This window comes from Parasphingorhabdus cellanae, from assembly GCF_017498565.1.
Classification (GTDB): Bacteria; Pseudomonadota; Alphaproteobacteria; order Sphingomonadales; family Sphingomonadaceae; genus Parasphingorhabdus; species Parasphingorhabdus cellanae.
This window is the reverse complement of sequence record NZ_CP071794.1, coordinates 3,449,992-3,507,662: the sequence shown is the minus strand read 5'-3', so window position 1 is coordinate 3,507,662 and position 57,671 is coordinate 3,449,992. Positions and strand designations below refer to the sequence as shown.

General features: G+C 51.4%; 53 protein-coding genes (2 of these 53 only partly in view). 25 read left to right on the top strand and 28 right to left on the bottom strand.

Annotated features, from left to right (window positions below; all coding sequences use genetic code 11):
* The 3 genes in view from J4G78_RS16880 to J4G78_RS16870 are tightly spaced (at most 34 nt apart) and all read left to right on the top strand, a layout consistent with a single transcriptional unit that may run on beyond the window.
* Positions 1-583: the final stretch of an MFS transporter gene (locus J4G78_RS16880; protein WP_207987663.1), read on the top strand. The gene continues 683 nt to the left of window position 1, outside the view; the window shows 583 of its 1,266 coding nt (coding positions 684-1,266); its start codon lies off the left edge, out of view; the stop codon is at positions 581-583.
* A gap of 34 nt (positions 584-617) precedes the next feature.
* Positions 618-1,688, top strand: a complete 1,071-nt coding sequence (locus J4G78_RS16875; RefSeq protein WP_207987662.1) for a dipeptidase — start codon at positions 618-620, stop codon at positions 1,686-1,688.
* Positions 1,685-2,089: a RidA family protein gene (locus tag J4G78_RS16870; RefSeq protein WP_207987661.1), complete on the top strand. Its 405-nt coding sequence runs from the start codon at positions 1,685-1,687 to the stop codon at positions 2,087-2,089. Before J4G78_RS16875 ends, J4G78_RS16870 begins: the two co-directional genes overlap by 4 nt.
* 117 nt (positions 2,090-2,206) lie before the next feature.
* On the opposite strand, the gene J4G78_RS16865 is transcribed toward J4G78_RS16870, so the two are convergent.
* The 4 genes from J4G78_RS16865 to J4G78_RS16850 all read right to left on the bottom strand — a co-directional run bounded on the left by J4G78_RS16865 (position 2,207) and on the right by J4G78_RS16850 (position 7,721).
* Positions 2,207-3,070, bottom strand: coding sequence for an N-acyl homoserine lactonase family protein (locus J4G78_RS16865; protein WP_207987660.1), 864 nt, complete (start codon positions 3,068-3,070; stop codon positions 2,207-2,209).
* A gap of 118 nt (positions 3,071-3,188) precedes the next feature.
* Positions 3,189-5,495: a TonB-dependent receptor gene (locus J4G78_RS16860; protein ID WP_207987659.1), complete on the bottom strand. Its 2,307-nt coding sequence runs from the start codon at positions 5,493-5,495 to the stop codon at positions 3,189-3,191.
* A 396-nt stretch (positions 5,496-5,891) separates the two neighbouring features.
* Positions 5,892-6,626 (bottom strand): IclR family transcriptional regulator, encoded by a 735-nt coding sequence (locus J4G78_RS16855; RefSeq protein WP_207987658.1) that lies wholly within the window; start codon positions 6,624-6,626, stop codon positions 5,892-5,894.
* A gap of 72 nt (positions 6,627-6,698) precedes the next feature.
* Positions 6,699-7,721, bottom strand: a complete 1,023-nt coding sequence (locus J4G78_RS16850) for a DODA-type extradiol aromatic ring-opening family dioxygenase (RefSeq protein ID WP_207987657.1) — start codon at positions 7,719-7,721, stop codon at positions 6,699-6,701.
* Between the two features lie 71 nt (positions 7,722-7,792).
* On the opposite strand from J4G78_RS16850, the gene J4G78_RS16845 reads away from it, so the two are divergent.
* Positions 7,793-8,779, top strand: a complete 987-nt coding sequence (locus J4G78_RS16845) for a fumarylacetoacetate hydrolase family protein (RefSeq protein ID WP_207987656.1) — start codon at positions 7,793-7,795, stop codon at positions 8,777-8,779.
* 5 nt (positions 8,780-8,784) lie between these two features.
* Here J4G78_RS16845 and J4G78_RS16840 read toward each other — a convergent pair whose 3' ends face one another.
* Genes J4G78_RS16840 through J4G78_RS16825 form a run of 4 tightly spaced genes read right to left on the bottom strand, consistent with a single transcriptional unit; the run spans position 8,785 to position 13,420 of the window.
* Complete coding sequence (locus J4G78_RS16840) at positions 8,785-10,197, bottom strand: aldehyde dehydrogenase family protein (RefSeq protein WP_207987655.1); 1,413 nt, start codon at positions 10,195-10,197, stop codon at positions 8,785-8,787.
* Between the two features lies 1 nt (position 10,198).
* The gene (locus tag J4G78_RS16835; RefSeq protein ID WP_207987654.1) at positions 10,199-11,185 is read right to left on the bottom strand and encodes an amidohydrolase family protein; all 987 of its coding nucleotides are present in this window, start codon (positions 11,183-11,185) and stop codon (positions 10,199-10,201) included.
* A 6-nt stretch (positions 11,186-11,191) separates the two neighbouring features.
* A complete protein-coding gene (locus J4G78_RS16830) occupies positions 11,192-12,169 on the bottom strand; it encodes a fumarylacetoacetate hydrolase family protein (protein WP_207987653.1) in 978 nt (325 codons plus the stop codon).
* A 21-nt stretch (positions 12,170-12,190) separates the two neighbouring features.
* The gene (locus J4G78_RS16825) at positions 12,191-13,420 is read right to left on the bottom strand and encodes an aromatic ring-hydroxylating oxygenase subunit alpha (protein WP_243457139.1); all 1,230 of its coding nucleotides are present in this window, start codon (positions 13,418-13,420) and stop codon (positions 12,191-12,193) included.
* Between the two features lie 178 nt (positions 13,421-13,598).
* Here J4G78_RS16825 and J4G78_RS16820 point away from each other — a divergent pair, with 178 nt between their 5' ends.
* Together J4G78_RS16820 and J4G78_RS16815 are read left to right on the top strand one after the other, a co-directional pair.
* Complete coding sequence (locus tag J4G78_RS16820; protein WP_207987652.1) at positions 13,599-14,429, top strand: IclR family transcriptional regulator; 831 nt, start codon at positions 13,599-13,601, stop codon at positions 14,427-14,429.
* A complete protein-coding gene (locus J4G78_RS16815; protein ID WP_207987651.1) occupies positions 14,422-14,832 on the top strand; it encodes a DUF4440 domain-containing protein in 411 nt (136 codons plus the stop codon). Before J4G78_RS16820 ends, J4G78_RS16815 begins: the two co-directional genes overlap by 8 nt.
* A 13-nt stretch (positions 14,833-14,845) precedes the next feature.
* Here J4G78_RS16815 and argE read toward each other — a convergent pair whose 3' ends face one another.
* Positions 14,846-16,060: an acetylornithine deacetylase gene (argE, locus tag J4G78_RS16810; RefSeq protein WP_207987650.1), complete on the bottom strand. Its 1,215-nt coding sequence runs from the start codon at positions 16,058-16,060 to the stop codon at positions 14,846-14,848.
* A 2-nt stretch (positions 16,061-16,062) separates the two neighbouring features.
* Positions 16,063-17,733 carry a thiamine pyrophosphate-dependent enzyme gene (locus tag J4G78_RS16805; protein WP_207987649.1) on the bottom strand — a complete coding sequence of 557 codons (1,671 nt, stop codon included), beginning with the start codon at positions 17,731-17,733 and terminating at the stop codon, positions 16,063-16,065.
* 253 nt (positions 17,734-17,986) lie between these two features.
* Between J4G78_RS16805 and J4G78_RS16800 the strand changes: the two genes are divergently transcribed.
* The 4 genes from J4G78_RS16800 (at position 17,987) to J4G78_RS16785 (ending at position 21,521) form a co-directional block, all read left to right on the top strand.
* On the top strand, positions 17,987-19,165 hold the full coding sequence (locus J4G78_RS16800) for an amino acid aminotransferase (RefSeq protein WP_207987648.1): 1,179 nt from the start codon (positions 17,987-17,989) through the stop codon (positions 19,163-19,165).
* 129 nt (positions 19,166-19,294) lie between these two features.
* Positions 19,295-19,708, top strand: a complete 414-nt coding sequence (locus J4G78_RS16795) for a hypothetical protein (RefSeq protein WP_207987647.1) — start codon at positions 19,295-19,297, stop codon at positions 19,706-19,708.
* Between the two features lie 149 nt (positions 19,709-19,857).
* Complete coding sequence (locus J4G78_RS16790; protein WP_207987646.1) at positions 19,858-20,691, top strand: DJ-1/PfpI family protein; 834 nt, start codon at positions 19,858-19,860, stop codon at positions 20,689-20,691.
* 113 nt (positions 20,692-20,804) lie between these two features.
* On the top strand, positions 20,805-21,521 hold the full coding sequence (locus tag J4G78_RS16785; RefSeq protein ID WP_207987645.1) for a DJ-1/PfpI family protein: 717 nt from the start codon (positions 20,805-20,807) through the stop codon (positions 21,519-21,521).
* 169 nt (positions 21,522-21,690) lie between these two features.
* Here the strand turns inward: J4G78_RS16785 and J4G78_RS16780 are convergent, their stop codons facing one another.
* Together J4G78_RS16780 and J4G78_RS16775 are read right to left on the bottom strand one after the other, a co-directional pair.
* Positions 21,691-22,083 (bottom strand): hypothetical protein, encoded by a 393-nt coding sequence (locus J4G78_RS16780; protein ID WP_243457138.1) that lies wholly within the window; start codon positions 22,081-22,083, stop codon positions 21,691-21,693.
* A gap of 126 nt (positions 22,084-22,209) precedes the next feature.
* The gene (locus tag J4G78_RS16775) at positions 22,210-23,733 is read right to left on the bottom strand and encodes an acyl-CoA carboxylase subunit beta (protein WP_207987644.1); all 1,524 of its coding nucleotides are present in this window, start codon (positions 23,731-23,733) and stop codon (positions 22,210-22,212) included.
* 451 nt (positions 23,734-24,184) lie between these two features.
* On the opposite strand from J4G78_RS16775, the gene J4G78_RS16770 reads away from it, so the two are divergent.
* Positions 24,185-25,423 (top strand): hypothetical protein, encoded by a 1,239-nt coding sequence (locus J4G78_RS16770; protein WP_207987643.1) that lies wholly within the window; start codon positions 24,185-24,187, stop codon positions 25,421-25,423.
* Between the two features lie 91 nt (positions 25,424-25,514).
* A complete protein-coding gene (locus tag J4G78_RS16765; RefSeq protein ID WP_207987642.1) occupies positions 25,515-26,135 on the top strand; it encodes an NUDIX hydrolase in 621 nt (206 codons plus the stop codon).
* 6 nt (positions 26,136-26,141) lie between these two features.
* On the opposite strand, the gene J4G78_RS16760 is transcribed toward J4G78_RS16765, so the two are convergent.
* Together J4G78_RS16760 and J4G78_RS16755 are read right to left on the bottom strand one after the other, a co-directional pair.
* Positions 26,142-27,245: an isoaspartyl peptidase/L-asparaginase family protein gene (locus J4G78_RS16760; RefSeq protein WP_207987641.1), complete on the bottom strand. Its 1,104-nt coding sequence runs from the start codon at positions 27,243-27,245 to the stop codon at positions 26,142-26,144.
* A gap of 80 nt (positions 27,246-27,325) precedes the next feature.
* Positions 27,326-27,991, bottom strand: a complete 666-nt coding sequence (locus J4G78_RS16755) for an SDR family oxidoreductase (RefSeq protein ID WP_207987640.1) — start codon at positions 27,989-27,991, stop codon at positions 27,326-27,328.
* A 115-nt stretch (positions 27,992-28,106) separates the two neighbouring features.
* Between J4G78_RS16755 and ispG the strand changes: the two genes are divergently transcribed.
* A complete protein-coding gene (gene ispG, locus J4G78_RS16750; protein WP_207987639.1) occupies positions 28,107-29,243 on the top strand; it encodes a flavodoxin-dependent (E)-4-hydroxy-3-methylbut-2-enyl-diphosphate synthase in 1,137 nt (378 codons plus the stop codon).
* A 22-nt stretch (positions 29,244-29,265) separates the two neighbouring features.
* Here ispG and J4G78_RS16745 read toward each other — a convergent pair whose 3' ends face one another.
* Complete coding sequence (locus J4G78_RS16745) at positions 29,266-30,018, bottom strand: class I SAM-dependent methyltransferase (RefSeq protein WP_207987638.1); 753 nt, start codon at positions 30,016-30,018, stop codon at positions 29,266-29,268.
* Between the two features lie 144 nt (positions 30,019-30,162).
* Here J4G78_RS16745 and J4G78_RS16740 point away from each other — a divergent pair, with 144 nt between their 5' ends.
* From J4G78_RS16740 to J4G78_RS16720, 5 genes are all read left to right on the top strand, one after another.
* Positions 30,163-30,456 carry a putative quinol monooxygenase gene (locus J4G78_RS16740; protein WP_207987637.1) on the top strand — a complete coding sequence of 98 codons (294 nt, stop codon included), beginning with the start codon at positions 30,163-30,165 and terminating at the stop codon, positions 30,454-30,456.
* A gap of 68 nt (positions 30,457-30,524) precedes the next feature.
* The gene (locus tag J4G78_RS16735) at positions 30,525-31,934 is read left to right on the top strand and encodes an NAD(P)-binding protein (protein ID WP_207987636.1); all 1,410 of its coding nucleotides are present in this window, start codon (positions 30,525-30,527) and stop codon (positions 31,932-31,934) included.
* Between the two features lies 1 nt (position 31,935).
* Complete coding sequence (locus J4G78_RS16730; protein WP_207987635.1) at positions 31,936-32,424, top strand: thioredoxin family protein; 489 nt, start codon at positions 31,936-31,938, stop codon at positions 32,422-32,424.
* A gap of 29 nt (positions 32,425-32,453) precedes the next feature.
* Positions 32,454-33,179, top strand: a complete 726-nt coding sequence (gene gspN / locus J4G78_RS16725) for a type II secretion system protein N (protein WP_207987634.1) — start codon at positions 32,454-32,456, stop codon at positions 33,177-33,179.
* 3 nt (positions 33,180-33,182) lie between these two features.
* Positions 33,183-34,184: an LLM class flavin-dependent oxidoreductase gene (locus J4G78_RS16720; RefSeq protein WP_207987633.1), complete on the top strand. Its 1,002-nt coding sequence runs from the start codon at positions 33,183-33,185 to the stop codon at positions 34,182-34,184.
* Between the two features lie 105 nt (positions 34,185-34,289).
* Here J4G78_RS16720 and J4G78_RS16715 read toward each other — a convergent pair whose 3' ends face one another.
* Together J4G78_RS16715 and J4G78_RS16710 are read right to left on the bottom strand one after the other, a co-directional pair.
* On the bottom strand, positions 34,290-35,474 hold the full coding sequence (locus J4G78_RS16715) for an acyl-CoA dehydrogenase family protein (protein ID WP_207987632.1): 1,185 nt from the start codon (positions 35,472-35,474) through the stop codon (positions 34,290-34,292).
* A 62-nt stretch (positions 35,475-35,536) separates the two neighbouring features.
* Complete coding sequence (locus tag J4G78_RS16710; protein WP_207987631.1) at positions 35,537-36,655, bottom strand: acyl-CoA dehydrogenase family protein; 1,119 nt, start codon at positions 36,653-36,655, stop codon at positions 35,537-35,539.
* 183 nt (positions 36,656-36,838) lie between these two features.
* On the opposite strand from J4G78_RS16710, the gene J4G78_RS16705 reads away from it, so the two are divergent.
* From J4G78_RS16705 to J4G78_RS16690, 4 genes are all read left to right on the top strand, one after another.
* Complete coding sequence (locus J4G78_RS16705) at positions 36,839-37,381, top strand: glycoside hydrolase family 108 protein (RefSeq protein WP_207987630.1); 543 nt, start codon at positions 36,839-36,841, stop codon at positions 37,379-37,381.
* A gap of 205 nt (positions 37,382-37,586) precedes the next feature.
* The gene (locus J4G78_RS16700; protein WP_207987629.1) at positions 37,587-38,000 is read left to right on the top strand and encodes a holin family protein; all 414 of its coding nucleotides are present in this window, start codon (positions 37,587-37,589) and stop codon (positions 37,998-38,000) included.
* A 236-nt stretch (positions 38,001-38,236) separates the two neighbouring features.
* Complete coding sequence (locus tag J4G78_RS16695; protein WP_207987628.1) at positions 38,237-38,524, top strand: hypothetical protein; 288 nt, start codon at positions 38,237-38,239, stop codon at positions 38,522-38,524.
* Complete coding sequence (locus J4G78_RS16690; protein ID WP_207987627.1) at positions 38,496-39,122, top strand: DUF6969 family protein; 627 nt, start codon at positions 38,496-38,498, stop codon at positions 39,120-39,122. Before J4G78_RS16695 ends, J4G78_RS16690 begins: the two co-directional genes overlap by 29 nt.
* A gap of 63 nt (positions 39,123-39,185) precedes the next feature.
* On the opposite strand, the gene J4G78_RS16685 is transcribed toward J4G78_RS16690, so the two are convergent.
* The 7 genes from J4G78_RS16685 to J4G78_RS16655 form a co-directional block, all read right to left on the bottom strand.
* Entirely contained in the window at positions 39,186-40,241 is a 1,056-nt protein-coding gene (locus tag J4G78_RS16685) for a YihY/virulence factor BrkB family protein (protein ID WP_207987626.1), read from the bottom strand.
* Positions 40,238-40,441 (bottom strand): hypothetical protein, encoded by a 204-nt coding sequence (locus J4G78_RS16680; protein WP_207987625.1) that lies wholly within the window; start codon positions 40,439-40,441, stop codon positions 40,238-40,240. The genes J4G78_RS16685 and J4G78_RS16680 overlap by 4 nt, the downstream gene beginning before the upstream one ends.
* Positions 40,441-44,658 (bottom strand): translocation/assembly module TamB domain-containing protein, encoded by a 4,218-nt coding sequence (locus J4G78_RS16675; RefSeq protein WP_207987624.1) that lies wholly within the window; start codon positions 44,656-44,658, stop codon positions 40,441-40,443. The genes J4G78_RS16680 and J4G78_RS16675 overlap by 1 nt, the downstream gene beginning before the upstream one ends.
* Positions 44,658-46,856 (bottom strand): autotransporter assembly complex protein TamA, encoded by a 2,199-nt coding sequence (locus J4G78_RS16670; protein ID WP_207987623.1) that lies wholly within the window; start codon positions 46,854-46,856, stop codon positions 44,658-44,660. Before J4G78_RS16670 ends, J4G78_RS16675 begins: the two co-directional genes overlap by 1 nt.
* 209 nt (positions 46,857-47,065) lie before the next feature.
* Positions 47,066-48,553: a UdgX family uracil-DNA binding protein gene (locus J4G78_RS16665; RefSeq protein ID WP_207987622.1), complete on the bottom strand. Its 1,488-nt coding sequence runs from the start codon at positions 48,551-48,553 to the stop codon at positions 47,066-47,068.
* A 10-nt stretch (positions 48,554-48,563) separates the two neighbouring features.
* Complete coding sequence (locus J4G78_RS16660) at positions 48,564-49,805, bottom strand: putative DNA modification/repair radical SAM protein (RefSeq protein WP_207990819.1); 1,242 nt, start codon at positions 49,803-49,805, stop codon at positions 48,564-48,566.
* 98 nt (positions 49,806-49,903) lie between these two features.
* Complete coding sequence (locus J4G78_RS16655) at positions 49,904-51,364, bottom strand: helicase HerA domain-containing protein (RefSeq protein WP_207987621.1); 1,461 nt, start codon at positions 51,362-51,364, stop codon at positions 49,904-49,906.
* A gap of 110 nt (positions 51,365-51,474) precedes the next feature.
* Between J4G78_RS16655 and J4G78_RS16650 the strand changes: the two genes are divergently transcribed.
* The gene (locus tag J4G78_RS16650) at positions 51,475-51,735 is read left to right on the top strand and encodes a hypothetical protein (RefSeq protein WP_207990818.1); all 261 of its coding nucleotides are present in this window, start codon (positions 51,475-51,477) and stop codon (positions 51,733-51,735) included.
* A gap of 185 nt (positions 51,736-51,920) precedes the next feature.
* On the top strand, positions 51,921-52,508 hold the full coding sequence (locus J4G78_RS16645) for a GNAT family N-acetyltransferase (RefSeq protein WP_207987620.1): 588 nt from the start codon (positions 51,921-51,923) through the stop codon (positions 52,506-52,508).
* Between the two features lie 77 nt (positions 52,509-52,585).
* Here the strand turns inward: J4G78_RS16645 and J4G78_RS16640 are convergent, their stop codons facing one another.
* From J4G78_RS16640 to J4G78_RS16630, 3 genes are all read right to left on the bottom strand, one after another.
* On the bottom strand, positions 52,586-53,029 hold the full coding sequence (locus tag J4G78_RS16640; RefSeq protein WP_207987619.1) for a host attachment protein: 444 nt from the start codon (positions 53,027-53,029) through the stop codon (positions 52,586-52,588).
* A 186-nt stretch (positions 53,030-53,215) separates the two neighbouring features.
* The gene (locus tag J4G78_RS16635) at positions 53,216-53,857 is read right to left on the bottom strand and encodes a response regulator transcription factor (RefSeq protein ID WP_207987618.1); all 642 of its coding nucleotides are present in this window, start codon (positions 53,855-53,857) and stop codon (positions 53,216-53,218) included.
* Positions 53,847-55,379, bottom strand: a complete 1,533-nt coding sequence (locus J4G78_RS16630) for a PAS domain S-box protein (protein WP_207987617.1) — start codon at positions 55,377-55,379, stop codon at positions 53,847-53,849. Before J4G78_RS16630 ends, J4G78_RS16635 begins: the two co-directional genes overlap by 11 nt.
* Positions 55,380-55,864: 485 nt before the next feature.
* On the opposite strand from J4G78_RS16630, the gene J4G78_RS16625 reads away from it, so the two are divergent.
* Complete coding sequence (locus J4G78_RS16625) at positions 55,865-56,707, top strand: universal stress protein (RefSeq protein ID WP_207987616.1); 843 nt, start codon at positions 55,865-55,867, stop codon at positions 56,705-56,707.
* An 18-nt stretch (positions 56,708-56,725) separates the two neighbouring features.
* Here J4G78_RS16625 and J4G78_RS16620 read toward each other — a convergent pair whose 3' ends face one another.
* Positions 56,726-57,671, bottom strand: partial view of an MBL fold metallo-hydrolase gene (locus J4G78_RS16620; RefSeq protein WP_207987615.1) — the 3' portion only. 623 nt of this gene lie beyond the right edge of the window; only the last 946 of its 1,569 coding nucleotides appear in the window; its start codon lies beyond the right edge, outside the window; its stop codon occupies positions 56,726-56,728.

Here is a 57,671-nt window from a genome sequence, read left to right as displayed (position 1 = left end):
CGGCAAAAATTTTTGGTTTATGGCTATCGCATTTTTCACAATTACCGTGGTTGATCAGGCTCTCACTCAGCATCAGGTTCTCATATTTGGTGACCTTGGCATTTCCACAGCGCAAAGCGCTTTTGCGATTAGTGGTATAGGACTCTTCAGCATGATTGGCCGGATCATTGCTGGCAATATTCTCGACACGACTTCTAACAAGGGCATGGCAATACTCTATACAGTTATGGGGATGACAGCTGCTTTGGCATTCCTGCTTACCAATCCCGTTGTGCTAATTGCTTATGTTGTGTTTCGAGCATTATCGCATGCCAGTGTGATGATCGACGGTCCGGTCATAGCCCGTCATTGCTACGGCAATAATCATTTGGGGCTGCTGCTTGGCATTTTTACAGCAATGGCGAATTTGGGCTCTTCAGCAGGACCTTGGATAATGGCCCGCCTTTTTGCCGTATCAAATTCTTATGACCTTCCGTTGATCATTTTTGTAATATTGTCGCTATTTTCGGCGACCTGCATGCTATTTATCAACCCGGTGGAATGGAAGAGTGAGCGCAAGGCAAAACTTCTTCAAACACAATAATTATCATGCGCCGGAGATTTCAGAAAGTTTGATAATGTGCATTATATGTTCCTCGAATAATTCAAGCCAGAGCGAAGAAAATGTCACGCCAGTTAGCTATCAGCCAAAACAGCTGGAGGCAGGTGAAGCGTTTCTGGCGAAATATCCAACGATTGATATTCATGCTCATCCGGGCCGTTTCTTTATGAACAATGCGCCGGAAACGCCATTTACAAGTCGCTATGCCAAGCTTGATATTACCGAAACTATGGCTGAAATACGGGCATCAAGCATATCAGCAGTTTTTTTCTCAACAGTAGCCGATCTGCCAGTCCTAGGCTTTATCGAAGGCGGAATAGGCCCAACACGCGAGCTGACTGATGCAGAAGCAAAGTGGGAACATAACCGACAAGTCGATTATTTTGAGAATATAGGGGCAGATAGCGGGCTGGAAATAGGGCGTAGCGCTGATGATGTTGATGCTGCCCATGAGCACAAATCGATTGCCGGATTTCTGTCAATTGAAGGTGGCGACTTTATTGGATGTGATATTGAAAAAATCTCCGAGGCCGCCAAGCGCAGCGTGCAATCAATTACAATCGTACATTATCGAAATAATCATATCGGCGATACGCAAACCCAACCGCCTTCTCATGATGGTCTTAGCAAATTTGGACAAACTGCCATAAAGGCGATGGAAGATGCCAATATCCTGGTAGATCTTTCACATGCCAGTTATGATACGGTGCGCGGCGCGGCGCGCATTGCAAGCCGACCAATGATGCTATCCCATTCCAATATTGATTTTGGCGATGACAAACATAACCGTTTAATCAGCGCCGAGCATGCCCGTTTGGTCACAGACGGGGGCGGTATCGTGGGTGCAGTTCCCGCCGGGTTTGGGCAGCAAAATTTTGACGAATATATTGAAACCATTTTACGAATGGTCGATATCCTAGGAGTGGACCACATCGCAATTGGTACGGATATGGATTTCACTTATCGCTCTGTCATGCCGAACTACAGCCTATGGCCCGTGCTGGCAGGATCACTGCTACATCGCGGCGTAAATGAAACTGAGCTCGCCAAAATAATGGGCGGCAATATGGTTAGGATAATGCAATGAGTGAGACCAAGAATGTCGCAGATCGGCCTGATCTCGAGTTTTACACAGGCGGAAGGCCAGGATCCCCTTTTTCAAGAGCAACACGGGTCGGAAATATCCTATTCCTGTCAGGGCAAATCGGGAATCGCGGCGATGGCACATTTCCAGAGAACTTGCAGGATCAAACAAGACAGTTGATGGATAATATAACAACAACATTACAAACATTTGGCTTGGATATGAACGCAGTATTTAAGTGTACCGTGATGCTTGCCGACATGGACCGATGGCGTGAGTTTAACGCGGTATATTTAGAATATTTCGCGCAGGATCGATTGCCATCGAGGAGTGCTTTTGGCACCAATGGCTTAGTCGCCGGCGCATTGGCAGAAGTTGAATGTTGGGCATATATGCCAAATTGATTTGGCCAGAAGATTGCCACCGCACGGAATTACCGCACACTCATAGCCAATTCCTATTTAATAACGCATGTGTCTAAAGTGTGTGTGTTCTATTTTCGGCAAAAACTAGCGAGTATTCTACTCACTCCACTCTGGAAATGCCGCAAGTTTGGGTACATCCGCCGGTTCATGTTGAACTACAACGACTGCGTTCAAAGCCGTTTCCATTTTTTGCAAAAGGTCAAGGGACGCTAAAGTATCAGCGCGATCAGCATTGAATGTTGGGACGCGGCGCTCTGTATAATTTTCACGGCGATGAGCGGCATCACCAGTCAAAATTATATGCCTCCCGCTAGATAATCTAACCAAAAGACTGCGATGACCTCGCGTATGGCCTGGTGTCGCTAGAATCATGACACTGCCATCTCCAAACACATCATGATTACGTGCTACAGGTTCAACTTTACCATCACCGGAAATCCAATGCGCAAAATCTTCAGGAGATGATATCCGCGGTGGATTGGCACTCGATACTGACTGCCAATCTTGCTGCCCCATCAACAGTGTCGCTTTCGGGAAAAATTGCGCCTGACCACTATGGTCAGGGTGGTAGTGACTAATTCCGATATAATTTATGTCTGATGGCTTGATGTTGCCCAACGCCAATTGTTCTTCAATGGTTATATCCAAAGCATGAGATAGAGGTGGTCCTTTAACGAGCTTTTTCCCGAGATCTGTGATCGGAAAACCCGTATCCCATAAAAGATACTTGTTGCCATGACGAACTAGGTAACAGCTTTCAACCAGACGAAATGTCTGCCCATCGTAATCATAACTGTCCGAGAACATCAGCCCTTTGTTGACTTGAACCCTTCCGCAATCAAGACGAGATATCGCTACCTGATCACGGTCTGCTTTGGAAGCTGACACTGTTTGGCTATTAATGCTCCCAAAAGGGACGGCCGCAAACAATAGGGTCAATACCAGCTTTTTAAGAGACATATTCTAATCCTTATATCTGAAAAAGGTAGCATAAAAACTAAAGCTCCAGTTTGTCCCCCGAGACAAACTGGAGCAAACTGCATATTTAAATGCAGACGAAAATGCAGTTTCAATTCGCTTAGAAATTGAAACGTAAGTTGACGCCAAATTCTCTGGGACGGCCCACATCCAATTGACGAACGCCAATGAAAGTCTCATTAGCAAAATCGATGCCGCCGATGAAATATTGTTTGTCCGTTAGGTTAGTCGCGAAAGCCGCAATGCTAAAAAGGTCGCCCGGCGCGTTATATTGTAAGCGCGCGGTCAACAAACCATAGCCATCCAATAGAACTGTATTACCATCCGTCGACGTCGTCGACTGCCTTGAACGATAATTCCAGCTTGTGCTTGGGACCAGACTACCATCGCCAATCGGTATCTCATAGCTTGCACTTAAGCTATAAGTCCATTTCGGCGACCGCGGTACGATTGAGTCATTGGTCAAGCCTACCGCATCTCCAACGTCGCTGTACCGTGCCTTAAGATAACCCAGATTACCCGACAGAGCCAACCCCTCGACAGGATAAAGTTGAACCTCAAGCTCTCCTCCAAGTCGGTAAGACGATGCTGCATTCTGAATTAGAGAAAAGTTAAGTACATCGTTAAAGAAAGTCAGCTGTTGATCTTCATAATCCGCATAAAAGCCTGTCAGGTTCACGCGCGCACGCCTATCAAACAGATCTGTTCGCAAACCAGCTTCATAACTCCAGACAGTTTCTGGATCATAAGTTTGTTGAGAAAGATCGGTTGAATCAATGACGGCGCCTCGAATTGGCGAAAATGCTGTATTAATGCCGCCACTACGGAAGCCTTTGGTGACTGACGCATAAGCCATGACTTCTGGTGTGATCTGATATTGCAGCGCCAACCGTGGGGAAAAATCGCTCCAGCTGTCGCTACCCGATGCCCTGAACCCGAAGTCTCCCGCAGCACCAGTCACCGGGTCGTTTAGGAGAGTTCCGGTAATAAGTGACTTCTCATCCAAACTGTAGCGCAAACCGGCAGTCACAGAAAAAGCGTCCGTAAATTCCATCGTTGCTTGTACAAAAGCCGCATAGCTATCGACTTTTTGTGCTTGCGCTCGGAAACGTGGATTAGGGAAATTGCCAGTCCTAGCTGTAAAAGCAGCATCAAGCGATTGCAACGTTGTTGGGGTTTCACGTAAATAGTATAATCCCGAAACGTAATTCAAGCGTCCATCAAAAAGCCTGCCAGAGAATTGAATTTCCTGAGAGAACTGGTCCAGTTGACTGGTATCGGTAACATCAAAAACCCTGACAGGAGATGCATCCCAGTCCGACTGCGCTTCGATACTAGCGTCCATATAGGCCGTGATAAGCTTTATATTAAAAGCTTCGGTCAATCCGATATCAAGCGTGCCAGAGATATCGTAGCCCTTATACTCATAGCTTGATCGCAAGTTACTGGACCGAAGATAAGGGCTATCACTCTCAAAGCGGTCATCATAGACAGCAAATAGCTTGGGCGGGACATTCCCGCCAAAAGGCCCCTCTCCTCGCGCAGCCCGAGGGGCAATATCATTTGTGTCGATCAGGTCAGCAATGAAAGCACGGCCGTTATTCTTCGAAACAGTCCGACTTGCAGCAATATCGAGAGTTACATCGTCTGACAGCAATGCGCGAAACTGAAGCTTCCCATATCTGAAATCCTCGTCACCCAAGCGAACATCGTCTGTTTCGCTTCGGATAAAACCGTCACGTTGCAGCCAGCCGCCCGTTGCTTTTACAAAAACACTGTCTGACAACGGAACGTTAACAGAACCCTTGATGTCAATTCGATCAAACTCTCCGACCGTTCCGTCGATATAGCCTGTCAAATCATCAGACGGTTTATTAGTGATATATTGAATAGCACCGCCAATTGTATTTTTGCCAAACAGAGTACCTTGGGGGCCACGCAAAACTTCAATACGCTCAACATCAATAATACCTAAAAACCCACCATCACTTCGGCTCTGGAAAACGCCATCGACATATACTCCGACCCCTTGGTCAAACGTTATGTTCCGACGATCCTGGCCGATACCACGGATAAAGAAACCGCCATTTTGACCGCCGCCGCCAGTCTGGCTGCCAGCAAATACGTTAGGCGCAAGTGCTCCGATATCCAGAAGTGATTCTACGTTTTTCTGGCGCAGTTCATCTTCACCTATAGCGGTGATAGCAATTGGAGTATCCTGCAAATTGGATTCTCGCCGTTCCGCTGTAACAACAATGGTAGGGACACCACGATCATCGTCGACCTCGTCGGCGGTGGCCGATGCCGTTTGGGCCAAAACAGCATGTGGTATAAATAAATTGAGACACACCCCTACAGTTGCAGCCGAAAACAGAAATTTTCTGCCTCTTGATATTGTCAAAGCCATGATATTATCCCTCACCCTGTTGCGTTAATATTTCTAACGGAAAAATTGCAAATAATTCGTACTCAAATTCATGAAGATGTAACTTGCTTAGCGTAACATCGTATCGCTTAGTGAGACTTTACGAAAATTTGCGGGGTTTCAATGCCATTGAGGAGAAAGTTGCGGTGCTCGCAACTTTCTCCTCAATGGATACCCGATAGCTATTGGTAATCAGCACTTTTGGCTGAATTTTTGCTTTCTAACCTTCAAAAATGGACAAAGTATTCTTGCGCCAGCAGTGTCCGCTAAAATCGCTTTTATATCAAACACGTAAGGTGCGCTTCAACAAGGTCTGATGATCAAATTGCAAGAGCTAACGTTGGTTACTTTTAAGAACTCACTGCTGCAATTTCACTGTCAGCTATTATACTCTTTAGTATATTCATCCTGGATTGAAGTAGCAGCCTCTTTCACCGCTTCAAAAATATCGTGACGCTTATCTTCTAAGAATAGTGAAGACGACAGGATCAAGCCAATTGCGGCAGTGACAGTGCCGTCTTGCTCAAAGACCGGAGCGGCCACGCCACCCAATCCATTTCCGGTAGGGTCAATCTCGAAATCCAAACCCAGCTCCGCAACGCGATCAATAACAGCCGACTTACTCTTTTTATTGTTCTGCATGTGCAGAAGTCGGGCGGAAGGGGAAGTCGGCAAACGCAATACCATACCGGGCTGCACCATAATACCAGGCTCCATAGAATTTTGAACCGCCGCTGTAATTAGTGCACCAGCCTGTGTCGCAGTAGCGACAAAGGCTGTGTGTCCTGTAATCTTATGCAAACGCTTAAGATGAGGCTTCGCGATTTCAGTGATGTTATTGTAAAAGCTAGCTGAACGTCCATATTTAACAAGCTTTCGCCCAAATACGTAACCTTCGCCCTCTCTAGCTTTTGCTACTAACCCCAGGTGCGTCAGGGTCTGTAAATGTCTAGAGATACGCGCTTTCGTCATGCCTAATTGCTTAGCGATCTGCGTCACTCGAACCACGCCTTGGGATTCGGTAAGCACATCCAATATCTGAACTGCGACTTCTACGCTTTTGATTATAGGCGTGGACAGATCATTGTCACTAGGCTCGTCAGGTTCCTGCATTTCTCTATCTCTGTAGAAGTGAAAAAGTGCTTATGCGCTCGAAGCGCATAAGTCCAGCCTACCGAGAACAGACTAACTCCAGGCTACAAATGCACATGAGCTTCCAGTCCCACCCTCTGTACGGATCAATGTTTGATAATCAACCACCTCAGCTTTTAACTTGGCTGATTTCATTGCACCAGCAGTCGCAATCCAGCTTTTACATTCAGACGTGCCTGCCATAAGTTCATTTTGTGGGATAGCGCGTAGAAAATCTTCGTCGTCGTTTTGCAGTGCGATCAGAAACTGCTCATCCCACACTCGATCTACTACGAAGTGTGTTAATCCGCCAGTGGTTAGGACAGCAACGCGTTCGTCACCCTCCCAACTCTCGATTGCTTTGGTCACTGCCTTGCCAAAATCAAAGCAACGTGAAGCAGGAGGACTATTTTCATAATACCAGCAATTCACATCGACCGGTATTTGCGGAACCACGTGATCACGCATAACATTTTTATAAAGAAATCCGTATGCGTGTGGCATACCATAAAGCAACGACTTATCATTCTTTACGGTTGGCTTTTCATGGCATAACGCGACATCGAAGCCGGCATCTCGGACGAGTTCTCTAGCTATATGAACGCCCATTTTCCTATTACCTGGAAAGATCTTAGGCTGGTCTGGCAAATGGCCATGATCAGCAATATCAATGCCTATGGGCAGGCGAGAAATCTGTTCTTTGGTCCGTGGTAAATTTTCAATCTCATCGGTTGCAATCACGGAAAAGGCGGGAATGATATCAGAAAAAATCTCTTTTTGATCATTTCCAATGATAACAACGACGTCTGGCTTTGCTTCAACAAATCGCTTGTGTAGTTCATCGATGGCTTTGAAGCTTTCATCCAGAGCAGCCTGACGGGTTTCCATGCCTAGAACGTTCTCCAGATGCTCGTTTTTTCTTGCTTCTAGAAGGTCGGCATAGAGAAGTTTCTCACCCTTCCACCACAGCGGGATGCCATCTATGCGATCGCGGTTTGCGCGCAGATCCCAATCCTTTGCCATCGTGTGAAGTTGCGGTGTGTGAGCGCAACCAATTCCCAATACGATTTTTGCCATTTTTGTATCTCCTGAAGTTGACCCTTCTCAATATCGCTGGCTTAGTTAAGGGCGAAAATGAGAGGATTAATATGAAACTTTCGACGGTAAAAATTAATGATTCGTCCATGGAGGGGTCTGAACGCGTGTGTGCAGTGCTGGAGGATAATACGCTGCTGGATTTGCCTGCCTGCGCTCCTCAAGATGAGGCCTTCAGTTCGATGCTGGCCTTGATCGAACATGGCGATAAAGCACTGGCCAATATTGCTGATATGATTGCGAATAATCGCGGAGACCATAGATATGGAATGAGCGATGTCACTTTCCTGGCGCCGCTCCCGGTTCCCAATTCCATTCGCGATTTTGCAAATTTTGAGCTGCATTGTCTTCAGGCACTGGAAACCAGTATGCGTACCCGCGCAGCCGGAGAAAGTGATCCGGAAAAAGCATATCAAGATTATAAAAGAAGCGGAGCTTACGATCTTCCGAAGATATGGTACGAGCGTCCCTATTATTTTAAGGGCAACCGGATGACCGCAAGCGGTCACGAAAGCACTATCCAGTGGCCCCGATTTACCACAACTTTGGATTATGAATTGGAATTTGCCGCAATTATTGGAAAGGGTGGAGCGGACATAGCGATTGATAGCGCTGCCGATCATATTTTTGGATACACGGTCTATAATGATTTTAGCGCGAGGGATGAGCAGGTACGCGACCAGCAATTCCGTATGGGCCCTTCTAAAGGTAAGGATTTTGATACCGGCAACGCTTTTGGCCCATGGATTGTAACCCGCGATGAGATAGATGACCCGACTAACCTTCAAATGACAAGTCGTATCAATGGTGAAACACAAGGAACTTCCAATAGCAGTGGAATGCGACACAACTTCAACGAATGCATTGCCTTTATAAGTCGTGACGAGACCTTGTACCCTGGCGATATTCTCGGCTCTGGTACGGCAGGAAATGGCTGCGGGTTTGAAACGGGGCGCTATCTCGAAGCGGGAGACGTCATAGAAATCGAGATTGAAAAAATTGGCATCTTGAGAAACTATATTGGCAACCGGCGAAGTTAGGCCGGTCATTTAGCAATCCGGATCGTTTGCAGCTGCATGTATTCCTCAAGCCCGTAGTGTCCAAACTCTACGCCGATCCCAGACTGCTTCGCACCCCCAAAAGGCGCGTCTGGAGAAATGGTAGCATGATCATTGACCCAGGCTGTTCCTGTTTCCATACGTGCCGCCAGCGCTGTGGCCGTATCTATGTCTGATGACCATATAGAGCCGCCTAATCCGTTTGGATTGTCATTTGCCCTCGCAAGGACGTCTTCAACATCATGATAGCGAATAATCGGCAAAATAGGCCCAAACTGCTCCTCATCCACCAGACGCATGCCATCGGTAACTTGCGTGACAACGGTTAATGGATAGAAATATCCTGCGCCATCATCGGCTTTTCCGCCAGCCAGAAACTGTGCGCCTTGGCTGCGTGCATCGTCTGCAAGTTCGACGACAAAATCAAATTGTGACTTATTCTGAATCGGCCCATACTGGCTTTCTGGGTTGTCGCCGGGGCCCATTTTTGCATCTTTGGCCATTTGCGCAAGGCGATCTGCCAATGCGTCATGAATGCTATCGTGCACATAAAGCCGCTTTAAGGCCGCACATGTTTGGCCGCTGTTACCGAATGTCTTAGCAAAAATCTTTGGAGCAATTGCATCGACATCAGCATCAGCCAGAACGATCGCTGCATCATTGCCGCCAAGCTCAAGTGTAAGCCGCTTTAAATTTGCAGCAGCGCTTTCCATGATATGCCGCCCTGTTGGGGTGGAACCAGTAAAGACGATTTTATCAATGCCGGGATGGCTGCTTATAGCCTGCCCCAATCCTCCTTCTCCTGCTACCGAATTGACGACGCCTGCAGGCAATATTTCATTGGCAAGTTCAGCGAGCAAAAGCGTGGTAAGAGGTGTCATGGATGACGGTTTGATAACCACAGTATTCCCGGCAATTAATGCTGGAATAACATGCCATATCGCTATCATCACAGGATGGTTCCATGGCGTGATGGACGCAACAACCCCTAGAGGTTTACGGCGCACTTCAACATAGCTGACATCATCATCTTTGATAACATCGACCGCCGGGCGAAGCTTTGCCGTGGCACGTAACCATGCCAGCGCCCCCATAATCTCGCCGACCGCTCCGCTATGCACGGGCTTACCTTGTTCTGAAGAAAGGAGCTTCGTAAATTCTTCTTTGCGAGCCTCCAACGCGTCACCGATTTGTTCAACTAGTGTTGCGCGATCCTCTATATCCTTGGCGGCCCAAGCGGGAAAGGCTTTCCGCGCGGCAGCCACTGCAGTGTCCAACATCTGCAAATCTGCAGACGGGCATTGCGCAAATGGCTCTGCCGTAGCAGGATTGACAACCTCGAACATGCCACGAGCAGCTGCAGGCTTACCATCGATATAGAGCTTCACATTTGGTTGCATTCTAAATCCCAAAAAGCTTTTCAGCGGTTGTACCTTTAATGATCGCCGCCGCGTTTCCGCCAAGCGAATTTACGCGCGCCAGACATCCCGACATATCGCCGATATTATGGGGATAATCGGACCCATACATCACCCTTTCCGGGCCGCCTGCGACATGAATACAAAGATCAAGAGCCTCTTTTTCGTAAACGACGCTGTCATAATATAGACGCTTGAGATACTCGCTGGGTTTATCCGAGATTTTCTCTGAGCAAGCAGGGATCATCTCATGACAGCGATCCAACCTTCCTGCCAAATATGGAAGAGTTGCCCCGCCATGCGCTGCAATGATCGAAAGATTGGGATACCGATCAATGAAGCCATCAAAGATCATACGCGATATCGCCAAAGTGGTATCGAACATGAATCCAACAGGCGGAACAAGTCCGTATTCATCCATACCCATTTGTTCTGAACCCTGTGGCGCAGTTGGATGAACCAAAACCGGAAGACCCGCATCGTCTATCGCTTGCCAGATAGGTGCGAATTCCTCAGCTGTAAGATTTTTCAGATCAATATTTGCTGTGACAAATACTCCCGCCGCCCCCATCTCGATTGCTCGCGCCAATTCTTTCTTGGAACGATCAGCATATTGCCAGGGCAGAGTGGCAAACCACCTCAGTCGGTCTGGATATCGATCCTGTTGTTCCGCCATAACATTGTTCATCGTTAATGCAGCTTGATCGCTAATATCTTCCCCACCCCAATATGCGCTCGGACAAGTCAGTGAAACAACAGCCATATCAACCTTGGCCTTGTCCATATTTTCAATCCGCTTATCGAAATCTAGCATTTCGGGAAACAAAGTCATGAATGGCGCGCCATTCATAAATATAGTTTCTTGGCCAGCTGCTGTCTCGCCAATGCTATATTTCGGACCACCATGTTGGTGCAAAAGATCAAGCCAAGGCTGGCTGATCATATGAGTATGAACGTCAATTACCGGCATCAGAGCTCACCCTTTGAATTTGCTGTCGATCAAGTTGCTCAGCTTTCCGAGACCCTCAATTTCCACGTCTGTCATTTTGCCATCATAGTTATGCATATATGTGCCAATGTTGCCGCGCGGGTGCTTCTCAGTACCTTTTGACGCTGTTCCGGTATGCACACAGTCGCCTGGCTCCATCGTAAACCACTTTGATGCTTCGGAAAGAACTCGCTCAACCGGGAAATAGTAGTTTGACGTGCTGTCGTCCGTATAACATTCGCCGTCGACATAACCACGAACGCGCAGGTTATTTGGGTCAGGAACCTCGTCCTTTGTGGTAATCCACGGCCCCATCGACGCAAAGGTATCAGCCGCTTTAGATTTAGAGTGATAAATAAACAGAAGATATGTATCGACTTCACCATCCTCACCCATGCGAGGGCGCCATCCGGTATGGTGCGGCTTGATTAGATCTGCGGTCTGCTTCAGTGCTATTGAGTCCTGGCTAAACTTGACACCGCTAGCGGTTACATCGTTGGTGAGCGTCCAACCAAAAATATGCTCCATGATATTTTCGTCTGAAACATTCTTCGCTTTTTTCCCGAAAACAGCCACCGGCTCGGGCTCGTTGATAGACTGACCGTGCTCCTCCAACAGCTCTATCGTCTTCATATGACCCGTAAGTGCAGAACGCCCCTTTGTAAAAAACATTGGCGCCGTCATCGGCTTATAAGCTCTTTTATTCAAATTTATGTTGTTGACAGCACAACCGAGAATTTTTGAAGCTTTTGGATTTGGGGCCATCCAGTTCACGCCGGTCAGGTCAATAGTTGGTTTACGACCAGACAGGGCATCTTCAATTGCTTTTGCAGCAGTATCTAAACCGCGATTTTCAGCTTCGATGAGATCTTCCATCCATCTATAGTCCACCGCAACCGCGCTATTGTCTTTCACTTTTGCGATAACCTGAGGCGTCCCATTCACGCGAATTGTTCCGAGCTTCATGCATACTTCCTTTTTAAATTTTCAAATTGTTTCGGTGGCATCTTCTGGAATCATACCCATGGCTTTTTGGTATTCCATTTTCACAGATTCTGGTTGGCCGGTCTGATGCTGATAGTCAGGCTGATTTAAGTTGTAAGAGAGCCTTTTTGCGAGCGCCTTGCTGTCTTCCAATGACATTGAAGTTGTGAAAAGCTCACGATGCTTGATTGGTAACTTCACGCATATATTCTGATCTGAGTCGCGTATTAGCGCCATCGGATCTTCGCCGTTTTCTACAGCTTGTATATTTTTCTCAAAACACGCTCGTATTTTGGCGATACCCAGATCGCTTTTACCCAAATTCTCTTTGGTTCGGTCCGCAATGACGCCCTGCCCCACCCAAGCGACGATATCTTGATTCATCACATGGCTGGTTATCCAATTGCCATCTTCGTCTTTAACTGGCCCCTTCCAATAGGGGACCTTTTTTTGAACATATGGCTCGCGATCGGAAGGGACGCGATGGAACATCCATGTGACGCTTAACGTGTTCTCGTCGTCAACTGGAACGCGCCATTCAATATGATCGCCGAGAAAAAATGCATTGGGCCAAAGCGTGGTCGCTCCTATAGTCCAGTGCTGATTGTCCTTATCTGTATCCTCGCGGACGCGACGATATATATGGCCAAATTCAAACTCATCAAATTTAAGCTCCAAATGCGCAGGGCCATAACTGCCATCGCCAAATTGACGAGACGACCAGTTACGATGCATCCACTCAAAATGAACCGGATCGCAGCTATTCTCCTGACATTGAAACCAATTGCATGGAATATCGGCAAAAACCACCTGACGAAAGCCGTTATCCCAGGTGAATGGCTCCCAGTTGGGTACCAAGGGCGCGGGGTCAGGCCCCATATAAGCCCACAACATTCCGGCCTTTGCTTCTAGCTTGTAAGCTTTGGCTTGAATCTTTTCCTTGAACTTACCCTTGGGGTTTGCGCGATCTTCGTAGGGCTGTTCAACACATTGCCCACGATGGTCAAAACACCATCCGTGATAACTGCATCTTATCCCGTCTTCTTCGATGATCCCATTTGCAAAATCTGCGCGGCGATGCGGGCAATTTCTCTCTATGAGGCCATATTGCCCATTCTTAGAACGATATATAACCAAGTCTTCACCAAGCAGTCGCACTGGCTTGATGGGACTTTCATCAAGTTCTGATTCAGCTGCGATAGGATGCCAATACCGCCGCAATAATTCACCCATGGGAGTTCCAGGGCCAACTTGAGTAAGTCTTTCATTCTGCTTCTTAGTCAACATAACTGCAAAAAATACCTCAAGATGAAACAAATTCTTCAGCTGTGTTGCTATGTTTTCATCTCGCTCTGCACAACTTATGAGTTCTTGAGTTGCGTACTGCGCAACAAAATGGCAAAATGCAGTTATGACAAAACGAGATCCACGGCGTCGAGCGCCGAATTCGTCAGAGAGGAAAATTGAAGCCGTTTCTATAGCTGCTGATCTAGTTGATTTTCTGGCGGAACAAGAAGGGGCAGCTGGCGTACAACAGGCAGCCGACGCTCTCCAAATCACCAAATCAAGAGCATCTCGTCATCTGACCAATTTGGAGACTCTTGGTTTGGTGACCAGATCATCAGTGCGTCAGGGCTACACACTGGGGTGGAGAGCATTGCGTTGGGGATATATCGCATCCGCGAGAATGAATTTCTCGGAGCTATTCGCGGAGCCTCTAGAAACCCTCAAGGAACAAGTTAGCAGAACCGTTCTCTTATGCTCGCCGGCCAAAGGCGATGCTATAGTCATGGATAGCAAACCAGCTGACAATCCTATACGTATAGATGTCCAAATAGGACTAATTCTTAGCTTGCCCTATTCTCCAAGCGCGCTGGTTTCGTTCGCGTTCATGCCAAGAGAAGAAAGAAAAGCAATGATGCAGCACTTAATTGCAAGAGACCCTGACTTCCGGGTTTTGGACGACAAGCGACTGCATGAAGACGTTATAAAGCTGCAACAATGTTATTATTGTTGGGCTGAGAACAAGTATAATGTTGGATATGGTGCAATCGCCGGCCCCGTCTTCGATAAAGAGGAGAGACTTGCCGCAATCGTGACCGTCGTCCTCCCGAGTGACGAATTGAAAGATTCCGGCCCTCCAGAAACGATGTTACAAGCCCTCATTGACGCCTGCGCGACCTGCTCTCACATATTAGGTTCAAATATCCGATTCCCTCCGGTGTCTTCAGAAGATGGATAAAGCAGATACCAGCGCTTCATTGAAAATCGTCCGCGAGACACGCAAGCTCTCCAACGCAGCTATTGCCAAGCACCGCGCAAAAGACGCGTGCGAATATTTAACGGATGAGGCGCTTATCATAACCAGCGGGGCAACAGTTATCAGCGGTCGCGAACCCATGATGGAGGCATTTCAAAGCCTGTTTAAACGGCCTGGATTCGTCACGCTTATTCGCACTCCCCTACAAGTAGTCGACGGCGATAACTTGTTGGCGGAAACAGGGTTTTGGTCTAGCCAATGGCAGCAACCGGCACCCCTTATCTCTGTTACCGGATCCTATACAGCGCGGTGGTACGAATTTGGAAATGATTGGCGCGTACAAACCGAACATTTTATTCCGTTGAAACGTGAACTGGTTGGCTAAAGCAATTCCAGGGTCAGCCCGTAAAGGGCTCCTGAGCCAATCGATCCATAAATTTTTCGCATTGTGCCAATTGGCTCAACGCTACAAATTCGTTGGGCTTGTGTGCTTGCGAAATGGAGCCTGGGCCACAAATTACGCAGGGCACACCCGCATTTTGAAAAAGCCCGCCTTCAGTACCAAAAGTGACTAAACCTGGAGGGCTATTGGAACGATTTAACCGTTGAACATAACGCGTCAAAGGAGCGTCATCAGCAATAACAAATCCGGGAACATGGCCCTTTTTTGTGATCTCAATATTCGCTTCGGGCGCCACTTTACGCATTTCAGGGATCAATTTCGTTTCGCAATATTCGCGCACTTCTGCAACCAGCTCTTCGGGATCAGTCCACGGAAGTGCCCTGATATCAAAACGAAAACTGGCATGGCCGGGAATAATATTGCTGGCATGGCCACCATTGATCACACCGGTTTGTAATGTCGTATAGGGAACTTCAAAACCTTCGTTGCGCCTTTCATTATTTCTCAAACGCTCTCGAATTTCCGCGATTTTGAGAATGATCCGAGCAGAATATTCTACTGAATTCACACCCTGAGGCTCTAGCGAACTGTGAATTTCACGGCCCGTTACGTTACACGTATAAACGGAGCCACTTTTATGGCCCACAACCGTCTTCATGCTCGTTGGCTCGCCAATGATGCAACCTGTCGGTTTTATCTTCCGCTTACCGAGTTCCTCAATCAAGTGGCGTACCCCCAAGCACCCAACCTCTTCATCAAAAGAGAATGCCAAATGTATCGGTGCGCCCTGAGATGCAGCCTGTTTCAATGCATCAATTTTAGACAGAGCAACAGCTATAAAGCCCTTCATATCGCAGGTACCACGGCCGTATAATAGGCCATCGTCCTTTTCAGTCATGTCGAATGGGTCTGTATCCCACTCCTGATCATCAACGGGGACAACATCGGTATGTCCCGATAATACGATACCGCCCTCACCACTACCTATGGTGGCAAAAAGGTTAGCTTTACCTTCATGCTCACCTTTGGTTGTGTGGCTTTCGATACCTGCGTCTTGTAAGTATTCCTGAACCCAGTTGATAAGATCAATATTGCTGTCTCTGCTAACAGTTTGAAACGCAATCAGACGCTTTAGAATATCTAGCGTTTTCTGCGCGGGTCGCCCTTGACTTTTTCCTTGCTTGGATTGGTTATCAGATGCAGCAATCATGCTTACCTTACTTTCCGGCCGTGCACATGCTTCCAAGGCGAAGCCGAATTATCTATGTCATAAGGCACTTCGATCAAGGCTGGCTTACCGGCAGCTTTTGCTTCGCGGATAGCTTCACGCAATTCCTCCGGATTGTGCGCGCGCAATCCCGTCGCTCCAAAATTTTTCGCCAATTCGACAAAATCAGGATTGTGCAGATGCGATGCAATAAGGCGGCCACCATAGGCGCCTTTTTGAATATTACGAACATTCCCAAAATTACCGTCTGCAAATACAATCGCTATCAGCGGTATTTCGTGCAGAACAGCTGTTGCCAACTCAGGCATCGTGAACATGAAACCTCCATCGCCGTTAATAGAGATAACCTGGCGAGTACCAGCACCCACCTGCGCGCCAATCGCTGTGGCATAGCCGTAACCAAGGGTACCTTGGTAGCTCGAACATACATAAGTACGCGGCTTCAATATAGGCATTCCAAACCGCGATACATAACCCACTTGGGTCATCTCGTCGACAAAGACATCGTCTGGTGTCATTTCGGCTCGTATAGCGTCAAGATAACCCATTTGCGGCTGCATTTCTTCAACAATCGCGTTGCGGAAATCGGCATTGACCGCTGCATATTCCGCTGTTCTGTCGGCATTGCTGATATTCGCGCTTTCAAGCTTCTCTACAAGAGCTGCCGTGCCGACGGCAGCATCAGCGCATATTGCCGCATCTGCTGGGACAACGCGCTGCATTTCAGCCTGGTCAAGGTCTATCCGTACCACCTTCAATTTACTATCGTGACCCCATTCGCGTAATTGTTGCAAACGTGTACCAATACCAATCACTAGGTCAGCATCTGCCCATCGTGGGATGGCAGCAGCAGCCGGAATGGCAAGATCATGTCCGTAAGGCAGCACACCCCGACCCATATGACGGCTTACTACCGGTGCCTGCAAAATTTCCGCAAGGCGCAAAATTTGGTCACTGGCTCCCTGCGCACCACTGCCAACCACGATCATCGGATTCTGGGCATCGCGGCAAAGTGCAACAGCTTTCTCAATCAAATCCTGATCCACAGCCGGACTAGTAAGATCTGGGAGATCTTTTGGATACGCGATCATTGCTTGCTGCGCCAAAATATCTGGTGGAATCTCTAATGCAACTGGGCGTGGACGACCAGTCAACAACTGACGGAAAGCCTCATCTACTAAGCCAGGAATCTCGCTAGCGTGAGCAGCGCGACCAGTCCATTTAGTAAGAGAACGCAAAATGCCTTCCTGATTGTCCACCTCATGTAACGCGCCATATTTGCGATCGATTAGAGCGCTATTGATGGTGCTAGTCAGGCAGAGAACGGGAGCATTGCAAGCATAAGCAGTCGACAGTGCCGCGCCAGCGTTTAATATACCAGGACCGGGAACAACAGCACATACGCCGGGCTTTCCTGTTGAAGTAGCATAACCAAAAGCCATATATGCCGCACCCTGCTCATGACGGGTGTGGATCAGGCGGACGTCGCCCTTGTTACGGTACAATCCATCAAACAGATGATCCAACTGAACCCCGGGCACGCCAAACATGGTATCAACACCCCACCGGTGGAGCCCCAATACCAAAGCATCACCGCCGCTCATTTTCTTGGCGCCCGATATTGGAACAGTTGAGTGGTCTTTAATATTGCTCATTATCTTTTTTGCTCCTTAGCAAAGGGGAGGTTTCGTTTTTGTATCAAATAATATGAGCGCCAGATGATTGAGAATTCGAGATATTTCTGATGTAGAAATCACAAAATGAAGGCATCATTCATCGAGGCGAACCTGATTTTTCGAGCATCTATCAGCATAATTCTGTTGCGTCAATCGTGATTTGATCTTACTATGCGAGACACTAAGCAACAAACTAGTTTGATTTCTCAATTATCGCTGAATGGAAAAATTTATGTTTTCAACACTAAAAGACCCGCCCGCAGATCCAATTTTGGGGTTGGCCAAATTGTTCGGAAGCGATCAAAGTCCAAACAAGGTAGATCTGGGTATCGGGGTCTATAAGGATGAAAACGGACACGCTGCAATTCTCCAAACGATCAAAGAAGCTGAGGAGGATCTGGTTAGAAATCAGCCTACAAAAGCCTATATATCGTCTGCAGGAAACTCACTATTCAATGATGAGATCCGAAAGCTTGTTCTAGGCAACTCTGGTCGTACCGACAGGGCTCGCACGGTCCAGACCCCAGGTGGTACGAGTGCAGTCAGGGCCGCAGCAAGTCTGCTGCAAAAGCTAAAGCCTGAAGGTCGGGTATTTATTCCAACGCCAACTTGGCCAAATCATAAAGCAATATTTCCAGCCGTGGGCTTGGAGCTAGTTACGTACCCATATTATGATGTGCCGTCTGGAAAATTGACCTTCGATGCAATGATGGCCAGCCTCGAAGGTTTAACAGCCGAAGACACTCTATTATTGCATGGATGTTGTCATAATCCGACTGGCGCTGATCTCAACGAAAATCAATGGCAAGCGGTATCCGAGCTACTTGAAAAAACAGGTGCGACGCCTTTGATTGATTTTGCATATCAAGGCTTTGGCAAGGGTCTCGACGAGGACGCGACACCGCTGCGTAACCTTGTCGATAATTTACCGGAAACGCTCATCGCCTCGTCATGCTCAAAAAACTTCGCTGTCTATCGTGAAAGAGTTGGGGCTATCACTATTGTCGGCGAGAACAGTGCGGCCGCTGAAAAAGCAAAAGGCCATCTAATGCCTCTAATCCGCAGCAACTATTCTATGCCACCCGATCACGGAGCTGCGGTAATCGCCAGCATATTATCTGACACAGGAAAAGCAGCGCAATGGCGCTTCGAACTTGAGGAAATGCGTGTGCGTGTCTCATCGATGCGGCAGAAGCTGGTAGACTATATGACCGCCGCAGGAGCAGATAAATTTTCCTATTTGAAAGATCACCAAGGCATGTTTGCAATGCTAGGACTCACTCCCTCCGAGGTGAAAGAAATTCGAGAAGGGCATCATGTGCATATTACGACATCTGGCCGTATTAATGTAGCAGGATTGACAGAAAGCAATGTCAAGTATGTTGCCGAAGCTATCGCTGCTGTTCTTTAGCCTACATAGAGCATCTGGGGCTGAAACTATCGGGTGCTAGGATCAGCTCCATGTTATAATGAAACGCGGATATGTTTAGATAAGTGCCCAATGATTATTTTGGATCTTTGTAAATCATGAGATATGTTTGTGACTAGGTTCCGTCTCTTTTTAGATCAGCAGGCTTGGCTTTTTGCCTTAGCTATCATGTTGTTCACTATAGCTAAGGTGGCAGTACCTCCAGGCTATATGGTTGAAGCAAAAGGCACAGCGCTGGTTGTCAGTCTCTGCAACGGCACAAAGAACGCAACACAATTAATTAGAATACCGGACGAGCAAGACAATCAATCACGCTCGGAAAATGACGGTAGCCATGGCGAAGGAAAGCAAAAGCTCTGTTCATTCGGGCTGCTTACTTCACCGTCAATCACAAGCGACACAGCAGGTCCAGTTCGTTCAAAATCAGCCGCTCAGGATTTCGTATATAGATTATCGCCGGTCATATCTGATGAGATAAGTGAACCTAAATATATCCGCCCGCATGCGCATGCGCCTCCGGTTTAAATCCTAAACATTCTATGCTGGCAAGCCCGGCAGGTCGTCAAAAGCAGATAGATCTCCGAGCCAGTTATTTGGGATCGGTTCATCTGTTTATGTGACCGGGCACTGAAGTGGAACCATCGTTCCACATTTGATTTATCAAGGAATTTATTATGACAAACGAAATTGATCGCAGGCAGGTTATGAGTTTAAGCGCCATGCTTGCCGCAGGTGCAGCCTTGCCGGCACAAGCGGCGACAACTGAAATGAAGGAAACGAAAGAGGAGCATATGCGGAAAATGCGAGCTATTCCAAAGGATGCTCCGAAAGTTTCTATGCTTGTTTACCCCAAAATGGTCGCTTTGGATCTAATTGGACCCATGACTGTATTCAACATATTGCGCTGCAATATTGAATTGGTGTGGAAAGATACAAAGCCTGTCACAACAGACTTACGAATTCCAATGGCTCCTACGCATAGTTTTGCTGATGCAAACCGCGATCCGGATGTTCTTTTTGTGCCCGGCGGTATCATTGGGACCACCGCCTGTATGGAAGATCCTGAAGTGTGTGATTTTGTTGCCGACCTTGGGTCTCGCGCTGATTGGGTGACAAGTGTCTGCACCGGTAGCCTGGTGTTGGGTGCAGCAGGATTGCTGGATGGATATGATGCAACATCCTATTGGGCAGTTGCAGAGTTGTTGCCATTATTTGGCGCGCGTCATGTAAACCAACGCATCGTGCAGGACCGCAACCGGTTTACTGGCGGCGGCGTGACTGCGGGAATAGACTTTGGTCTGGCGCTAGCGGCAAAGCTAAAAGACGAAGAGGCAGCCAAACGTATTCAGCTTATTATCGAATATACACCCCAGCCGCCTTTCAAAAATGGTTCTCCGGAAGAAGCAGGACCTGAGCGAACAGCCTCTATGCGCAAAAGCCGCCAAGGCATGGATGCAGCTGCTCGGGTTGCGGCAGAAAATGCCGCTGCCCGTCTGAAACTTTCCTGATGAGTTATAATATAGACCGGCGGCATTTCATTGCCCTGAGCAGTTTACTCACCGCGGCCGCTACCCAGCCCCTATTTGCTGGAGTGCCGGTAAGAAAAAACGAGAGAGAAACTATGAGAAATGAAACGACCATTCCAGAGTCTGTGTCCAAGAAACGCTTTGTTGTTGGCATGGTCATATTTGATGATATGACTAATCTCGACCTGGTCGGCCCAATGGATGCTTTGGCTCGAATTCCAGCAGTTGACATAAAGCTTATTGCGCAGAGCTCAGAATTGATAACAACAGATTCTGGATGCCGTGTGGTGCCGGATGTCACATTTGTTGACGCACCTTCTCTTGATATGCTTTTCATCCCCGGCGGCCCAGGAATCAATAAGCTTCTATTGGATGAAAATACGCTGGGTTTTCTCAAAAAGGCTGGCACAAGCGCCGACTGGGTGACGTCTGTTTGTACGGGCGCGCTGGCTCTCGGGGCTGCAGGACTATTGAAAGGGTACAAAGCAACAACGCATTGGACCTGCCGGGACCTGCTCCCCATTGTTGGAGCTGAACCGGTTAATGAGCGCGTGGTAATAGATCGTAACCGGATAACCGGTGGCGGCGTTACAGCAGGGATCGATTTCGCGCTTTATCTTATTGCACATTTATGGGGCAAAGACCGTGCGCAGATGATTCAGCTGGGCCAGGAGTATAACCCCGCCCCTCCCTTTAACAGCGGTTCCCCTGATACCGCACCTGACAACATAGTCGAAAAGTTTTTGAAGGTATCGGAACGGAATACCAAAGCACGCAAAGAAGCATTGTTGAGCTTAAATCAAGTGGGCTAACCTGATTAGCCATCCACCATTGCAAAGGTCAAATTATCAGGCTCAACAGTGTTGAAATGCATTGGTCGACAGATAGAGCATAGCTAGCTGAGCCTCCTCCCAACCTCCAATTTTTCAGCTGGGGGTGTGTGGGGTCGGAGGTTCGAATCCTCTCGTCCCGACCAATTATTCAGCGGCGTTCATCAAACCATCGGCGCAAAAGCGCAGCCTGACAGCCTGTCCAACCGTTTGTTCCATTTACCGAGCAACTATTCGGCCGGCCTGCTCGGGCAGCGTCTTCGTGAGAGGCCACGGTTGAACTCCAGCTCTGTTCGCCGCTACTTTCCTCTTCCACTTTTCGTAAATCTTTGGGAATCCGGTAGCGCTCCGATTCCGGCCGCTTGGCGCACACGATGATTTCGTCGGCCTCCGCTTCTGGGCAGACGTCATCGCCGTAGGTTACCAGAACCGAAAACCGTTCCGGCGTGTCCACCGGTTTTGAAACTTCCGCGGCTGCGCCCGTCGCAAATAAAAGGCCTACTAACAGGATGAGATTGATTTTCGAAATAGGCACAAGGGACATAAAATTACCTTTCAGCCATTTGGCTTGTAGACGACCGTCCCCGTAACAGACTCCAAATGTGATAATATTATGGATGTTGCGGCAGGCTGAATGAGCTGGAGCTTTCTATCACGGCGGGCGATTGGGTCATCCCATCTCCAATTTGCGCCACGCCAGATCAGCAAATTCGCATAACAATGGCCGGGTTTCGCGCGGGTCGATAATATCTTCCACGCTAAATTGCTCCGCTGTACGGAAGGGGGAGGTCACCTGATTGAGTTTGGCCTTTATCTCTTCCAGCCGCGCGGCGGGATCTTCGGACGATTCGATATCCGCTTTATAGGCAACCTCCAGCCCGCCGGTGATGGGCAGAGACCCCCAGTCGCCGCTGGGCCAGGCGAAGCGGTATTGGAAATTTTCTGCGTTGGACATGGCGCTGCCCGCAATACCGTAAGCACGGCGAACGATGACGCTGGCCCACGGTACGGTTGCCTTATACACCGCGTTCATCGCCTGCACACCATAGCGAATGGTGCCGGTCCGCTCCGCTTCTTCGCCGATCATAAACCCGGGATTGTCGACCAGATGCACCACGGGAAGCCGGAACTGGTCCGCGAGCTTGGCAAATCGCTCGACCTTTTCTGAAGACTTGGCTTCCCAACTGCCGCCCAGAAAACTGGGGTCATTCGCCAGCACCGCAACCGGATAGCCATCCAGCCGGGCAAAGGCGGTAATCGCTGCTCGCCCCCAACGTTTGCCCATTTCAAAAACCGAGCCTTTGTCAAAAACCGAATCCATGATCTTGCGCATGGAATAGACTTGTTTGTCGCCGCGCGGCACCGCAGAAAGCAGCGCCTGATCGCGACGGCCAGCCGGGTCTCCAGTGACAATACGGTCGGCGCGCTGATTAATATTGCTCGGCAAATAGGACAGGAATTTTCGCGCCGTGACGAAAGCCTCCGCTTCGCTGGCAACCTCTTCGTCCACGACGCCGTTGCGGGCATGGATCTCGCTGCCACCCAATTCTTCCTTCGTCAGACTGTCACCAATCGCAGCGGCCACCGCCGGGCCAGCGGCGAAAATCTGAGACAATTCGCGCACCATGATCGAATAGTGGCTAGCCACGGTTCGTGCAGCGCCCATGCCCGCGGTGGGCCCGAGTGCGAGAGCCACGACCGGCACGGTTTCCTGATTCTTGATAATATCTTCCCAGCCGGGAACCGCCGGGACATAGGTGAAGCCCATGTCTTCGAGCGACTTGACCGATCCGCCGCCGCCAGTGCCGTCAATCATCCGGATCATCGGAATGCCCAGCGTATGGGCCATTTTCTCGCATTGGGTAAACTTGCGGTGCAGCGCCGCATCCGCTGCGCCGCCGCGAACGGTAAAATCATCGGCGCTGGCGACGACCGGACGGCCTTCGATATTCGCGCGGCCAAAGATCAGGTTGCTGGGTGCAAAATCTTTAAACTCGCCATTCTCATCATAGGTCCCGCGTCCGGCAATCTTGCCGATCTCGCGAAAACTGTCTTCATCGACAATTCCGGCGATCCGGGCACGCGCATCAAGCTTGCCCCGCCCGTGCTGGCGCGAGACTTTTTCATCGCCGCCCATTTTTTCCGCCAGCCGCTGCCGCTCTCGCAGCTCTTCAATTTCCAGTTTCCATGTCATGTGTTGAATCGCCCTCTCGCCTGCTCATTTAGATTACACGAACGGCCCAATTTCTTTTCTGTGACTTTTGATCCAAGATCTTGAAAAATAGATAATTTTACTTGGATGATCACCCCGACAGTGTGACCTTTCACGGGCCGATCTTCATCGAAACAGGGAATGCACATATTCATCATTCCGCCTGCATAGCGCGGCGATGCGATGTAGGACAGAGGCTTTTGCAGCGGGATGCGGTGACGTATTTTGGCATTTGGAAACGGTGCTATCCTGTTTCGTCATGCTGAACTTGATTCAGCACCCAGAGCGGCAATTAGTGACCTGCAACCCTGGATCCTGAATCAAGTTCAGGATGACGAATTTTGTGAAACAACCGTTACAGCACGGGTTAAGAGCATTTACATCATCCGTATTGGTGATATAACTCACTAAAACAATCGACGGGAGAGAGGATATGCGGAAATTCCTGACAGCGGTGACGGGTTTATGCGCGCTGACGCTGGCCACGCCGGCAGCGGCTGAAGACGTGTCTAAAGCGACAGGACCCGAAATTCCAGTCTGGGAAATTTCTTTCGGGCCGGATGGTCTTGCCGGTCCGGGCGGTGATATTTTGCGCGCGGAAATCGAGAAGGCGCAATTTGTCGCACTGGGTGAGGACCACGGTTTTGCGGATGCCCCTGAGCTGGGCCGGGGTCTGGCAACCGAGATGAAGAAACACGGCCGTACCTATCATGCCGTCGAAATCGGTCCCTGGTCTAACAAGGCCGTGCAGCAGGCGCTGCGGACCGATGGCGTCACGGGTGTCGCCACTCTGGTCGCGGGCAAGCCCATTGCCCTGCCCTTCGTCAGCAACCGTGAAGATGCGCTGCTCGCCAATGATTTTGCCGAACCCGAAGGCGCTGTGGATCTATGGGGTATTGATCAGGAATTTATCGGCGCGCCGACGATCCTGTTAGAAGAATTAAAAGTCATGGCTCCCAATGCGGCTGCGCGTGAGGCCGCCAATAGCTTGCTGCAGAAAGACCTGACAGCTGTAGCCGCCGCTGATCAAGGGAGCCTGTTGATGCTATCGGCCCCGCCCGCAACATTTGCCGAGCTGCGCGCCAAATTTACTGGCTCCCCAGAGGCGCAAGATATAATTGACTCGCTGGCACGAAGCGCGGCCATTTATCAGCACAACAATGCCGGGCGCTATTTCGCCAATAATGCCGACCGCATCGCGCTGATACACGGCCTATTTTTACAGCAATATCATGAAGCAGAAGAACCTGCGCCGCGCGTGCTGCTGAAAATGGGTGCTTATCATCTCGGCCGCGGGACCACGCCGACCAAGATGTTCGATATCGGATCGCTGCTCCCCGGGCTGGCAGCCGCCAACAAGATGCAATCGCTGCACATCGCGTTCAGCGGTCTTGGCGGTGAGCAACTGACCATGCGGCCCTCGCCGGAAGGCTATACGCAAGTCAAAACGGTGGACGACAAGATCATTACACCTATTCTTGAGGCGGCACAGATAGACAGCGCCCGGATCGGCGATACCGGCCATTATCTCATCCCACTCGAACCCATCCGGCGCCGGTTGGAAAGCAAAGGAATCAATGACCTATCAACATTCGGGAAATTTGTGGTGCTGGGCTTTGACTATATCGTCACGACGAAGGCAGCGAAGGCGGCGACACCGATGGGGGAGTAGGTCTATCAACATGATAATAACTACTCTGAGATGGTTCATTCCTAAGCCAGTTCAATTTTGCTAAACAGTTTTCTTAAGAGGGAGCTATTAGATGGAAGATCAATGGTTACGCTGGGCAAAGAGACTGGAAGCTCTTTCCACCACTGGGCAGCATTTCACTAAAGATGCTTTTGACCATGAACGGTATAGTGAAATGCAGGGCATTGCCCGGTCGATGCTGAGCGCCCTCGGCAATGTACCTCTTTCGCGTATCGACAATCTGGTTTCCAGTTCGGCCAACGGGTATGTCACGCCCAAGGTCGATGTACGTGGCGCGATTATCCGAAAAGGCGAAATATTACTGGTTAAGGAAAAAGCGGATGGCTTATGGACGCTGCCCGGCGGCTTTGCCGATATTGGTTTATCTCCATCCGAAAATATCCTTAAAGAAATCGAGGAAGAAGCAGGGATAGTGGCAGAAGTCGTCGGACTATACAGCGTCCGGCACAAAGCCAAACAGGCTTACGAGCCAGATCTCAGGGATTTTTATAAGTTATTCTTTCTATGTCAGCAGGTAAATGACGATGTTCCGGCCGCAAGCGGGGAGACCAGCGCTGCCGGTTATTTTGATCAGGATAATTTGCCACCACTATCCGAAGGACGGGTGATCAAGTCTGACATAGACGCAGCCTTCGACTATGCAGAAAACCAACTATCGGTTCTGGTCGACTAGAGTTCTTTATTCCTCATCCCCGTAAATCGATACGCTCATAGCACCATCGCTGGTCGCACGGCCGCGGTACATGCCCGGGGTGTTGAAGCTATAGCCCGCCTGACCCCAAGGGGTGGCAAATATGATCCCGCCGGTGCCGCCAATCTCGCCAAGTTCGGCGATAACGTCATCAGCGATTTTCTGCACTTCCTCGGGCGGCAGCGCAAATTCGCTCGCGTGGATATAATATTCGGGCACACCGTCTTTATCCGTGGGAACAGTCGCTTGCACTTCATCCCGAACCGCAAGGAAACGCGTCCAGATACGGGTACAAATCTCATGCGCCACACCCAGTCGGATGAAATATTCACCGGCCCCGGTGGCTGATATGGCGCAGCTGCGGTTGCGCGCGTAGGTGCCCGCGCCAATCACTGGACTGTCGCCAATCCGGCCCCAGCGCTTGCCGGTCATGCCGCCGGTGCTGGTTCCCGCCGCCATATTACCTTTGCTGTCCATCGCAACAGCGCCGACGGTGCCGAATTTGTAATCGACATCCGCGGCGCTGACTTCCTTGGCATGCACATCCTCAATCTGTTTGAGCCGAAGCGGCGTGGCGTAATAATCGGGCGTTGCCTGTTCCAATCCCTGTTCGCGGCTGAACTGGTCGGCCCCTTTGCCGGACAGCATCACGTGCGGGCTATTGTCCTTAACCGCACGGGCCAGCAAGATCGGGTTTTTTGTGGCCGTGACGCCGGCCACAGCGCCAGCGGACAGGTCGCTGCCATCCATGATGCTGGCGTCGAGCTCGTTGGTTTTATCCCATGTATACACAGCGCCCTTGCCCGCGTTGAAATTGGGATCATTCTCCAGCAGGATGATCGTGGCCGTGATCGCCTCCATCGCACTGCCGCCCGCTTTCAGGATTTTGGAACCTTCAGCCAAGGCGGCGTTCAGAGCAGCGCGGATCTCCGCGTCCTTCTCCGGCGTGATCTTCTCACGTTCTAGCGTGCCCGCGCCGCCGTGAATGGCGATCGACCAGCTGTCATCTTCAAAAGGCTGCGCGCTGGCGCTGCTGCCAAATGCCAGTGCGGCAAACGTTAAAGCGGGTAGGATGGACGAGAATTTGAACATGAAGCAGCTCCTTTTCGCAAAGGTTTAGCATCAATCGTAACAGCCGCAACCATTGTCCTTTGCCCAAGCAGGATGAAGAATTACCAAGGGATTTCGCGGCCGCTATAATCATGGAAAGCCCCGGTCTGCGAATGATCCAGATTTTCGATCACCTGCCGCATACCGCTCACGCTTTCCTGCGGTGTCAAGTCGGCATTAGGACCGCCCATATCGGTCTGGACCCAGCCGGGATGCATCATGGTGAGCGTCAAGCCGTCATCTTTCCACTGGTTCGACAGGGATTTCCACGCCTGGTTCACGGCTGCCTTGCTGGTGCGGTAATACATCATGTCACCGCTTTCATTTTCCGCAATGCTGCCGACCTGACTGGAAATCACGACCATTTTCTTGCCATCCGACTTGGCGACATTGTCTTTCAGCGCATTGGCCAACTTGACCGGCGCCACGACATTGACGTTAAGCAGCTCCAGCCAGCCATCGCGATCAAACTCCTGCGGCCCGTATATGCCCGCGTTGTTGATGTAGAGATCAATCGGTTGATCGCCAATTTCGCTGGTAAAATTCGCAACACTGGCATCGTCCGCTGCGTCCAATTGCATCGTCTTCGCATTGGCAATCGCGTTCAGCTCTTCCGCCTTATTCGGTTCCCGCGCCGTGCCGATGACATCCCAGCCATTGTCAGCATATTGCTTGGCCATTTCCAGCCCGATACCGCGATTGGCGCCTGTGATTAATACGGTCCCCATGATGATTTCCTTTCCAATATCGTGATTATTTCAGATGAAGACGCAATCGCCCCTCGCACCCGCGGCATGAAACCGCTATATAGCCTATAACGAGCAATAGTGTGACAGGTTCCCCATGACAGCCGATAATCCTTCCTTGCGTCCATGGCGCGACATAGAGCGCCGAAAGAGCCGTCAGATCATGGTGGGTGACGTGCCGGTGGGCGGGGATGCGCCGATTACCGTGCAGACAATGACCAATACGCTGACCAGCGATCCCAAGGCGACGATCGACCAGATCCGCCGCTGTGAAGAGGCGGGCGTCGATATCATCCGGGTATCTTGCCCCGATGTCGAGAGTACGGCCGCGCTGAAACAGATCGTCCGCGCCAGCCGCGTGCCGATCGTGGCCGACATCCATTTCCACTATAAGCGCGGGATAGAAGCCGCCGAAGCGGGCGCAGCTTGCCTGCGGATCAATCCCGGCAACATCGGCAGCGCCGCGCGGGTCAAGGAAGTGGTCGATGCGGCCAAGGCCAATGGCTGCGCGATCCGTATCGGCGTGAATGCAGGCAGCCTCGAGAAAGACCTGCTCGAAAAATATGGCGAGCCCTGTCCCGAGGCGCTGGTCGAAAGCGCGCTCGACCATATCAAGATTTTGCAAGACCATGATTTTCACGAGTTCAAAGTAGCGGTCAAAGCGTCAGACGTGTTCCTGGCGGTGGCGGCCTATTCGCAGCTTGCCGATGCGGTGGATTGTCCGCTGCATCTCGGCATTACCGAGGCTGGCGGCCTGATCGGCGGCACAGTCAAAAGTTCAATCGGCATGGGCAATCTGCTCTGGGCCGGCATTGGCGACACTATCCGGGTCAGCCTGTCCGCCGAACCGGAAGAGGAAGTCCGCGTCGGCTACGAGATGCTGAAAGCCCTCGGCCTGCGCACCCGCGGCGTCCGCGTCGTCAGCTGCCCCAGCTGCGCGCGGCAAGGATTTGATGTGATCCGCACGGTGCAGACGTTGGAAGAACGCCTGCAGCATATCCGCACGCCCTTATCGCTCTCGGTTCTCGGCTGCGTCGTCAATGGCCCCGGTGAAGCGCGTGAAACCGATATCGGCATTACCGGCGGCGGCGCGGGCAAACATATGGTCTATCTTTCCGGCGTAACCGACCACCATGTGTCGGATGGCGATATGGTCGATCATATCGTGAAGCTGGTCGAAGCCAAGGCGGCGGAGATTGAAGCGGCGACAGAACAGGTCGAAGCGGCGGAGTAATATATTCCTATTCCACCGGGGATCAGTTCAGTCTCTTCCCGCCAATCAGATAGGCCATATCCCAAACAATCGGGCTGGCCTCGCGGCGCTCCTTGACCAGACGCTCTGTCAGGCAATCCGGCTGGATCGTCCTGTTATCAGCAACCCCCGCATCGACGACCCTGCCAACCATGTAGCTGGCGAGATCCTCAATGCCCTGATCGCGTCCGGAACCCAGCATAATCGCCTCGGCGCGATAGTGATCAACGCCTAACTCCGCCTGCTGGAATAGTTTCGGAAGATCGAGACCCATCGTGATGGTGCCCTGCTCTGCTGCTATGGTTCGCCAGATCCAGTCATGGACTTGTTTGTGCTGGGGAATGGGTCGCGCGGAAAATGGCATGCCGGTCGCGCTATGTTCCTGAAAAATCATCAAACCATCTGGCTTGAGCAACGCCGTCAATCGCCGTACGGTTTCCTCAGCATCTGGCAGATACATCAATATTCGGCGACCAACGATGGCGTCGAAAGGCTCCCAGCCCGGCAGGCTTCCGGAAAGATCAACATTCTCATAGGTGATGGTGGCATGGTCCAGTTCAGCGGGCTGATCTCTGGCTTCTGCAAGCCGGTCTTCGTCACTATCAACCCCATGAACATGCCCGTTCTTGCCGACCAACGCAGCCAATTCACGCGTTAACAGGCCATTCGCACAGCCAATATCCAGAACCCGCATGCCCTGTTCCAAACCAACATCGCCCAAAAACCGTGATGTCGGCGCATTGTTTGGATTGATCATAGCTATCTTCCTTGCATTATGTTATGATATAACATACTATATAATACTTCCGGTTCAAGTGGTTTTTGGCTTGCAACTCTACCGCAACGCGGCAAAAATGTTCAGAATAACGGGGGGACAAATCAAACATTAAGTCTGGAGCATATGACCAACACCCTTTTCGGCTTCGCCAAAATCGTCCCCAAATCTGAACATTTCACTGACGCGCAGGACGCCATCCTGGCCATTGTTGAGGAAACGCGCGCCGAGCCCGGTTGCATCGAGTTTACCGTGCTGGCGGATGCAGATCAGGGTCATCTTTTCCTGTTTGAGGAATGGCAGGATGAAGCGGCTCTAAAAGAGCATCATGCCAAGCCCTACACCAAAGCGGTGATGGACAATTATGACAATTGGCTGGCGGAACCTTTGCGGTTTGAGACGATGACGAAGCTAATGTAATTCGATATGATTGCCCTCTTGCTTTTTAGTCCCTAAGAAATCGGATAATCCAGCGAAGGGACTCTTATATGGCACAGGCCGAAACGGATTATCTGATTATCGGCAGCGGTGCCGTTGGCATGGCCTTTGCCGATACGTTGCTGGAAGAAAGCGATGCGCATATCACCATTGTCGACCGGCATGGCAAACCGGGCGGTCACTGGAATGACGCTTATCCGTTCGTGTCCTTGCACCAGCCGTCGGCCTTTTACGGGGTGAACTCGACCCAATTGGGCAGTGGAGAAATCGACACGACCGGCCTCAACAAGGGCTATTATGAGCTGGCCACGGGCGCCGAGGTGAACAGTTATTTCGAAAAGGTGATGCACCAAAGATTCCTGCCGAGCGGACGGGTGAGCTATCATCCGATGTCTGACTATCTGGGAGACGGGAAATTTGTGTCCCTGCTGTCGGGCAAGGAAACCCAGATTAATATCCGCAAGAAAACAGTGGACGCGACCTATTATGGCACCACCGTGCCATCGACCCACACGCCAAAATTCGAAGTGAAGGATGGCGCCAAGATGATCCCGCCCAACGCCTTGCCGCAGCTGTGGCAAAGCGCCGGGCCACTGCCCAAAAAGTTTGTCATCTTGGGCGCCGGCAAGACGGCGATGGATGTCGGTGTATGGTTACTACGCTCTGGAGCGGACACGGATGATATTGTCTGGGTCTGTCCGCGCGATAGCTGGTTGCTCAATCGGAACAATACCCAGCCCGGTCAGGAATTTTTTCACCAAACGATTGGCGGTCAACGGGATTTGATGGCTGCGCTGGCAGCGGCGGAAACAGCCGACGACCTTTTTCTGAAGCTCGAAGCCAGCGGCGTGATGCTGCGCATCGATCCTGAGGCCAAGCCGAGCATGTTCCACTATGCCACGATCTCGCAGGGCGAAGTCGATATACTGCGACAGATTAAAAATGTTGTTCGCATGGGCCATGTCGAGACTATCGATCAGGGCGGCATGCACCTGAAAGAGGGCGACTATCCGATGCCGGCGGAGACGCTTTATATTGATTGCACCGCAACCGCCGTCGAACGCCGCCCGGTGGTGCCGCAATTTCAGGACGGCCTCATCACATTGCAGATGATCCGCGTGCCGCAACCGGCTTTCAGTGCAGCGCTGTCTGCGTTTCTCGAAGTCACTTATGATGATGACGAGACCAAAAACCGGTTGGGACAACCAATTCCTCTGCCCGATGGCATTGATACCTATCCCGCCGCGACGATGGTCAATATGATGAACCAGTTTCAATGGTCGCAGGACAAGGTCGTCAACAAATGGATTGCCCAGAGTAGGCTCGACGGTTTCGGCAAGATGATTTTCGGCGTGTCGCCCGATGATGAAGAAAAAATGGCGATATTGGGTGAGTTCCGTACCAATGCCATGGCCGCGATGGGGAACCTGCCGAAACTGATCGCGCAGGCGGGTGGATAAGATGTTGAAGCATTTTTTCGTTGTTGTGGGACTGTCGTTGGCTGCACCTGCTCTTGCTGCGCCGGATACCGAAGCTTCGGCGGAACATCCCGAGGCCACACCGTATGAAAAGGACGCGAAGGCATCGAAAGATGTCGATGCCGCTTTGGCCCGCGCCGTGGCGGCGGACAAGCGCGTGCTGCTCGTAATGGGCGCGAACTGGTGCCACGATAGCCGCGGGCTTGCCGGATGGTTTGAAAAACCGCGCTTTGCCGCAATGCTGAAAACCAAATATGAAGTCGTTTATGTTGATGTCGGTTATCGGGATCGCAATATCGACATTGCCCAGCGATTTGGCATTAAAAAGATCAAGGGCACACCAACCGTGCTGGTCCTGTCTCCGCGCGGCGCTTTGCTCAATCCAAAATCCGCTCCGACATGGCGAAACGCTGCTAGCCGCGATGAAGAGGAAATCTTCTCTTATTTTGATCAGTTTACGCCCGAACTGTGATAGTGAATCAGAGATAAATGGGAAAATAGGTGCCGCGCGTTTTGATCTATATTGTGATTGTCATCGGGCTGATCCTATTGGCTCTCGTCTTCATGCCATTGAAGCTCGCGGTCAGCATGGCGGGATTGGAAGGGTCGAAATTCTCTGCGCGGGAAATCAGCGGCAGCATCTGGAATGGCCGGATCGAGCAGGCGCAACTGGGCGCCTTTGCGCTGGGCGACCTCGATGCAGGCGTGCAATTTTTTCCCTTGCTGACCGGCAAGATAAAATTGGATCTGGAACGCCCTGCCGCCGCTGGAGACGCCGGGTTCACCGCTACGATCGGGAAACAGGGTTCTGCGCTGCTGGTGGAGGATGCCACGACGGTCTTGCGCGTCGGAGAAACACTCGCGCCCCTGCCCGCATCCGATATCGCGCTGGATAATGTCAGCGTCGCCTTTGCCGGCGGCCGTTGCCAGTCTGCCAGCGGCAAGGTTCGCCTGTCGCTCGACGCCAATATTCCGGGGCTTGATCTCAAACAAGGCCTGCTCGGCAATGCGATGTGCGAAGACGGCGTGCTCGTCCTGCCGCTGACCAGCGGATCAGGAATGGAGGAATTGACAATGAAACTTGAGGGCAATGGCTTTTATACCGCGCGATTGTTCCTGAACGGGAATGACCGTGCTTGGACGCTGCTGCTGCCCACATTAGGTTTTCGAAAAGTACCCAGCGGCTATGCGATAAAAGTGGCCGGTCAGCTGGGACAAAAGAGGTAAAACATGAATAAAGCGGTGAAATTCTCGATCCTTGATCTATCGCCGGTGCCCCAAGGGGCCGACGTCAAAACCGCATTGGATCGTTCGCTGGCTCTGGCGCAGCATGGCGAGGCGTTGGGGTTTGAACGATTCTGGATGGCCGAGCATCACGGCATGGCCGGGATTGCCAGTGCGGCGACTTCAGTCGCACTCTCCCATATCGGTGCAGGTACGAAGACCATTCGCATTGGCGCAGGCGGGATCATGCTCCCTAATCACGCACCCATGGTGATTGCCGAGCAATTCGGGACCTTGGAAGCGCTTTTCCCCGGCCGGGTTGATCTTGGCCTTGGTCGTGCACCAGGTTCCGATCAACGCGTAGCGCAGGCCATGCGGCGCAACCTCAACACCGACCCGAACCAGTTTCCGCGCGACGTCGTCGAACTCCAAGCGCTGCTGGAAGGCGACCCGGCACTCGGCATTCAGGCGACACCCGGCGCAGGCGCCAAAATCCCGCTATATATATTGGGTAGCAGCCTATTCGGCGCGCAGCTCGCCGCCGCCCTCGGCCTGCCCTATGCCTTTGCGTCGCATTTTGCTCCGCAGGCGCTCGATGAAGCGCTGGCCATTTACCACCGTGATTTCAAACCGTCGGCGCAATTATCGAAGCCTTATGCCATGTGCGGTTTCAATATCTTTGCCGCCGATACAGATGATGAAGCCGAACATCTCGCCACCTCGATGATGCAGAGTTTCGTGGCGCTGCGCACGGGCAATCCTGGCAAATTGCCGCCGCCGGTGGAGGGCTATCGTGAGAGCCTACCGCCGCAAGCGCAGTCGATGCTCGCGCAAATCATGCAGGGCAGCGCCGTTGGTTCACCAGACGCGGTACTAAGCGGCGTCCGCGCCTTTCTAGACCGCACACAAGCGGATGAGCTGATCGTCTGCGGCTCGATCTTCGACCAAGCCGCACGCGAAAAATCATATGGTCTAGCTGCCGAAGTCCGCGACCTGATTGCGGCGTAGGGCCGTTTCCAATGCCGTTCCTCCTAATCCTGCCAAAGGACATCTCAAGATCATAGACGCACTTCGACAGGCTCAGTGCGAACGGGTATCTGATCAGGGCTGGGCCTAGAAAGCCGAGAAAGGCTTGTCCTTGTCGACCCGCACGTCTTGCGGCAGACCAAGTACGCGTTCCGCGATAATGTTTTTCAATATCTCGTCTGTGCCGCCAGCAATCCGAAGACCCGGTGCCCATAGGAAGCTTTCCTGAAAAATCGCGTCTGCCGGCGCATGATCCTTGTCGGAAATAATCCCGTAATGATCCTGCATCTCGATCGCGCTGTTGCAGATATCCTGCAGATGATTGGCGGTGATCACCTTGCCGATCGAATTTTCAGGCCCCGGGGTTTCGCCTTTGGACAAGGCGGTCTGGGTACGGAATTTGGTCAGCTTATAGCCCTGCGCCGCGACATACCAGTCAGCAAGCTTGGCTCGAAACGCGGCGTCGCTCATCGAACCGGATGACCGGGCATAGTCCATAATTTCGGCCCAGTCCGGACCCGGCGAACCACCAACGGCCAGCCGCTCGTTCATCAGCGTTACCAAAGCGACCTTCCAGCCCATGCCGGGTTCGCCGAGCCGGTCGCTATCGGGAATGCGCACGTCGGTAAAATAGACCTCGTTAAATTCGCTGCCGCCGGAAGCCTGATGAATCGGGCGCACATCGACGCCTTCCTGTTTCATGTCGACGATGAACATGGTCAGGCCCTTATGCTTGGGCACATCCGGGTCTGTGCGCACCAGCAGGATGCCATAGTCGGAATAATGCGCACCGGAGGTCCAGACCTTCTGGCCATTAATCACCCAGTCATCGCCATCCTGGACCGCTTTAGTTTTCAGACCAGCGACGTCAGACCCGGCGGCCGGTTCAGAGAAAAGCTGGCACCAGATTTCCTCGCCGAACAGCGCCTTTTGAACATAGCGCTGTTTATGTTCATCAGAACCAAAGGCGATAACTGTCGGAACGCACATGCCCAGACCAATGGCGAACGGCCCAGTCGGCGCATCAAATTTGGATTCTTCCTGGTTCCAGATGACCTGCTGCATCGGCGATCCGCCGCGGCCGCCAATTTCCTTGGGCCAAGTGATTTGCGCAAACCGGTTTTCCGCTTTGATCTTCTGCCAATCTTTGGCGCGCTGCAAATAATTGCCCGACCGGCTCGCCGCTCCCTTTTTGGGTTGCAGATGCTGGCTTAAAAAGGCGTTGGCTTCAGCACGAAACGCTGCTTCTTCTTGTGTGTCGGTAAAATCCATCAGTAAATCCTCATTTCCATTTTATCCCGTCATCCCAGCTTTCGCTGGGATGACGTATATCTTCACGCGGCGTTTTTCGCTTCGAGCGCGGAAACCAGTTTCTCTTTCCAGACCGCCGGACTGCCCGCCTGCACGGCCAATAATTTGGCGCGGCGATAATAGAGGTGGCAATCCACTTCCCAGGTAAAGCCCATACCGCCATGGGTCTGGATATTTTCCTTGCTGGCAAACCAGAAGGCTTCTGACGCAGCAACCCGCGCCGCCGCCGCAGCTTCCGGCAATTCGGCCGCATCGGTCGACAGCGCCCACGCGCCATAATAAGCGTTGGACCGCGCCACTTCATTTTTCACATATATGTCGGCAAGCTTATGCTTGATCGCCTGATTGCCGCCAATGGGGCGTCCGAAGGCATGGCGCTCTTTGGCATATTCCGTTGCCATCTCCAGACAGCGCGAAGCTCCGCCCAATTGTTCAAAGGCCAATAATACCGCGCCGCGATTCATCACCTGGTCGAGAACAGTCATGCCATTGCCAGTTTCATCGCCCAATCGCGTAGCAGATGCACCATCAAATTTAATCTCGGCATGGCTCCGCGTCGGCTCTATCGTTTTCAGGGCTTTTCGCGAGACGCCATCCTGATCCAGCGCCACTATATAGATGCCAGCGCCACTGCCTTCTTTTGCGAGAACCGCGGCATGGGTGGCTATGTCGCCATCCGTCACCGGAACTTTGGTGCCAGAAAGCGTTCCGTCTTTTGCGACTGTCTGCACGGATGATGCGGTCAATGCTCCAGGACCTTCGGTGGTCGCCAGACATCCAACAATATTGCCATCGGCCACTTTCGGCAGAAACTCTGCTTTCTGCTCCTCGGTCCCGGCCAGTTTAATCGCTTCGGCAAAGAAATAGGCTGACGATCCAAAGGGCACCGGAGCTAATACCCTGCCCAACTCCTCTGCAATCACGCAAAGTTCAAGCATGCCAAGGCCCAGCCCCCCAAATTCTTCTGGAATAGCCGCGCCTAACCAACCCATTTCGACGATTTTCTGCCAGACCTCGTCATTGTGACTCATCGCGTCATCATCAAGTACCGCCCGGACATCGGCGCTGGTGCACTGGGCTTCGAGAAATTTGCGTGCTTCATCACGCAGGAATTTCTGATCATCAGAAAAATCAAAATTCAATTTACCAGCTCCTAAATATTCTTTTCACGACCCATCTGGCGAATCGCTTGTCAAAAACGAGATAAGAATAGGCCTGAATGCAGTTAATCAGTCAATTAAATTCCAAACTGGCAAACTGGCTCTTTCCTACAAGTAACCAAATAGGTTATTTATGACCTTCCTCTAAGAGAAAGGCTGCTGAATATGCAAATTGACAAACTGATTGATGAAGTGATCGCGATTGAAGGCGACTATTCCAACCACCCGGCCGACCGCGGTGGCCCCACGCGCTGGGGTGTGACTGAAAGGGTGGCGCGCCGCCATGGATATACCGGCGATATGCGGCATTTCCCCTATGTTGAAGCAGTCGCCATTTATAAAAGCAATTACTGGTCGCGTCCCGGATTCGACAAAATTGCTGCCCATGCGCCGCACTTGGCCCAAGAACTATTCGATACCGGCATTAATATGGGACCAACTATCGCTATCGGCTTTTTGCAAAGAGCGCTTAATGCACTTAATCGCAACGGTCAGGACTTTGGCGACATTAAAAATGACCGGAAAATCGGGCCACAGACCATCGGCGCTTTGCAGCAATTTCTGAGCAAGCGCGGCACAAGCGGCGAGATGGTTTTGCTGAAGGCCGTCGAAGCTCTTCAAGGTGAGCGCTATATCAAACTCGCAGAACAACGCCCGGCGAATGAGGCTTTTCTCTATGGCTGGCTCGCCAATCGTGTTAGGTCATAATGCAATTAATTGCGCTTCCTGAACCTTGTACACTTTGTAAACTTAAGGGGTAAAGTTGATGGCGATGCGCAGCCAGAGCTTCCTAAATCAAAAACAGAAAATGTCTGAAACGCAGGTTTGCCTTGTTAGATCCGCCCAGTGTGAATTGTGTGAACTTTGCGAAATGTTTTCCCCGCTTCCCCCATCCAAAAAAGGAATAAAATCCATGTCTCTACTTTCCCCTCTCATCGGACCTATTGCGAAAATCATCGATAAGATTATTCCGGATAAGGAAGCCCGCGACCTTGCCAAGCTGGAGCTGCTCAAGCTTGAAAGCAGCCAGGAAATGGAACAAGTTCGTATCCAGATGTCTGCAATATTAGCAGAAGCACAATCTACCGACCCCTGGACCAGTCGGGCCCGGCCAAGTTTTCTCTACGTAATGTATTTTTTGCTGCTCTGGTCGATACCCATGGGCCTGATTGCGGCTGTTCGACCTGAAGCAGCGCGTGATATTGCCAGCGGGATGAATGCCTATCTCGCGGGCATTCCCGAACCGCTTTACGCTTTATTCGGAACCGGCTATCTTGGGTATACCGTCGCGCGGCAGTGGGGGAAAATTCGTGGCGCAGAGAAATAGAGCGGGAAATCGGCAGAGAATCGGACCGATTTATCGCCTGGTTTTTAGGCAATTAACTATTTTATTGCCCAAAAAAACCGCAATTTCAGCCATTTTTTTGGATAACACACAAATAGACTTGCCATTGCCGTATCTTTGCAGATAGAGGAGAAAGTCTAGTTCATTCCAAAGGGGATATTTAATGTCTAACGAAACAAGTTTCCGCAAGATGCTGGCAGTAGCTGGCGGACTTGCACTTGCAGTTCCTGCTCTTTCAGCCTGTGCTGAGCAAGCTGAAGATGCTGCTGCAACAGCTGAATGTGCTGCATGTGCCGCTGAAGACGCTGCTGGCTGTGCCGCATGTGCTGCTGAATGTGCCGCTGACGCAACCGGTGATGCCGCTGCTTGTGCTGCTGGCTGTGCTGCATGTGCTGCTGAGTGTGCTGCTGAAGCTGCTGGCGACGCCGCTTGTGCTGCTGCAGACGCAGTTACCGAGTAAGCTTAGCTTATTCAGCATTGGAAAATGCATTAGAAAGGCTGTTTGAGCTTACGGGCCAGATAGCTAAAGAGGGCGTCTCGCTAGTACCCAGAGTGGTACCGGCAGACGCCCCTTTCGTTCAGTACCAACATTATCCGAAGGGCGACTGTGTTGCACCCGGCAACAAGTCTCGCTGGTTTTACCACGCGCACAAGCCTGAGGAGCGTGAAGAAGGCGAACATGGCCATTTTCATATGTTCCTGCCGCTGGACATGTTCAAAGGCGTAGACGCGCTTTATGAACCTCCCAAGAAACTACCCAATGGCAAACCAACCCAAGGCGTCGTGCATTTTGGAGCATTGAGCTTTGACCTTGACGGCATGCCGCTGAGCTGGTTCACGACCAACTATTGGGTGACCTACGAATATTTCATGCCCGCCGAAGCGATTGCCTCGCGGCTTAAGCTATTTTCCATGAACAAGGCACCAGGCGATCCGCTGGTCAATGATTGGCTCACCGCTGCGGTGGCTGTGTTTAATGAACCGATTGTCGAGATGCTTAAAGACCGCGACAAGTTGCTGGCCGAAAAGAAAGCGGAACTGGGCGACGCGGTCTTCGAGAATAAATCAGTCGAGATCATGTCTCGCCAAGCTTTTGATCTTTAGTTCGGAAAACCGGAATCTATAGCGCCGCACCACGTTGGCGCAAAAGGGTGTTGCAGCCAGTATCTAGTTTACTCTTTTTGAAGTTTTGCGCGCCAACCGATCGGCTCTCCGCCGCTGCTTCTTTGCCAGAATGTGTTTGCTCGCCTCGTCGAGAAGAACAGTATCAGCCATCACCGCCCCCCTTTGACCGATCGGGCGGTCGGGTCCAGTTGTTGAATCCTCAAAAGTCTGACGTTCTGTTTCTGCATTGATTTCCGCTCCTAACAATACAGCATAAGCCGAAAGGAACAGCCACATCAGAAAAATTACCACGGCAGCTAACGACCCATAGGTTGCATTATAGTTGCTTATATTTGCGGCATAAAAGCCAAACCCCAAAGTGATCAGCAACCAGAGCAATGTTGCAACCGCTGAACCCAGAGTCAACCAGCGCCATTTGGCGGGTCTGCGATCTGGCCCAAACCGATAGAACAGTCCAAACGCGACGCTAACCAGAAAGCCGGCGGTAATCCAGGTCACCACTTTGATCAGCGTTAGTGTGAAATCACCCAGATAACCCTGCAAAAAATTACTGGCATAGCTGAAAAATGAAATGGAGCTCAGGCCGACAATTGCAACCAATGCCATTCCCAACGTGATTTTAGCTGCAATGAACGTGGTGGCGAATATGTTCCGCGATTCTCGTTCTTCGTAAATGATGTTCAAGGCCTTTATTATAGCGGTGGCCGCGCGCATGGCACCGTAAGTTGAAATCAAAAGCGCGAGAGCAAGCCCGAAACCTTGGGCAGTCTTACTGGTTTTCACTACGGCTAATAGTTGCTCACGGATTATGAACACCACTTCGCGGGGCAGGAGGCCGTCTACATTATCGATGACATTAGCGACATTGCTCGTGTCGGCCACTAGACCATAGAGCATGATAACGACGGCTATTAGGGGAACGAAGGCAAGAAATCCGAAAAAAGCAACGCCAGCTGCCAGTAACGGCAGGTTGTGAAAATCGTTCATGACATAGATACGCTTCAGGATTGCCCACCAGGCTTTTAAGGGGAAATGCAAAGGCGTCTTGGAAGAGGCGCCGGCAGTCGTGACATCCGAAGGATCTGTGCTGACGGTCATTTCGACCGCTGCTCCATTTGTTCAGCCGCCTTTTCCGCTTCTTGGCCAGCCGCAAGACGTTCATCGGTCTGCAACTCAATCTGTTCAGCTTCGCTTTCCAATTGTTGCAAATTATCTTCGAACTTCTCGTCAAATTTCTCCTTACACCCCGGCAAGACCAGAATGGGAAAAACCAAAAGGATTAATGACTTGCGACGCATCAATAATCTTTCCGGTAGCGCACGTTGACGTTCGATCCACCAAAACTCCCAACGCTACTGAGTACCGAAAGCGCAGGTGTCAGACTGATCTCCAATTGGGTCGCGGTATAGCCGCGCGTGTCTGTTATGATCTCTACATATACGTCGTTTGAAATATATTGACCGGCAGCGATGGATGTTCCGCGACCCGTATCCTCGTCTGCGCCCAATACCCGCAATCGATCAATGCCAACGGACGATTGCAGCACACCAAGCGGGTTGAGACCGCCGCTGCCACCGCGCAAACTGTTCAGCGAGCCAGCCAGCTGAACGGCTTGAATGGGAGATAGCTCGCCGACTGAATTACCGAACAAGATACGCGCCATAATCTCGTCCTGTGGTAGGCTAGGCGTCGATGAGAAAGCGATTTGCGGGTTTTCAGCATTGCCGGTAATATTGACGTTGATGGTAACGTCGTCTGCTTCACCATTAGCCACGATCCGCAATGTCGGATTGGTGACTGAACCGCCGTTAAAACGCAGTCGGCCTTCGGTCAATTTGAACGACCGGCCGGCAAAGCCCAGATTTCCACGAACAAGATTGATACCACCGGTGAGAACCGGCGCACCAGTCGTTCCGCGCACTTGAATATCAGCAGCCCATTCGGAATCCAGTCCCATGCCGCTGACATAAATCTGGTTGTCGGCGACCAGATCGATATCGAGAATCCAGTTGCTGGGAACCCCGGAGACAGGATCAGGGTCACCGGTAATTTTTTTTCGCCCAAGTGCCGGTTTCCGTCTGATACCTGTCAGGATCGCTACTTGTGTCGACCCTTCGCGAACAATTTTATAACGTGTTTCTGGCAAGCGAATGCGGCCTGTAATGGTCGCAGGTTGAGAGGGATTATTGACTATCTGTATCTGGCCTGTAGCGGAGGCCGCAAGATCGCTCCCTTCGGCGAGCTGTGCATTGTCCAAATCAAGCGCAAGCTGAATTGGGAAGCCTTGGTCGGAGCTTAGCGACACGAAACCTTGGCCGCTAATTGTCCCCTCGCCGGCCTGTGCGGTCAGGGTGGTTACTTCCAGCCGGTCGTTGGTAAAGTTGCCGCGCAAGCGCATGTTGGTCAATTTAGTGCCATATTGATTATTCTGATATATCAAGTTGTTAGCCCGAACAACGCCGGTCAGTGTTGGAGATTGGACGCGGCCGGAAAAATCGGCTGCTACCCCTATCGCTCCGGTTAAGTCCTGGTCTGGCAAGGCCGCCAAAGAAAATAACGTACTGGCCGGCCCATTATAGCGAACACCACCAGAAAGCGGCGCCGCCAGCAGCCGTGTTGTCCACGGCCCGGCACCCGGCGGCAGCGGCGTCAGGTTGATCTGCATACGGCCAATCGCCGCGCCGCGCCGCCGGAAAATCGCACGCGCATTTCCGCCATCTGCCAATAAACGACCTACAAAATGCATATCAACAGGTTGCGATACGGCTGCCAGACTGGTGCGAGTGAAGTTGTCAATACGAAGCCGAGCATCGGCACTGGGGAATGCGCCGGAAGAATCCTGGGCAAAATCCAGGCTGCCCGTCGCGGTTCCGCCTAGCCCCAGTCCCGGCATCATCGGATTGATCAGCGCGAGATTAACATCCGTCAATCGGCTTTGGATGTTAAGGCCATTTCCATAATCACCGGCCAGCTGAATGTTGCCTTGGGACAGGTTGATGGTGGTTGGAAGGAGGGTATATTGATTACCTTCCGGAATGATGCGTGCGGGATTGTCCGTTTTGAAATCAACGCCATTTGCCCGTCCATCAAGCGCAATCCGCCATAGTTTCGGAGCGAGCGTGGCATTGGCAGCAACCCGAAATGGCACGACATTGCGCCCTTCCGCCATAATCTTGGCCGTGCCTTGCCCGCCGCGATAATCGATTTTGGCCCGTGCCGCTGCTATTTGCAGCTCCTGCATGCGTAACCCTTCCAACTGTGCGTCTGCAATCAGCTGTGGTTCGTCATAGAGAATGATTTCAGCATCGATGATAGCGCGCTGGATGGCTAGTCCAGCTGGCCCCGGTAGCTCCGTGTTTAACGCCGTGGCATCAACAACAGCCCGCTGCCTTCCTTCAAATGCGCTCAACGCAATATCCCCTTCAATACCCGAGCCGTTAGCTGCCAACTGACCAGCGAAAGGCCCTGCCCCGGTCTGCCTGATCCGCCCAGTCAATCCCACGCCCGCAAAAGCAGTACCCCGATTAACATCAATCGTCAGCGGCCCGCTGCCAGCCAAAACATCGACATTGGCGTCAAACGGACCATAGTCGCTGTTGCCATCAGCGAGAACAGCATAGCCGCTTCCGCTGCCTCTTATTGTCGCGGTGACATTTGCGAGCCCCACACTAAGACCAGGGCGAGCTGCTAAAACACGAGCAACAGGTCTGGCGACAGTGCCGGAAACCCGCACTCCCAAGGGGCCGTATTGGTCTGACATACCGTCAGCTGAAAATGAGATTGCACCGGACGGATTATAGCTGCCACTCCCCTGGGTAAGCCGAAAAGATGGTGCCGCAGCCCTGAGATTATTGATTCTGGCGACCCCGTCGCTACCATAAGATACATTGGCGACGATCAACGAATTTCCGCCGAGAAATTCGCGAGCGCCGTCATTGAAAATACGACTGGATCGCGCGCGGATCGTGCCTTTTAGAGCGAATTGCCCGTTATCCCCGCTTTCAAGATCTATTTCGCTATCGATATTGAAATTGCCAACGCTTTCGACGCGATAGCCGTTAATCCTGCCCTCAAGCCCGCCCGTATAAAGACCCGTATTCAAATCTGCGACAATCACAGCGCTCGCGTCTATTCGGTCAGACCTGATTTTTAGATCATCCGCGAGTATCCGTGCGTTCGCATAGGCGAATTCGCCATCAATCCTGACGTTATTCAGTAATTCGCCGGTCGCGGTATCCAATCCCGCGATTCGCTTTGCTCTAGCGTTAAGCGGGATGCGCCATTGGTCATCGGCCATTTCGGCACTTCCGCTCGCACGCAGACCGATAATGGTTGTCTGGTCAAAACCCAAACGGGCCGCATTAATCGCATAGCTGATGCTGGGGGTGGCAAAATCACCATCGAGAAGCAATGTCGCCACTACGCCCGATCCATTGAGATTATCGGCTATGGTGGATGGTTTTTGTAGCCGGAATTCAACGTTCAGATCACGCATCCGATTATTCCCAAGATCAACCAGTCCATTCGCTGTCAAAGAGAAATTATCGTTCGCAATCTGTCCTTCCAGATCAAATTTGCGGTCCTTCCCGCTTGCGGTGAGATCAATATTTGTTGCTGGTTCAAACAGGCCTTTCCCTTGACCCGCAATCAATAATCCGGGCCGGGTATCCCCTAGCATCTTGAGTGTGCCATCACGAGCAAGGAGCGTAAGATCGGCAAGTATATCCTCCCCGCTGCTCCCTTTGAATGTACCGTTCCATCTTGCCCAATCGCCCTGCCCTTTTAGTTCAAGAACCATTGGCGAACCGACACCTGTCAAACCTGCTACAAGGCCATTTTCTGGCGCATCGAGATTGAACGCGATGCCCAGCTCATTGTCCTCGGGAACCGCGTTCAATTTGACCGCAAACTTGTCTCCGCCTGCCACGCCAGATTCACTCAGCGCTTCACCGGCACCGTCTATAATCGCCCGGCGATCAGCGATTTGCGTCTTGGCCGATAGCGTAACAAGATGACGTTCCCCGGTTACAGACGCAGCGATATCCAACTCACCGATTTCCAGCTTGTCGATATCGATATCCAGATCGGGAAGCAGCGGCTCGTCCGAAACCGGTGTTTCCTTAAACTCCGGAAGACGTAACAATTTCGCTTCGGGAATGATTAAAGAACGGACATCGACATGGCTAGCGATGAAGGCGAAGGGACGCCAATCCATCTCAACCCGAGCCGAAGAGGCAAATATGCCCTTGGTATCACTGATTGTCAGATCCGTTATCGCCATCTCATCATAGATTGATCCCTCAATCTGACCGATGCCGATTTGCATTCCACTTTCAAATTCAAGCGCTTCGATTTGTTCCGCGATAAACCTATGCCCGCTCTTGCTGTCCAACCAGATATAGCCGACAACAATCGCGACAAAAAGGCCCGCCAATAAAGCCATCACGCCAATAACAAGCTTGCGCCGCCGATTTGAAGATGGCGCTGTTTCGGGCATTGTGTTTTCTTCGCTCATCAGAATGCCTGCCCGATTGAGATATAGACCGAAACGCGCGATTCCCCGGGTTGACGGTTTACAGGCGTTGCTACGTCAAGCCGTAGAGGACCGAAATTCGTGTAGAACCGACCGCCAATACCGACACCAAAGCGCATATTGTCAAAGCCCGGTGTCGAACTGGTATAAACTTGTCCGGCATCAACAAAACCAACCACACCATAGTCACCGAACCGGTAACGGACTTCGGCCGCCGCCTCGATAAGGCTGCGACCGCCAACCGGATCATTGTCAATATCTTTGGGACCCAGCTCCTGATAACCGAACCCGCGAACTGATCCGCCACCGCCAGCATAAAAACGCCGCGATGGCGCAATGTCAGCGCGATCAGCCCCGGCAATCGAACCAATCCGCGCCCGCCCAGCCAATATTATATTGTCAGCGACACCATAATAGCTGGTCGCTTCTACCTGAGCGCGCCCGTAAAACTGCGTCCCGCTGCCGAGTGATGCTTCAGGTGACAACTTCGCTGATAACCGGAAACCCTTGGTGGGATCAAGCAGACTATCTGTCGTGTCAAACCCAACTTCGCCGGGTAACGCGGCAACATAAAAGGTTCGGTCCTCTCGCTGTCCGGTCGCGAAGTTAAAATCTTCTTCGTTGGTCCCAAGAACTTCAAAGCCATAGCTATAGGTAAACCGTTTCTGCCAGATCGGAGTACTGTTATAAGAAATCCGCCCAGCCAGCCGTCCGGTAAAAGCTTCATAAGCGTCAAAATCGCTATGAAGCGCGGATAAACCGAACTCCACGGTGCGGTCCCGGCGACCGGCATTGCTTCTTCGGAACGTTAAAGATGCGCCTTGCTCTTGTGTCCCCGCGACGGCGCTGGCAATCAATGCGCCTTCTGGCGGAAACAAATTTCTGTGGGTCCAGCTGCCTTCCACTCTGAATCCTTGCCCGGTGCCATAGCCAGCACTGCCAGCAAGTGTCCGCGGCGGTCCAGCCTGCTGTTCTACATTGATAGTCGCATATTGCGTATCGTCGGGACCTTTTTCACCACTGGGCGTCGGTTTCACGGAAACAATGGAAAACAACCCTGTGGCAACCAGAGCTTTTCGAAGATCATCCAATTTGCGACTTTCGTAAAGCTCACCTTTTTCGAACCGGGCGATCACATCGATATGATCCGCATCGAACGCAGTTGTACCAGTCGTAACAATATCACCGAAACTGCTGCGGGGTCCGGTTTGAAGGGGCAAAGTATAGTCGCCCGTTCCTGTATTCGGATCGAGCAATATGTCACGCTGGCCAATTTCGGCAAAAGGATAGCCTTCTTCCGGCAGCACAACGGCCAGGTTCGCTTCTGCCGCCAACACGCGTTCGGCAACAATCGGTTCGCCGACTTTTGGCACAAAATTTTTGGTGATCAGATCGGCGGGTTCAACAGGATCAGAATCGAACATGATGGTCGCGAAATCATAGCGCTTGCCGGGCGTTACCGTCAGAACAACCGATAACTCATCGCCCGCTTGCAAAGGCAATTCCACATTGCCATTTACGCTTGCGTCAAAATATCCCTGACCCGACATGATATCGATCAATAGTTGCTGATCTTCTCTCAATCGGGCGGAAACCATAGCGCCATTGGCGGCTTTGCCATCGCCATCCTCCAGAGCAGAGAGTTCCTGAAAGCGCGCGCGAATGTCGGAGACATTTACCGGGCGAACGTCGCTGTCATCTTCTATGCCCTCCAACCCTGCGATACGATAGGCATAGCGTAACTCGGCGCTTTGAGAGTTTTCTGCCGCTTCGGTATATTCGCTTTCATCAAACTTCTCGACATCGAAATCTTCGATGGGAACGAGTGGATCATCAATTTCCGGATCATTAATCGGTGCATCGGCAATTAACTCGTCGGCAACGCCGTCTTTTGCTGCAGGGAGCTGTGCAGTTCCGTCTTTCAAATCGTCGGCGCGTTGCTCTTGTTCGAGACGTTGTTGCTCCGTCTTCCAATCTTCAACGCTACCCAAAGGTCGATCGATGTCGGGGTCAATCGGCGGAATGGTTTCGTCAAATTCTTCGTCCGTGATAATAGGCTCACGGCGATCTTGAGATTGTTGATCAGTGTCGGATATTTGCGCCTTAGCGGTGAAGGCCGGAAATAATGCTATAGCCAAAACAGTGGACGCCAGCACGCGAAGGACTCGTAATTTACTCATATTTTGCCGGTGTCTAAACCCTCTAACCCATTTAAGATATGTATTTATGCGCTGCACCGACTTCCGAAACCCCAAACCGCCCAGACACCCCTAAATATAAGCTATGGAGAGCAGATTGGTTCCCTATTGGTGAAAAACGCTCCGCTCTCGAAGCGTGAAAATGGTGATTTGGGTGTCTCGATAGCTGTGCTGTTCAGCCGATAAGCCGTTTAATCAGCATAGCTGTGTAAAGAAACGGCAAACGCGGAAGCGGTTTGGAGATCGCGAACGAGCTTTTCATGTTCAATATTCTGACCGGCGGTGTCGGGAATTCTCAGAACATAGGCAGGATGTGCAGTAATCAGGAAATGGGTTTCTTCTGTCAGCGGAAGGACAGACCCGCGCGATCGCGTGATCGTCACGGCTTTTCCAGTGAGTGCGCGCGCAGCTGTTGCGCCCAAAGCGATAATAATGTCCGGGCGGACCAGCCTTACCTCTTGCTCCAGCCACCACCGATAATGTTTGATATCGGCCAAGGATGGGGTCTGGTGAATGCGGCGTTTGCCGCGCTTCACAAATTTGAAGCGCTTGACGGCATTTGTCAGATAAGTGTTCCGCCGCTCAATATCTGCTTGCGCCAGCGCCCGGTCAAGGATTTCACCCGCAGGTCCTACAAATGGCCGGCCTTGCCGATCCTCTTCTTCTCCCGGTTGCTCGCCAATAATCATAATCGGACTGCGGACCGACCCCTCTCCCAGAACCGGCCGCGAGGAAAAATTTTCGCCATAGCCATTTGTTTGCAGGGTCAGTTTTTCGTTTAATTCATTGACAGATGATGGCTCCCAGGTCCTTTTTTCAAATACAGGGCCCGCCAATTTCTCAGCGGCAGTATCCTTCTCCAACATCTCACGCACTTCGCTGCCGGACTGTTTGATCAGAGATGGTATCAGTTCAGCCTCGGGCAGATTATGCCAATATTTTACCGGCATTTCCGACTTCATCGCCTGCGTCTTCAGGCGGGCTGGATTGAAAATATTGCGATAATAGGTTCGCCATTCATCTTCCACCACGTCCTGCTGTATGAAATCCTCCTTGCGGCCACCGCCCCCTGTCAGCAATTCTTTCCCGTCCCAGGCAATACTGGCTTCGGGCGTGGCGATGATCCAGTCCATTCCGGTGAAGCGATTGCGGAAAAACGGTCCGACGGCCTCGACAATATGATGTTCAGGCTCAAACCACGCGATAAACTGTTCCCGTTCGCCTCGCATTCCGGTTTTGCGGAACCGGACAAAGGCGTGCATTTTATGAATATCCCGGCGGATAGATTTCACATAGCCGTTGAGTTGCTTCACATCACCATCAGCCGGATTTTGATATAGTCGGGGTATTTTCTGCGCTCGAAACAGCAACCGATACGCCAGATCAAAGCGATCTTCGTTGCTATGCAGCAAACCGGTTTTAATCAGCTGTAAAAAGGCTTTTTCGATTCTGATCGGCTGTAAGCCCGATGGTTTCTCCCCGCCATGCTGGTGGATGACCTCGCCAAAATCCAATTCTCCTGACCGCGCCCGGTTCTTGACCGACCAGCTGAGCTGGTTTGGCTCGACATTAGCTTGCAACATCGCCCGCGCATGATCCCGCCATCCCGCAATATCGGTCTCGGTCTGCAATATAATCCGGCGATGCGGCTTCGTCTGACCTTGCTTTGGATGTCGCATGTCAGGCATCTCAGGCCGCAAACAGGTCCATCTGCTGCGGCGCCGGTTTCAGACGATCATAAAGGCTCAATGAATCAAGCTGTTTCCCGGGATGCCAATCCGCCGCAATCACGAACGGCAAAATCTTTTTCACCGACTGACAAATACGCTCCAGATCCTGCAGCCGCAGCGCTGAAAACCGGCGTGCTCGCAAAATTTTACCCACTCCCGTCGTCCCCAATCCCGGCACGCGCAGCAGCGTTTCTTTATCGGCCAGATTGACATTCACGGGAAACTTATCCCGATTCTGCAGAGCCCATGCCAACTTCGGATCTATTGTTAGATCAAGATGCCCCTGTGTGGCTCCGGTCATTATATCAGCGACTGAAAATCCATAGAAACGCAACAACCAGTCTGCCTGATACAAGCGATGCTCGCGCAGCAAAGGTGGCGCTTTAAGGGGCAATCCGCTGCTGGCGTCAGGTATCGGGCTGAAAGCTGAATAATAGACCCGCTTCAAACCATAGCCATTGTAAAGGCCATGGCTGGTCGTCAATATCTTGCCATCATCGGACGGATCCGCACCGATAATCATCTGGGTGCTGTGCCCTCCCGGCGCAAACATGGGCGCTTTTCGGGAAACCTTACGTTCCGCCTTTGCTTCACCGATCCGCTTTCCCAGTCCCGCCATCGTTTTGCGAATAAGCGATCCGTTTTTTTCTGGCGCGAGGCGCGCGATTGACTTGTCATCAGGCAGTTCAATGTTGATAGAAAGACGGTCAGCATATCGCCCGGCTTCCTTCAGCAAATCCGGGTCGGCCTCAGGAATTGTCTTGAGATGAATGTAGCCGGCAAACCGATGGACTTTGCGCAATCGCCGCGCGACTTCGACCAATTGTTCCATCGTATAGTCGGGACTTCGGATGATCCCTGACGACAGAAACAGGCCTTCGATATAGTTACGCTTGTAGAAATCCAGCGTCAGATCGACTACTTCTTGTACGGTGAAAGCGGCCCGCCGCACATTGCTAGATGACCTGTTGATGCAATAGAGGCAGTCGAACATGCAGTAATTCGTCAACAGAATTTTGAGCAACGATATACAGCGGCCATCCGGCGCGTAGCTGTGGCAAATACCCATCCCGCCTGTTGATCCGACACTTCCTGATTTTCTGGAATCACGTTTGGTTGATCCGCTGGAGGCACAAGATGCATCATATTTCGCGGCATCCGCCAGGATCGCAAGTTTTTCGGGGCGAGAGAGTTTTGACATGCAGAACATATAGCGCATGTTCCTGTTATGTTCTATAGTTTATATTAGTTTTTCGAATTTCAGCTGCGCGCTGGATCAGTCAGCTCACAATGAGACACTTATTCCGCCTCTGTACTGAGGCCCAATTGCGGAATGCCAATGGAACGCTTTCCACCAAAATCAGCACGAACAACAACCGCGCCTTGCTTTTCCATATATTCGACCAGCCTGCGAATCCGGCCAGGTGATCTTGTTCCATAAGCGCGGCCGAGCGCTTCATCATCAGGACACGGACTGCCCTCCATAGCGGCGCGCGCAATTTGCAGAAAAGGCGCTGCCATATCCTCTGGCAATTGCGCCGCCGCTTGCAAAAGATCTTGCCAGCGCGGTTCATGCGGGTCGAGTATCCCGCCTTTTGCCAAAGCAAATCGACGGCGAAATTCGGCGAGCTCCAACGGCACTTTGGCAAGTTGTTGCATCCGGCATCGGACCGAGAAATCTTGATATAACAATGCATCGGCTTGAAACGCGCTATTAGGGTCAGCAAGCATTTCTCTCAAAACGGCAACAATGGTCGCTTCAATGTCGACAGGATCAGACTCTGCGACATCATCGGGAGCAGATGCTGTTTCAGACGCTGGCTTTGGCGAGGCAATTCGGCGGATTAACTCGTCAGCGGCAATCGGTTGCGGCTCGGGCTGGTGTTGAGCCTGCACCGGATCAATATCCATTTCGGCGAATAGCATAGTACGCAAATTTTCCGGCTCAGCCTCTGGCATGGGCAAAAGACTATGCGTACCCATTCGAGTACTGGTTTTTGTCGGGCCAATTTTCATCGATATTGGCCGACGGGAAATAGCCGGACCGAGACCGAGAAAACATCCGCGCTCCAAATCCCTTATCCGTTCTGCTTGCCGCCGCTCCATTCCCAATAGATCAGCTGCGCGCGCCATGTCGATATCCAAGAAGGTCCGCCCCATTAGAAAATTACTGGCTTCAGCAGCGACATTTTTTACCAGTTTGGCTAGCCTCTGGGTCGCAATGGCCCCTGCTAAACCACGTTTACGCCCGCGGCACATTAAATTGGTCATGGCACCAAGGCTAGCGCGACGCACGGCATCCGGTACATCCCCTGCAACGGCGGGAGCAAACATCTGTGCTTCGTCAACCACCACCAATGCCGGATACCAATGGTCCCGCGGTGCATCGAACATCGCATTGAGAAAGGCCGCGGCGCAGGTCATTTGCGCTTCCAATTCCAAAGCCTCCAAATTCAAGATGATCGAAGCGCGATGCTCGCGAATACGAGTGCCCATCGTAGCAATTTCCGGCTCATTATAGTCTCCGGCATCAATCACGACGTGATTATAGGCATCTGCTAATGTTGCAAAATCCCCTTCAGGATCAATAACGATCTGCTGAACAAGGTGAGCACTTTCTTCAAGCAGGCGGCGCAAAAGATGAGACTTACCGGAGCCTGAGTTACCTTGCACCAGAAGCCGTGTCGCCAGCAACTCCTCGATGTTAACATGCACGGATTGCCCCGTGTCATCAGTTCCAATTTCGATACCAACACTCACCGCGTAGCCCTACCGACCTGATTATAAAGTTGCAACTGATGGAACGCACTACAACAGAGTATTTTTTGATAGCGTTGCGAATGGACAAACTATCGCTTAAATCATCGCGAATGGATTTCGACGATCAACTACAGCGCTATTTTGGAACGACCGACCTTTCATCAGTACATCCAGAGGCGATGAATGCAGGCCTCGAACGGATGCGTGTAGATCTGGGCCTCGAAACAGATAGCGGAAGACGCTTCGCTTTTTGGGCAGTGCTTTATATGTTTGGTGCTGCACCTGACCTTCATAGCGTATTTGAGGATGATGCAGACCGCAACTCTGCCCGTGATTTCATGGACCTCATGGATCGCGCACTAGACAATTAGGCACCTCAATCATTCAAACCCCGACTTACGACCTTAACTTCTGCGCCAGTTGCGAAGGCGGGTTTTAGAATTGAGCCAGATAATCACGTCGCGATAGGGATCATTACGGATAACGACGTTGAACTTTAGGGGCCATATTTGCCGGACCACTTAATCCCCACAGGATAAACGGAAGGCAATTCACCATGTCAGTTTCGACAAAAAGTTCAGCGGCATCAGGACATCATGAGAGCCACGACTTAATCGTAAGCAACAGCATTCCCCTTACCACCAACACTGGATTTGAATTTCATGTGCGCCCGGTCCAGTCTGAAGACAGGGAAGCGCTTAGAAAGTTTTTCGCAAATGTTTCCAAGGAAGACCTGCGTTTTCGGTTTTTATCCGGCCTGCCAGAAGTGAGCAATTCCATCTTGGACGACATGATCAACGTCGATCACGAGCACAAAGAGGATTATATCGCCTTTGACATCGATGATAAAACTATCGTCGCCAGTGCGATGATCGGCGCCAATGCAGATCGATCTGAGGCCGAAGTCGCGATTGTGGTTCACTCGGACTATAAGCATCGCGGCATGAGCTGGACCTTCCTTGAATATGTCGCCGGCGAGGCCAGACGAAGCGGCATCAAGAAGCTGCAATCCATCGAAAGCCGTCAGAACCATGCGGCGATCGAACTGGAACGCGAAATGGGATTTACCGCCAAAAGCTATCCCGGCGATGCAACGCTCATGTTACTGGAATTCGACCTTGCTTCCAGTAATCCGGACGTCTGAAATAAGGCCATCGCCAGTGCAACGACGCCATCGGGGCCGGATGCCTCTTCAAGCCCCGATGGCTCTGCACAAATATATCAGGCGTCATGCTTCTCGAGCATCTTTGCCAAAGGTTCGGCCTCATGCGGACCGAAGGCTTTAGCGATTTCAGCCAACAGATTCCGGCTGGTCTCCGGTCTTAGGTTTTGGCGGATAACGCCCAATGCTCGTGGGGCAGCTACCAATAGCAAGCCTACTTTGGAATCTCGCGCAATCTGATCAATCCGCTCGGCGGCTTCCCGGGCGAAGCGGTCTTCCGCCTGCTGGTGCAAATCGGTCTGTTCATAAGCCCCTTTGCGCGGGCTTGTGCTCTGGGAACTTCGGCCAGGTCGGTCTGTTCCTAATTCAGACGAGCGCGGCGATGGGTTCTGATGTTCCTCAACCAGCTCCAATGCGGGTTTGAAGGCTTCACCAATATTACGGAAAATCGACATACGCGATCCATCAACCGCCACGATCAGACTACCATTGCGTATCAGCACATTTTTTTCCTGTATTTACGTTGGGGGCTTTCATGATGCATCCAGATACAGGATGTTACAAGGTAATTTACGATAACATGAGATTAAGACGGCAGGTACCGTTGTCGCGATAGATATTGTTACGGATGACGCTTTGGTAAGTGCCCGACATTAAAGCGTCATGAGGGAGCAGAAGAAAGACGAAAGTCAGTGCTGCATCGGTTTCACGGTAAGCGGATCACCGGTTTCTGCTGCAAAACCGATACGCAACGCTTCTGCCAGACTGCGTACGCGCAGTTTTTCCATCATATTGGCACGGTAAATCTCGACCGTGCGCGGAGAAATACCAAGGTCATAGGCAATAGTCTTGTTCGGATAACCGCTCATCAACCCATCCAGCACGTCCCGCTCCCGCCCGGTCAGACAAGCCAGCCGCACTTTTGCTTCGGACGATGCCATTTCCTTGAGATCGCGATTGTCCAGCCGATCGAAACCCTCTTCCATTGCGGCCAAAAGCGCTTCTTTCTCATAAGGCTTTTCCAGAAAATTAATCGCACCAGCACGCATTGCCTGGACCGCTATTTCAACATCTCCATGACCGGTGAGGATCACGACCGGCATGTCAATGCCTTGCTTGACCATCTCCTGCTGCACCTCCAGTCCATTCATTTCCGGCATACGCACATCGAGCAATACACAGCCACGTTCAGCATTCTTGGCAAGTTTAAGAAATGCAATGCCAGATTCCACCGGCCGCACCTGAAATCCTGCATGGCGCAGCATGAAAGCAGCAGAACGGCGCACCGCGTCGTCGTCATCGACAACATAGACTAAATGTTCATTCGACATGCAATTGCTCCTTGGCAGCTTTCAACAGGAATATCCGAAAGATCGTCCCTCCATGCGGGTTGGGTTCAGCGTAAATTGTTCCTTCATGCGCCTCGATAATAGTCCGGCAGATAGACAGGCCCAGACCCATGCCGCCGCCCTTGGTCGTGGCGAAAGGATGAAAAAGCTTGTCGATCATCTCCGGATCAATACCGCTACCGGTATCGGAAATCGCGATCTCGACGCGTTTCTCGGGCGCAGATTGAACGCTAATGCCCATCTTCTTTGTATCAGAACCCGACATCGCTTCGATGGCATTGCGCATCAAATTCACCATCACCTGCTGAATCTGCACGCGATCAGCAAAGACATGATTGGTATCGGGATCAATGTCGATTGTGCATTCTATACCTTTATCATAGGCACCAACCAGGCCCAAAGTCATGGCATCTTCAACCAATTGAGCAATCGATAGTATTTGCCGATTGACCTCTCCTTTGGCGACAAATTCGCGTAGTCGCCGGACAATCTTTCCAGCACGCAAGCTTTCAGATACGCTCTCCTGAAGGGCTTCGTAGAGCAGAGCTTTATTGTCTTCCACACCCGTATCAAGCAAATCGCGGGCAGCGGACAAATAATTCGCAATGGCCGTGAGCGGCTGGTTCACTTCGTGGGCAAGAGCCGAGGCAAGCGTCCCGACCGCACTAAGGCGTGAGGCATGCATCAAATCGCCCTGCAAAGCTTGCAACTCTGCTTCGGTTTTTTTCTGTTCCGTGAGATCGACGATGAAGCCAGTGAACAGACATTTGTCGCCGCTTTTCGCTTCCCCGATTTCCAGTCTAATCGGGAATATCGTGCCATCTTTCTTGCGGCCTTCGACCGTTCGACCGACGCCGATAATATGCTTTTCTCCGGTACGGTGATAGCGTTCGAGATAGCTATCATGGGTTTTAGCATGTTGCTCGGGCATGAGAATATTGACACTCTGACCGAGCATCTCAACTTCTTGATAACCGAAAAGATTTTCAGCGGCTGCGCTGAATGAGGTAATATGACCGCGTTCGTCGATCACCACCATCGCATTAGGCACGGTAGCCAATATCGATTCCAATATCGATCTTGATTGCTCAGCAGCATCTAGCGCACTCTGCCATTCGGATACATCGCGGGAAGTAATGACCGCCGCATTGATAGAACCATTCTCATCAGCAAGCGGTGCAAGTCTACATTCCAATAAATGAATAGTGCTATCGACAGCCTTGATTTCAACGCGAAAGGGCTCGCTCACACTCCGCTTTTCGCCGCTGAGCAGAGCTTCAAAAGCCTCTCGGTAAATCCGGCGATAGGGCCGCGAAATCAGCGATAAGGGCGCGCCTTCGGGCAAGTCCTCAAAATGCTCCACACCGACCTTCATTAGTCCAGCTTGATTCATGTCGATTAGCCGGAAATTGCGATCCACGATCGCTACGCATTCAGGAAGAGTAGCCAATACAGCTTCCAGATAGGCTTTACGGTTGGTATCGATGGTCATGCTCTCGCGCACGGCGAAACATCCTCATAAAATATGGCGCCCCGCCGGCGTGCAATATGACATGATTTTCCCGTCATTCCCATCTCCAAAGAAAAATCAGTTACGCGCCATAAAGCAGGGGTAGAAAATACGTAAAACTACGTAGGGAACACCACTGATTTTAACGACCTAGTGAAGGAAATATAACGCTACATGAAGAGGGAAAAGATGTGCGAGACCCAAGGAGGCAGCATTGATGGTAACAAACGAGACGAACAAATTTCCAGCATATTTTGAAAATAGCCTCCTGGAGGCGCAGGTCCCCGAGCACACTAAAGCGCTCAAAAAAGAACGAAAGATCCCGATCAATACCGCCTAGCTGGCGGGTTGAGGAGGTACGCAGGTCGCCTTTCTGTCCCACTCGACGCCCCTTCCCCCCACTCCCCCACGGGCGTAAAACGGCGGAAGGGTGGCCTGTATCCATTTTCCATTCTGATATAAGGGGAGAATTTCCGGACATGGCCGATAGCAAGACGACGACGAAACCCATCCTATTAGCGACGGATATGACCGCGCGCTGTGACCGGGCCTTCGACCGCGCGCTGATGCTCGCCAAGATCTGGGGGACTAGATTAATTGTTGTCCATGTGCTCGATCCCAAGCAGGCAAAGAAAAAAGGACTGGTGCCAAAGGAGGCGCGGACTCAACTAGAGGATGAGCTCCCGGAAACTGACGTTGACGTGCAATTCATCATTGAGATGGGCAATATCGGCGAACTGGTGATTGAAACTGCCAAGCGAGAACGTTGCGGACTGATCGTAACCGGCGTGGCCCACTATGATGGTTTTAGCGATGTTTTCCTGGGCTCACCGGTTGATCATATCGTGCGTCACGCTCACGTTCCGGTTCTAATCATCAAACGCAAGCCGATTAACCCGTATGGCAACATATTGGTCGCGACGGACTTTTCCGATTGTTCCATGACAGCGCTCAACACCGCGGCAGAATTGTTTCCGGAAGTGCCTCTCCATCTCGTCCACGCGTATAACGTGCCTTATAGTGGCTGGCTTAAATCCGATCAGGTAGCAAAGGATATTGGTTCCGAGGAAGCGAAATCAATGGAACGCTTTCTAGCCCAGACGACGATTAACAACGCCGCATTCAAGGGGTTAGTCACGTCCAGTGAGAAGGGTGAGCTTGGCGTCGTCTTGTTCAACAAGATTAAGGAAGTGAAATCCGATCTCGTGGTACTGGGAACCCATGGCAAAAGCGGCTTCATGCGGGCCAGCATGGGTAATAATGCGCGGGTGCTTTTGGGCTGGCTCAAACAGGACGTAATGATGGTACGCGATCCGCAATAAGGCATTGACCTTCTCGGCTTAGCGCAGTTTTTCTTTCTGATAGCTTTCCAGCGCCCGTTCGAGCGCGTTGAGCATCTTGTCGCGATCCTGATTAGATGGCAAAGCGCGCACTTTTTGTTGCACAGTCGCGCGCAATGCTGCGAGCCTTGATGTCCAGTCCTGCGCCGCGATAAGCTGCTTTGCATCATTGCGAGCAGGTGTTTGCATCCGAGCCGACGCATTTGGGAGTAATTTCCATTTTTCGCCAAGGACGGGAATGATCGGATCGTTATACTGGTTTGCAGCCGTCAGATCATTGGACAAAACGTGCAGCGCCTGTTCTTCACCATGGACTAGAAATATGCTGCCTGATACTGGGCTGTGTTCTTCCAGCCATTTAGCCAAATCTGTGCGATCAGCATGATTGGAATAGCCGTCGAGAACCGCAATGCCAGCATTGACCGTTACATCATTACCAGAAATACGCACCATTTTGGCGCCGCCGATCAAGACAGAGCCCAACGTGCCGGCAACTTGAAAGCCAGTGAACAAAACTCGTGACTGCCGCCAGGGCAGATTGCGAACCAGATGATGTCGGATCCGGCCGCCCTCGCACATACCAGATCCGGCAATGATCACAGCTCCTGTTATCTGATTCAATTGTTTGGATTCCGCAACCGATTCGATGAAGCGGATATTCGAACGCTTGAGTAGATCTGCTCCATTGTTTCGATATTTTAGTACTGCCATGGTTATCTTCTGGGCCAGCGGTGCATCCAGAAACACATTAATCGGGGACAATCTTTTGGAATCAAATAGTGCCAGAAAGTCTTCTAAAATGGCCTGTGTTCGTTCTACAGCAAAAGCGGGGATGAGCAGATTGCCTCCTGCGCCTAGGGTATTCTCGACATTCGTGGCCAGTGCCTCCCGGCGTTCCCGGATCAGCGTTTCCTCTCTATCTTTCGCTCCGTAGGTCGCTTCGCAA

Bases quoted from the DNA above. Each gene is read 5' to 3' on its own strand.
- J4G78_RS16675 (WP_207987624.1), bottom strand. From the start codon at position 44,658: ATGAGCGAAGAAAACACAATGCCCGAAACAGCGCCATCTTCAAATCGG.
- J4G78_RS16830 (WP_207987653.1), bottom strand. From the start codon at position 12,169: ATGAAGCTCGGAACAATTCGCGTGAATGGGACGCCTCAGGTTATCGCA.
- J4G78_RS16815 (WP_207987651.1), top strand. From the start codon at position 14,422: ATGGATAAAGCAGATACCAGCGCTTCATTGAAAATCGTCCGCGAGACA.
- J4G78_RS16805 (WP_207987649.1), bottom strand. From the start codon at position 17,733: ATGAGCAATATTAAAGACCACTCAACTGTTCCAATATCGGGCGCCAAG.
- J4G78_RS16730 (WP_207987635.1), top strand. From the start codon at position 31,936: ATGTTGAAGCATTTTTTCGTTGTTGTGGGACTGTCGTTGGCTGCACCT.
- J4G78_RS16800 (WP_207987648.1), top strand. From the start codon at position 17,987: ATGTTTTCAACACTAAAAGACCCGCCCGCAGATCCAATTTTGGGGTTG.
- J4G78_RS16720 (WP_207987633.1), top strand. From the start codon at position 33,183: ATGAATAAAGCGGTGAAATTCTCGATCCTTGATCTATCGCCGGTGCCC.
- J4G78_RS16625 (WP_207987616.1), top strand. From the start codon at position 55,865: ATGGCCGATAGCAAGACGACGACGAAACCCATCCTATTAGCGACGGAT.
- J4G78_RS16735 (WP_207987636.1), top strand. From the start codon at position 30,525: ATGGCACAGGCCGAAACGGATTATCTGATTATCGGCAGCGGTGCCGTT.
- J4G78_RS16850 (WP_207987657.1), bottom strand. From the start codon at position 7,721: ATGGCAAAAATCGTATTGGGAATTGGTTGCGCTCACACACCGCAACTT.
- J4G78_RS16645 (WP_207987620.1), top strand. From the start codon at position 51,921: ATGTCAGTTTCGACAAAAAGTTCAGCGGCATCAGGACATCATGAGAGC.
- J4G78_RS16680 (WP_207987625.1), bottom strand. From the start codon at position 40,441: ATGCGTCGCAAGTCATTAATCCTTTTGGTTTTTCCCATTCTGGTCTTG.
- J4G78_RS16635 (WP_207987618.1), bottom strand. From the start codon at position 53,857: ATGTCGAATGAACATTTAGTCTATGTTGTCGATGACGACGACGCGGTG.
- J4G78_RS16745 (WP_207987638.1), bottom strand. From the start codon at position 30,018: ATGATCAATCCAAACAATGCGCCGACATCACGGTTTTTGGGCGATGTT.
- argE (WP_207987650.1), bottom strand. From the start codon at position 16,060: ATGATTGCTGCATCTGATAACCAATCCAAGCAAGGAAAAAGTCAAGGG.
- J4G78_RS16760 (WP_207987641.1), bottom strand. From the start codon at position 27,245: ATGTTCAAATTCTCGTCCATCCTACCCGCTTTAACGTTTGCCGCACTG.
- J4G78_RS16875 (WP_207987662.1), top strand. From the start codon at position 618: ATGTGCATTATATGTTCCTCGAATAATTCAAGCCAGAGCGAAGAAAAT.
- J4G78_RS16685 (WP_207987626.1), bottom strand. From the start codon at position 40,241: ATGACCGTCAGCACAGATCCTTCGGATGTCACGACTGCCGGCGCCTCT.
- J4G78_RS16650 (WP_207990818.1), top strand. From the start codon at position 51,475: ATGGATTTCGACGATCAACTACAGCGCTATTTTGGAACGACCGACCTT.
- J4G78_RS16845 (WP_207987656.1), top strand. From the start codon at position 7,793: ATGAAACTTTCGACGGTAAAAATTAATGATTCGTCCATGGAGGGGTCT.
- J4G78_RS16790 (WP_207987646.1), top strand. From the start codon at position 19,858: ATGACAAACGAAATTGATCGCAGGCAGGTTATGAGTTTAAGCGCCATG.
- J4G78_RS16660 (WP_207990819.1), bottom strand. From the start codon at position 49,805: ATGTCAAAACTCTCTCGCCCCGAAAAACTTGCGATCCTGGCGGATGCC.
- J4G78_RS16835 (WP_207987654.1), bottom strand. From the start codon at position 11,185: ATGCCGGTAATTGACGTTCATACTCATATGATCAGCCAGCCTTGGCTT.
- J4G78_RS16825 (WP_243457139.1), bottom strand. From the start codon at position 13,420: ATGGGTGAATTATTGCGGCGGTATTGGCATCCTATCGCAGCTGAATCA.
- J4G78_RS16705 (WP_207987630.1), top strand. From the start codon at position 36,839: ATGCAAATTGACAAACTGATTGATGAAGTGATCGCGATTGAAGGCGAC.
- J4G78_RS16755 (WP_207987640.1), bottom strand. From the start codon at position 27,991: ATGGGGACCGTATTAATCACAGGCGCCAATCGCGGTATCGGGCTGGAA.
- J4G78_RS16715 (WP_207987632.1), bottom strand. From the start codon at position 35,474: ATGGATTTTACCGACACACAAGAAGAAGCAGCGTTTCGTGCTGAAGCC.
- J4G78_RS16765 (WP_207987642.1), top strand. From the start codon at position 25,515: ATGGAAGATCAATGGTTACGCTGGGCAAAGAGACTGGAAGCTCTTTCC.
- J4G78_RS16820 (WP_207987652.1), top strand. From the start codon at position 13,599: ATGACAAAACGAGATCCACGGCGTCGAGCGCCGAATTCGTCAGAGAGG.
- J4G78_RS16865 (WP_207987660.1), bottom strand. From the start codon at position 3,070: ATGTCTCTTAAAAAGCTGGTATTGACCCTATTGTTTGCGGCCGTCCCT.
- J4G78_RS16785 (WP_207987645.1), top strand. From the start codon at position 20,805: ATGAGAAATGAAACGACCATTCCAGAGTCTGTGTCCAAGAAACGCTTT.
- J4G78_RS16870 (WP_207987661.1), top strand. From the start codon at position 1,685: ATGAGTGAGACCAAGAATGTCGCAGATCGGCCTGATCTCGAGTTTTAC.
- ispG (WP_207987639.1), top strand. From the start codon at position 28,107: ATGACAGCCGATAATCCTTCCTTGCGTCCATGGCGCGACATAGAGCGC.
- J4G78_RS16700 (WP_207987629.1), top strand. From the start codon at position 37,587: ATGTCTCTACTTTCCCCTCTCATCGGACCTATTGCGAAAATCATCGAT.
- J4G78_RS16775 (WP_207987644.1), bottom strand. From the start codon at position 23,733: ATGACATGGAAACTGGAAATTGAAGAGCTGCGAGAGCGGCAGCGGCTG.
- J4G78_RS16740 (WP_207987637.1), top strand. From the start codon at position 30,163: ATGACCAACACCCTTTTCGGCTTCGCCAAAATCGTCCCCAAATCTGAA.
- J4G78_RS16670 (WP_207987623.1), bottom strand. From the start codon at position 46,856: ATGAGTAAATTACGAGTCCTTCGCGTGCTGGCGTCCACTGTTTTGGCT.
- J4G78_RS16840 (WP_207987655.1), bottom strand. From the start codon at position 10,197: ATGCAACCAAATGTGAAGCTCTATATCGATGGTAAGCCTGCAGCTGCT.
- J4G78_RS16855 (WP_207987658.1), bottom strand. From the start codon at position 6,626: ATGCAGGAACCTGACGAGCCTAGTGACAATGATCTGTCCACGCCTATA.
- J4G78_RS16860 (WP_207987659.1), bottom strand. From the start codon at position 5,495: ATGGCTTTGACAATATCAAGAGGCAGAAAATTTCTGTTTTCGGCTGCA.
- J4G78_RS16770 (WP_207987643.1), top strand. From the start codon at position 24,185: ATGCGGAAATTCCTGACAGCGGTGACGGGTTTATGCGCGCTGACGCTG.
- J4G78_RS16665 (WP_207987622.1), bottom strand. From the start codon at position 48,553: ATGCGACATCCAAAGCAAGGTCAGACGAAGCCGCATCGCCGGATTATA.
- J4G78_RS16780 (WP_243457138.1), bottom strand. From the start codon at position 22,083: ATGTCCCTTGTGCCTATTTCGAAAATCAATCTCATCCTGTTAGTAGGC.